Origin of the sequence: Methylopila sp. Yamaguchi (genome assembly GCF_002897035.1) — a bacterium.
In the GTDB taxonomy this organism is placed as follows: domain Bacteria; phylum Pseudomonadota; class Alphaproteobacteria; order Rhizobiales; family Methylopilaceae; genus Methylopila.
Map to the genome: position 1 here is coordinate 56574 of NZ_BAUX01000016.1, position 44515 is coordinate 101088.

Sequence of the window (44515 nt, forward strand, 5' to 3'; positions counted from 1 at the left end):
ACCGCGTCCGGGACGCGATCGAACAGGTGTTTCCGGACTTCCGCGACTACAACAACCGCGTTCGCGAGCCCGGCGGCTTCCGGTTGCCGGTCCCAGCCGGCGAGAGAGAGTGGAAGACGCCCAACGGCAAGGCGAACTTCATCGTGTTCCAGGGGCTCGACGGCGATCCCCGGGACCGCGCGCCCGGCGCGCTGAAGCTCGCGACGATCCGAAGCCACGACCAGTACAACACCACGATCTACGGCTTCAACGACCGCTACCGCGGCATACGGGGTCGACGGGACATCGTGTTCCTGAACGAGGACGATCTTGCCGCACGCGGGATGTCCCACGGCGACTTGATCGACGTCGAAGCGATCCCGCTTCCGGATGATCCCGAAAGCCCGCGCATCTTGCGTGGATTGACCGCCGTCGTGTTCGCGATCTCCCGCGGCTCCGCGGCCGCGTACTATCCTGAGGCCAATCCGCTTGTAGCGCTCGGCCACCACGACATCCGCAGCGGTACCCCCGCTTACAAGTCGATACCCGTGCTTATCCGGCGCGCCGAGCAGCCCGAGGGCGATCTTGCTCGCCGCTCCGACCTAACGTCAGGGGGACCTGAGGGACGGCCTTATCTGAAAAGCTGATCCCTCAACGAGTGGGGATTTTAGCGAGCAGTCGCAGGCCAAGTCGCGCCAGCCGCTCTAGGCACGGCTAAACCTGCCTCCCGGAGCCACTACCAGCGCGCCTCCGCCCCTGACGCATCATCCCAAAACCGGCGAAGGCCATCGCCGCGCCCCAGATCAAGAAGCCTATGTCCCAGTACGGCCAGTGCGCCGGCGGCGCGGTTTCATTGACGTGGTGCAGGCCGAGAATGTGATGGTTGATGGTCCCCTCGACCAGGTTGAAGGCACCGAACCCGCACAGCAGGCATCCGACGAACCGTCTCAACGACCAAGGGCGCCTGCCTCTCGCCGCGTCCCGCCAAAGCAAGACGACGCCCACAACGATGAAGATATAGGTCGCCGCATGAAACGCGCCGTCCAGCGTCGTGTTGAATTCAAGGCTTTGGACGTCGTTCACCGGACGCCAACTGCTCGCCATATGGTGCCACTGCAACAGTTGGTGCAGCACGATCCCATCAAAAAAGCCGCCGAGGCCCAGTCCCAGAAGAACGCCGGCCGACGTTCGCGGCCCAGTTGAGTCTTGATCCATTGGGGTCGGCGCCTTCGGGCTGGCTCGTCCGTCTCTCTTCATCACCTTCCAGCGCAAGAGGCGGCGCTTGTTCCACCCGGCCGTCGATCGCCTTAACGGCAACGGGGGTGCGCACAGAAGGCGCCCCATCATCATCGGCCGTAGAAACATGGGCTGCTCGCGGCTCATAACGATCGGGCGTCTAGACGGAAGTCCAGTCGCGCCGCGCGCGTCAGAAGGATTGCGGCTTCAACGTTCGTCCTCCGGACTGCTCAGTGTTGAGTATACCCTCCGTTTTACTTGGCCGCAAGAAATCGCCCCATGCCAAGATCGCGATCATTGCTGCGGCAAAGACAAGCAACGCGACGATCAGGAAGGGGCGGCCGCGCATCTTCCGGTGTGGGCGGGCATCGTCTGGCATCTGATCCTCGAACCTTAACAGGGCAATGGACGGAGAGGACGAGGGAGCGAGCGGATGCGGGGCGCAGGGCGCCCCGCATCGGTTCGTCAGCCGATCTGCTCGAGCTGCGCTCCGCTGTCCGGCCGCGCCGGACCGAGGATCGGCTCCTCGCCCATGGGCTTGTTCTGGAACACGGAGAATTCGCCCTTGCCGTCGACGGAAGGACCCGAGGTCCACCGCCCTTGGGGAGGGGGTGAGCCATCCACAGCGGTCGCGTAGAAATTATAGGCGTTCGCGCGATCCTCGAGTTCCTGCGGGAAGCTGTTCGGGATGGGCAGCACGCCCTCCTTGCCGCCGAGTTCCTCGATCGCGGCGAGCCATTGCTGCTGGTGCATCGTGTCGCGGGCGATCATGAAATGCAGCATCTTCTTCATGCCCTCGTCGTGCGCCGCATTGTAGAGCCTGCAGGCGAGCACCCGCCCAGTGCTTTCGGCGGCCACGTTGCAATACATGTCGGCCGCTATATTGCCGCTGGCGTAGATGTGGGACATGTCGAAGGGCACGCCCTCCGAATTGGCTGGGAACGCCGCCATGCCGGTGGAGAGCAGATGCCGGTGCAGCATGCCCTCGATCTCGTGCCGCGGATTGCCTCCGCCCATCACAGTCCGGACCACGCTGTCCGTGGCGCCCTCCTCCTGAAGGGAGGACGGCGCGGTCTCGAGATTGAGCGCGACCGCGGTCGCGAGCATCTCGATGTGCCCGATCTCCTCCGTCGCGGTGTGCAGCAGCATGTCGCGGTACTTCGTATTCGGCGCGCGCGCGCCCCACGCCTGGAAGAAGTACTGCATACAAACGCGGATTTCGCCTTCCACACCGCCGATCGCCTGCTGAAGCATACGGGCAAACAACGGGTCGGGCGTTGATACTTCCACCGGGTACTGCAGCCGTTTGTCGTGATAGTACATGAACCTAATCCGCCTCTGATTTGAGTTGGACCATAAAGTGAGGCGGTCAGGCATTGTTCCTTTGGGAACGGCTTTTTCTGCGCCGGTGAACACCTCCTTCCGCACGATGGCCGCGCCGACGACGCCGGTGGAACAACGCGCCTCGGAGGCGGTTCCTGCCCTATCGCGCAGGGCGGAGACGGACCCAATGACGAACGAAATGGCGAATGGCGCCACGTACCTCTTCTGGGCTGCGGGCATCTTTCTGATAGGCGTCGCTTTGGCTTTCGGAGCGCTCAGCCGGGCCCGCCGCTCCAAGGCGCGAAACTCGGGGTCGGTGACGCGGCGGCTCTACGAGGCTGAAAGCCGGGACCCCTTGAACCGATGACGGCGCGGAGTGCGCCGCCGCGATGGACAAGTTTTTCTCTCCGCATCGAAGAATTTAGGGGGCGTCATGAACCGCGAACGTCGTTCCTTCCAAAAGTCCTTTGCCCGCTTCTGACCGTCTCAACAAAAGCGCTGTGAAGGCGGTTGCGCGAATGGGCACGAAGACGGGTCTTGCGGTGACTGCGACGGTCGTAACGGTCGGGCTCGCGGCGTTTTGGGCGTTCAGCGCGCCCCTGCCGCGGTTTGCGCCCCAGGACGCGGCGCGCCTTGAGGGCGGAGACGCCGGGCGGGGAGGCATCGTGTTCGCCGCCAGCGATTGCGCGTCATGCCACATGACGCCGGGGCAGCCGGACCGCCGGCTCCTGGGCGGCGGCATGTCGCTGCCTTCGCCGTTCGGAACGCTCCGGCCGCCGAACATCTCGCCGGATCCCGAGAGTGGCATCGGCCGCTGGCGGGCGATCGATCTCGCCAACGCGATCATGAGCGGGGTCTCGCCTAATGGCGCGCACTACTACCCAGCGCTGCCCTATACGTCCTATGCCGGCATGAGCGAGACCGACCTTCGCGACCTCATGGCCTTCCTGCGCACGCTGCCGCCCACCGACCACGTCGCGCCGCCGCACGAGCTTTCCTTTCCATTCACGGTCCGCCGCTTCATCGGGCTGTGGAAGCTGCTCTATTTCAAGCCGGGAAGCGCGGACGGTCCAACTGCGGAGGAGCCCGGTCTCGCGCGTGGGCGCTACCTCGTGGAGACGCTCAGCCACTGCGCTGAGTGCCACTCTTCGCGGGACGTCTTCGGCGGAGTCATCGAGGAGACCCGTTTCGCCGGGGGGCGGAACCCGGAAGGCGTCGGGTTCGCCCCGAACATCACGCCGGCGCGCCTTAGCGGCTGGACGCAGGAGGAGCTTGCGCGCTTTCTCGAGACCGGACGTTCGCCCTCGGGGCGCGAGGTCGGCGGCACGATGAAAGACGTCATTGCGAACCTGGCCCAGTTGCAGCCCGAGGACCGGGACGCGATCGCGGCTTACGTGAAGTCGCTGCCGCCGCGCCCAACCCCATCGCCGTGAGCGTCAGTTGGCATAGAGATAGGCCGCGACGTCCCTCGCCTCCGACTCGCTGATGCCGGTCGCGGGCATCGCCGTGCCGGGCGACAGGCTCTGCGGCGCCACGATCCAGCGGATGAGGTTTTCGGCCGTGTTCGGCGCGACGCCCCCCACATAGACGCGGGCTGCAAGGCCGGCGAGAGGGGCCGCCGCCTGCCCGTCGGCGCCCGGGACGCCAGGGATCGTGTGGCATCCGCCGCAGCCGTAACGCCGGAGCAACGCCGGCGCCCGCGCAGGATCGCCTCCCGTCACAGCCACCGCCACCCGCTCCCGCTTGGCGGCGTCCGACGCCTTCATTACAGCGAATCCTGCGGCCGCCGCCAACGCCGCGGCGATCGCAAGCGCCGCCGCGGCGCCGCCCAGCCGATCAGCCGCGAAGAACCGCACGACCGTCCCTCCCCGCCCTGCCGATCCAAAGGCCCACGAAGGCCAGGGCGGCTCCCGCATAGATCGCGCCGGCCGGAACCCACATCACGAAGCCTGCGAGCTGCTGATCCTCGAGCGGCGTCAGCCCCCACTCCGCGGCGCGGGCCGTTTGGGCGTCGTAGAGAACGCGCGGGGCGAGAGCGATGAGCGCGCCGAGCGCGCTCGTGTGCAGCATCGTGATCAGGAGCCGCCACGCCGCCGCCCCGGCCGACGCGCGGCGCAGGAGCGACCACCAGAACAACAGCGCGGTCGCGAGAAAGCTGAGATGCTGCAGCCGGTGCGCCGCGAGGTTCGTTACCGAGAGGTCGAACAGCGTCGGCGCATGCCAGGCCCAAAGCGCGACGCCGTGCAGGATCGTGGCGTTTCGGTGATCGACGATCAGGTCCCAGAGCCGCCGTGCCGGGCCCCGCCTGAGGGCGCCGCCGAACCGTCTGCGCATCGCCGGAGGAAGCGCCCACAGGAACGCGCCGACCGGACGGGACACGGCGATAAGCGGAGCCGCGACCGCCACGACGATCTCATGCTCGATCATGTGGAAGACGAAGACGCGCTCGCCCGCCCAGTGCAGCGGCGAGCAGAGCGCGAGGGCGAGCGCGAGCCAGCCGGCGCCGTAGCAGCCCGCCTGCCAGCCGCGCAGCCCTCGCCCAACGCCTGCGCGGCGCCACAGGCGCCATAGGCCCGTCGTGTAAAGCGCGGCCGACAGAACAAGCGGAACCACAACCAAGGGGTCGAAGGTCCAGGACAGCGGGGCTTCGGCGTCGACTGCGGTCCCGTGGGCGAAGACGGGCGGCGTCGCGAGCAGGGACAGTGGGAGGACGACCGCTAGCGCGCGCATGCCGGCGTCAACAACGAGGCTGCGCCCTGCAGCGTAAGAGCGAAGGCGAAGATCAGTCCGGCAAGAGCGCTGATGCGGGCGGCGAAAAGGGAGGCCTGATCGCCCCGCCCCGCGCGCCAGGACGCTACGGCGCCTCCCGCCGCTGCGGCGACGGCCGCGCAGATGACCGCCCCGGCGCGCGCGCCGTTGTCGGCGCAGTCAAGATACGGCAGCACCTGGGCGGCCTGCGTCGCGCACGCCCAGGCCGTGGCGCCCACGATCAGGCCGCTCCAGGTCCTCAGTGTTGCGCTAAACCCGCTCATACCCGCGCCAGCCAATAGATGCAGACGTAGATCGGAAGCCAGGTGACCACCACGAAGTTCCAGTAGAGCGCGTTGTCCTGGACATCTCCGAAGCGCCGCGACGTCCGCGCGTGACGCGTGAACATCAGGACCGCGAGGACGACGGTGTCGACGAGGTCCGTCAGCAGATGCGTGGTGTGGAGGCCCAGGAGGAGCCACACCACGGAACCATACGCATTCGTGTCCCAGCTGACGTTCAGGGCCGCAAACTCGAAGGCGCGGACGATCAGCGGCGCCGAGGACAGGATCGTCATCAGCACCACTCCGAAACGGACCTTCCGAAGATCCCCGGCCGCCGCCCAGCGCGACAGCAGCAGGTTGGGAACGACGCTCGCGAGCAGCAAGGCGGTGACCATCGTTCCCGCGGCGAGATCGGGCGGCGGCGCTTCCGGAGGCCAGGCCGGGGCGAGGCTCATGAGGTAGAGGTAGACAGCGATGACGAGCGCGAAGCCGGTGCCTTCGATCAGCATGAAGGCAAGCGTGCCCCACCACGTAGGGCTTGCGCTGCCGAGGCCGTGGAGCGGCAGGCCCCCGACGTCGAGAGCCGGGCGTTGCTTCATGCCTCGTCCTCCGGCGCGCCCTTCGGCCAGAACCAGCCAACGAGGGCGACGGCGATGGGGAGGGAGCCCCAGACCACGGCCCAGGGCGAGAAAATCGAGCCAATCAGCATGACGGTCGTGGCGACCGCGGCGAGAAACGGCCAGATCGACGCGCCAGCCGATGACTCCCGCGCCTCCGGCTCCGCTCGCTGGACGCTCGTCACCAGAAGCTCCCGGCGGTCGACCCTGAGGCCAGTCGCAACCGGCAGCGTCTCGGGATCGTCCCACAGCGGGTTTGCGCTCGTGACCACGGGGATCCCGTCGAAGTTGTAGGAGGGAGGCGGCGAGGTCGTCGCCCATTCCAGCGTCGGCGCGTTCCACGGGTTGTCTCCGGCCGGCGCTCCGCGTACCGCGCTGCGGACCACGTCCACGAAGAACAACAGGAAGCCTGCGAACAGGATGATTGAGGCCAAGCTGACGAACAGGTTCAGACCGCCCCACGGCAACTCGGGCTGATAGGCGTAGATCCGCCGCGGCATGCCCTGCAGGCCAAGCACGTGCATCGGGAAGAAGGTCAGATTGAACCCGACGAAGACGAGGGCCGCGACCCAGGCGCCGAGGCGGTCGCTCATCATTCGGCCGGTCATCTTCGGGAACCAGTAGTAGATGGCCCCCATCAGCGGGAACACCGCGCCGCCGACCAGTACATAATGGAAATGCGCGACGACGAAGTAGGTGTCGTGAACTTGGGAATCGAGCGGCACGGACGCCACCATGACGCCCGTGAGCCCGCCGATCGTGAAGGTTACGACGAACGCCGCCACGAACAGCAGCGGCGGCCGCCAGACCGGCCGCCCAAGCCAGAGCGTGGCGATGAAGCAGAAGATCTGGACGCCGGCCGGCACGGCGATCGCCATGCTCGACGCGGTGAAGAAGCTTTCGCCGACGCGCGGCAGCCCGGTCGTGAACATGTGGTGCGCCCACAGCCCGAACGACAGCACGCCGATCGTGATCAGCGACATGACAAGCGGCAGATAGCCGAACACAGGACGGCGCGCGAAGGTCGACAGCATCGTCGAGACCATGCCGACTGCCGGCAGGAAGATGATGTAGACCTCCGGATGCCCGAAGAACCAGAACAAGTGCTGGAACAACAGGACGTCGCCGCCTTCCGCCGGGTTGAAGAAATGGGTTCCGACCAAGCGGTCGAGGATCAGCGCGGAGCTTGCGATCATGATCGCCGGCATCGCCACGATCACGAGGAATGACGTGACCAGCATCGCCCAGACGAACAGCGGAATGCGGTCGAGCGTCATGCCCGGCGCGCGCTGCTTGAACACGGTCACCACGATCTCGACCGCGACCGCCAGCGCGGCGAGCTCGGTGAAGGTGATCATCTGCGCCCAGATGTCGGCGCGCTTGCCGTAGCCGTATTGCGGGCCCGACAGGGGAACATAGCCGAACCAGCCCACGTCCGGGCCGAAGTCGAGCAGGAAGGCGATCCAGAGCAGCGCGCCGCCGGCGACATAGATCCAGTAGGAGAAGGCGTTGAGGCGAGGGAAGGCGATGTTGCGCGTGCCGATCATCAGCGGCACGAGGTAGACGCCCATCGCTTCCATCACCGGCACGGCGAACAGGAACATCATGTTCGCGCCATGGACGGTGAAGACCTGATTGTAGACGTCCGGGCCAAGCAGCCGGCCTTCCGGGGTCGCCAGCTGGATGCGGATCAAGGCCGCCAATACGCCGCCCAGCGCGAGGAACACGAAGGCGGTGGCGATGTAGCGCCGCCCGATGATCTTGTGATCGACGACCGAGAGCGCTCCCAGGATCCCGCGCGGGGGGTCCCAGATCCGCCTCAGCCGGCGCTCCCGCTCCTCGGGCGGGAGATCGCGGCCTCTGGGATGGCGAACGCCCTCCGTCCCGTTCATTTCAACGCCGTCATATAGGCTGACAGCGCGCGCAGCTCCGCGGGCTCGAGAGCTATGGCCGGCATATTGGCGCCCGGCTTAATGGTCTGGGGATCCACGATCCAGGCGGCGAAGGCGCCGCGGGTGGCGGGCAACACGTCGGCGGCGATGCTGCGCCGGCTGGCGACATGAGTGAGGTCGGGACCCACCTTCGCAGACGCCGCCGTGCCGCGGATGGCGTGGCACGAGCTGCAGGCCTTGGCCTGGAACAGCGCGGCGCCGGCCTGCGCCTCAGGCTCCGTCGGCGCCGCCGCGACCGCGGCCTGCGCGCGGGCCCAGGCGTCGAACGCCGCGGGCGGCTCGGCGACCACGATCAAGCCCATGTGGGCGTGCTGCAGCCCGCAGAACTCGGCGCACTGGCCGCGGTAGACGCCTTCCTTGGTCACGGTGATCGTGACGGCGTTGTCGCGGCCGGGAATGAGGTCGAGCTTGCCCTGAAGTTGCGGGACCCAGAACGAGTGGATGACGTCGGCGGCCGACAGCTCCATTCGCACTGGCCGCCCGACCGGCAGGTGGATTTCGTTGGCGGTCACGACTCCTTCCGCCGGATAGGTCGCCTCCCACCACCACTGATAGCCCCTCAGCTTGATCACCAACCCGCCTCCGTCTGTCGCGAGCGAGCGCGTTGCGAGAAAGCTCGCGATCGTTAGGCCGGCGACGATCAGCACCGTCGCAACAACCGCCGCGCCGACCGCCAGCGCCGGCGTGCGAGAGCCGGCGGCGGTCGCCTCCGACGCCGTCGAGCGATTCCGAAGCAGGGCTAAGGTCAGCGACGCCATCACCGCCAGCCACACGACCGAGCAGACGACGACGAACAGCCAAAACAGCTCGTGTAGGCTCTCGGCCTGCGGACTCTGCGGATCGAGCGCCGACTGGATGGGCGAACAGGCCGCACAGCTCGCGGCCGCAAGGACGAGCGAGACGAGACGGCGCGCGCTCATCGCGCCGGCGGCTCAAGAGGCGCTTGGGTCGCGGGCGCACGGTTCTCGGCAGGCCGCGTCTGCGGGGCGTCGTCACGGCCTGGCGCCGCCGTCTTCGCGGAATAGGAGGCGAGCGTCTGCACGTAGCCCGCGAGTTGCCAGATCGAGTCGGGCGGGAGCTTCTGGCGGTACGGCGGCATGCCACGGGGCCGGCCGTCGCGGATGGTGGCGTAGAGGCTGGGAAGGTCGGCCCCATAGGCCCACCAGCCGTCGATGAGCGAGGGTCCGACGCCCCCGGATCCGTCGCCATGGCAGCCGGCGCAGTTCATCGCCGCGTACAGCCGCTTGCCCTGCGCGATCTCGTAGGCGTTGGTCTCATACGGCTTGCCGAGGGCCACATGGGCCAAGGGCTCGGCGCCGCCGACGCCGCCCGGTAGTAGCGCAGCCTCGTCCAGCGCCGCCACGACCGGTGGATCGCGCCGCATGACGCGCTCCTCGCGCTCGCAGGCGGACAGGGCCAGCCCAGCCAGCGCCGCCGCCAAGACACGCCCGCTTCGGTCCAGCCTTTGCTCCTCCATCGATCCGATCCGAGGCCCCCTTCGTCGCTCGGTCGGAACACTGGGGACGCCAGGATGTTCCTCTTGAAACCAAAGTGTTGTGGAGCGCCGCGTGACGAAGCCTAAGATTGATCCCTACGAAGGCCCCGCTGGAGGCTGGGGCTCCGCTGGAGCGCTGGCCGAGATCATCACGCGCGAGAAGCGCGGAGCGACCGGACCCGCGATCCTCGCGAAACAGAACAAGCCGGACGGCTTCATGTGCGTGTCCTGCGCCTGGGCGAAGCCGGCGGAGCCGCTGCCGTTCGAGTATTGCGAGAACGGAGCCAAGGCGACGGCTTGGGAGCTCACGCGTCGACGGGTCGCCCGCGAATTCTTCGAGACGCACACGGTCACGGAGTTGCTGGGCTGGTCCGACTACGCCCTGGAGGAGCAGGGTCGGCTGACGGAGCCGATGCGCTACGATCCCCAGACGGACAAGTACGAGCCCGTGTCCTGGGACGATGCGATCCGCGACATCGGCGCCGATCTAGCGTCCTTCGCCCCCGCCTCGGTGGTCTTCTACGCTTCCGGACGGGCGGCGCTGGAGACGTCCTACATGTACGCCCTGCTCGCGCGGCTTTACGGCACCAACAATCTGCCGGACAGTTCGAACATGTGCCACGAGTCGACCTCCGTGGCCCTCCCGCAGTCGATCGGAGTGCCGGTCGGCACGACGACGCTCGCGGACTTCGAGCATGTCGATCTGATCATGTTCTTTGGCCAGAACGTCGGTTCGAACTCCCCGCGCATGCTGCACCAGTTGCAGGAAGCGCGGCGCCGCGGAGCGGAGATCATCACGTTCAACCCGCTGCGCGAACGGGGATTGGAGCGTTTCACGAACCCGCAGAGTCCGGTCGAGATGCTGACGGGCGCCGAGACGACGATCTCGACGCAGTACCACCAGGTGAAGGCGGGGGGCGATCTCGCGGCGCTCGCCGGGATCTGCAAGGCGTTGCTCGAACAGGACGATGCGGCCGTTTCCGCCGGCCGCGGCAGCATGCTCGACCTCGCCTTCATCGCCGAGCACACCCACGGGTTCGAGTCGTTCGTGACGTTCTGCCGTCACCAGACTTGGGACGCGATCGAGCGCCGCTCCGGACTCAAGCGCGATCATCTGCAGGCCGTCGCCGAAGTCTATGCGCGGTCGCGCGCGACGATGGGCGTCTACGGCATGGGCCTCACCCAGCACCGGCTCGGGGTCGAAACCATCCAGATGCTGGTGAACCTGCTCCTTCTCAAGGGCAACATCGGGAAGCCGGGCGCCGGCGTATGTCCGGTGCGGGGCCACTCCAACGTGCAGGGTCAACGCACGGTCGGAATCACTGAGAAACCCGAGCTGGCGCCGCTCGACAAGCTCGCCGAGCAGTACGGCTTCACCCCGCCGCGCGACAAGGGCATGACCACGGTTGAAGTCTGCGAGGCCTTGGTGGCGGAGAAGCTCGACGCCTTCATCGGCCTCGGCGGCAACTTCGCGCGGGCGGCGCCGGACAGCGGTCGCACCGAGCCCGCCTGGGGACGGGTGAAGCTTACCGTCCAGATCGCCACGAAGCTGAACCGCGGCCATCTGCTGCACGGCCAGAAGGCCTACATCCTGCCGTGCCTCGGCCGGATCGAGATCGACGAACAGGAGACGGGCCCGCAGGCGGTCTCCATGGAGGACTCGACCTCGTTCTTCCATGGCTCCCGCGGAATGGTGAAACCGGCGTCGCCGCATCTCCGCTCGGAGCCCTGGATCGTCGCGCAGCTCGCCAAGGCGACGCTGCCGCCCAACCCGCGGGTGCCCTGGGACCGGTGGACCGCCGACTACGCGACGGTCCGCGAGGCGATGGCCGAGACCTATCCGGCGCTGTTCACCGGCTTCAACGAGACGATGTTCACTCCGGGCGGCGTCGAGAAGCCGCTCGCCGCGCGTGAGCGGCGCTGGGAGACCGACACCGGCAAGGCGAACTTCGCGACCCCGCCCGGCCTCGAGGCCGACCCCGACATCGCCCATGGCGACGACGTGCTCACGCTCATCACCATTCGCTCGAACGACCAGTTCAACACGACGGTCTATGGCTACAACGACCGCTTCCGAGGCGTCAGCGGCACCCGGCGCGTGCTCTTCATGAACCCGGCGGACATCGCGCGGCTCGGGTTCTCCGACGGCGACTTCGTCGAGGCGACCACCTGCGCCGACGATGGTCCCGCGCGTACGGCGGAGGGCCTGCGGGTGGTCGCCTACAGCGTGCCCGAGGGATGTTGCGCCGGCTACTATCCGGAGCTGAACGTGCTGCTGCCGATCTGGCACCACGACGCCCAGGCCAAGACCCCCGCGGCCAAGGCGATCCCTGTCCGGCTCGCGCCGTCGCAGCCCTGCGAAGGCGACCCCGCCGCAGAAGGGGAGCTCTGACCGGCTCGCCCGCACGCGAACCCCCAGCCGGAACATATGCGTTGGCCCCGGCTTCTATCGGGGTCAACACGCAGGAGAGCTTCATGGCCACGACCGTAGGGACCGAATCTTCGATCAACGACCTGGTGACCGATCTGATCTATCTCGAGCACGACGCGATCGCGGCCTACGACGCCACCGTCGAGCGGCTGGAGGACGCCGAGGCCAAGAGGCAGATCTCCGCCTTTCGGGCCGACCATCAGCAGCATCTCTCCGTCCTGTATGAGATGGCGCGCGAACTGGGCGCCGACGCTCCGCAGGGGGGCGACATGAAGAAAATGCTCACGACCGGCAAGGTCGCGATCGCCGACATGCTGGGCGGCGACTCCGCCATCTTGAAGGCGATGACGACCAATGAGGACGACACCGTCACGGCGTACGAGCGCGCAAGCCAGCACGAGGACGCCATCAGCCGCTCCAAGGCGTTCTTCGCCAAGGCGCTGGAAGACGAGCGCCGCCACCGGTCTTGGATGGAATCGAGGGCCCATTCGAACGCCGCCTGACGGCTTAGGGAGATCGCAGTGAGCACCCTCGAACGGGCGCTCGAGATCGCGCTCGACGCTCATGCCGGGCAGATCGATGAGGGCGGCGCGCCCTATGTGACGCACCCGATCCGGATGATGGCGTCGATTCCCGACGGCGCGGCCCAGATCGTCGCTCTTCTCCATGACGTCGTGGAGAAGAGCGATTGGACCCTCGCACGGCTGGAGGACGAAGGCTTCTCGGATGTCGTTCTGTCCGGCGTGGAGGCGCTTACCCGCCGCGCCGGCGAAAGCGAGGGCGATTTCGTCGAGCGCGCCAAGTCCGACGCGCTTGCGCGCATCGTCAAGCGTGCTGACCTGCAGGATAAGATCGCCCGCGTAGAGGGTTTCGCGGCTTCTGACGCCGGGGAGAAGCTGTCGCGCTATCGCTGGTCGTTGGCGGAACTTGAGCGCGAAGACGTCCTCGGGGGCTAGTCTCCGTCCCGACCTACCGTTGATCCGTGTGCAACTGGTTCAGGATGCGCGCTGCAGGCCCTCGGTGGACGCCGGTCGACGGCCATAGATTTGATCGATTGCGGCCGCGACGGGAATGAGGCTTTCGACCTCCGGGTCGAAGCCGCCCCCCGCAGCCAGCGTCCGGGCGAAGGCCTGCGCCGCGCCGACGTTCCAAGCGTCCGGAGGCGTCGCGAGCGTGGTCCGGGCCGTGCCGTCAAACCGTTCGGCGGCGAAGTCGTAGAACGAGCCGGCGACGTTCCGCAGCTCCGCGCCGCCGCGGTCGCCGAAGAACGAGGCCGAGATCACCGCGTCCTGGCCGGCGTGCAGACGCCACGAGCAGGTCAGCCGGACCACTGCGCCGGACGCGAGCGTCAGCACGGCCGACGCGTAGTCCTCTGTCCGATCAAGGGGCGGATGCATCGCCGCGCCGCCGGCGAACAGATGGGCTTCGACGCTCGCGACTTTGTCCTCGCCTAACGTCCATAGCGCCAGGTCAATCAGGTGGACGCCAAGGTCCGCCACGCAGCCGCCGCCCGACAGCGCGCGATCGTAGAACCATGGCTTGTCCGGGCCGTAGGCGTTGTGGAACACGAGATCGGCCGCGAAGACCCGGCCAAGGCCGCCCTCCTGGATCAAGCTGCGGATACGGCGGGCGCCGTCCGCGTGACGATAGGAGAGGTCGACGCCTAGCAGGCGGTCCGCTCTGCGAGCAGCGGCAACCACCGCTCGCACCTCCTCCTCGTTTCGTCCCAGCGGCTTCTGGCAGAACACGGCGACGCCAGCCCTCAGCGCGCGGATCGATTCTTCGGCATGAGCGGCGCTCGGGGTGGCGATCACGACCGCGTCGAGCTCGCGCTCGAGAAGGTCCTTGAGAGACCGCGCCCGCGCCGCTTCCGGCGCCGCCTCCGCCGCCGCCGCAGCGGCGTCGTCGGACGGGTCGACGAACGCCGCGACCTCAACGGCGCCGGTGGCAGCCATCGCCTCCATCCGGTGGCGGCCGATCCAGCCGACGCCGAGGAAGCCGACCCGGGGCCGGCCGCCGCTCATCCGCATGTGACGAACGCCTTCATGAACCCCTCGGGCCGGTCTCGTGTGGCGGCCAACGCCGCGTCAAGACGGTCGAGCGGATAGGCGTCGGTCAGCAGCGTCGTCGGATCCAGCCGCCCGGACACCACCGCCTCGATCGCCGCGCGCACTCCTTCCGCATAGACCGCGGGATCGCGCTCATGGGCGTTGATCACGTCGATGCCACGCCAGTTCCAAAGCTGCATGTTGATTTGCCGCGGACCGTCCTGGTGATAGCCCGCGATGATCAGCCGGCCCCGCTCCCGGGTCAGTTCCGCCGCGAGGTCCAGCGGCCAAGCCTTGCCCGTCGCCTCCACCACCCGGTCACAGAACGCGCCCCCGGTGAGGTCGCTGACGGTCCGAATGATCTCGTAATGGTCGTCGAGGACCAGCGTGTTCGCTGCGCCCATGCGCCGGGCGACGTCGAGCGCGTAGCCGCGGCGCGACAGCGCGATCACGCGCGCGCCCGCCGCGCTCGCGAGCCGCGTCAGGATCGCGCCAAGAAAGCCGATCCCGACAATGGCGACCGTCTGGCCCGCCCCGATATCGCTGCGGCGGAAAATGTTCATGGCGCAGCCGAGCGGCTCGGCTGGAAACGGCTTGCCGTCAAGCTCCGGAGGCAAGGGGATAACCTCGTTCCGGGCGGCGATGTCGTATTCGGCGTAGGCGTTCTGCGACAATGTCGCGACCCGCTGGTTAAGCTCAAGGTCGTCCACGCCTGGACCGATGGCGTCGATCCGGCCCCAGCCCTCGTGGCCGAGTCCGCCGGGCCGAGTGGGGAACGCCATCCAGTCCGGCCCGGACCAGGGAGTGACGTTGGAGGCGCATACCCCACATCCCTCAAGCCGGATGCGCACTTGGTCCCGGCCGGGCTCGGGCCGCGGCGCACGCTGCACCTCCGACCGGCCCGGCCCGACGACGACGGCCGCCTTCATCGTCACTTCCACGGCGATGGCCTCGGCCATGGCGCTCTCCTTCCGCGTCTGGACGGCGCGGTTCACGCGACGGCCGCCTCTGCGCGCCGGACGTCCGCGCGGATCGCGCCGGTCTGTTCAAACCAGGCGATCGTCGCGCGAAGGCCGTCCTCAAGCGAAGTGGTCGGCCGCCACCCCAGCACGGAGGCCGCTTTCGCGATGTCCGGCCGGCGCCGCTTGGGATCGTCCACTGGAAGCGGCTTCACCTTGAGGCGGGAGTTCGAACCCGTCAGCCGCAGCACAAGCGCCGCCAACTGGTTGATCGTGAGCTCGGTCGGATTGCCGAGATTGATCGGGCCGGGTTCCGGGCCGTCATGCTCCATCAACGCGATGAGCCCGTCGATCAGGTCGTCGACGTAGCAGAACGAGCGCGTCTGGGCGCCGTCGCCGAAGACGGTGATGTCGTCCCCGGCGAGCGCTTGGCTGATGAGGTTCGACACCACGCGGCCGTCGGCGGCGGAGAGGCGCGGTCCATAGGTGTTGAAGATGCGGGCGACGCGCACCTCGCCGCGGCCGGCGCGTGCGAAGTCGTAGGTCAGCGTCTCCGCGCAACGCTTGCCTTCGTCGTAGCAGGCGCGCGGCCCGATCGAGTTGACGTGGCCCCAGTAGGTTTCCGGCTGGGGGTGAACATGGGGATCGCCGTAGATTTCGCTGGTCGAACTCAGAAGGAAACGAGCCCCTGTGCGTTCCGCCAGCGCCAGAAGGTGGCGTGTGCCGAGGACGCTGGTCAGCAGAGTGTGCTCCGGATCCGCCTGGTAGAGCGGCGGCGAAGCGGCGCAGGCCAGATTGTAGATCCGGTCGAAGGGACGGCCGTCGAGAACGCCATCCAGGGAATCGACGATGTCGGCGTCGACGTAGGTGAAGGACGGATGGCGCAGGGCGCTTTCCAGGTTGGCCATGCTGCCGGTGCGGAGATTGTCGACGCAGACCACGCTAGCCCCCTCACCCAGCAGGCGGTCGCACAGGTGGGAGCCCAGGAAGCCTGCGCCGCCTGCGACGAGAACGCGCTTGGTGGTCTTCGGCGCCATGTTGGACTCCTTTGCAGCTGCATGCGATGCGATCGCGCGGGTTCGGCCTCGCCGGAGCGACGCCTGATGAAGCTCGCGCTCGACGGTCTCGGCGCGGTGCTCGGCGGTGTGGTTCTTCAGGACGCGGGCCCGGCCCGCGGCGCCGATCGCTCGCCGCCGCGTCTCGTCCATGGACAGGGCGGCGAGCACGTCGGCGGCGGTCTCGGCCAGCAGGATCTCCGAGCCCGGCGAGAACAGGGCGTCGAGCCCCTCCCAGAGGTCCGAGATGATGGGCGTGCCGCAGGCGGCGGCTTCGAACAGCCGAACGCTCGGACTGTGCCCGGCGGCCACCATGTCGGCGCGGGTGACGTTCAGCGTGAAGCGGCTGGACGCGTAGAAGGCGGCGTGATCCGCGGGCGCAACATGCTCCACTCGCTCGACGTTCGGCGGCCACGCGATGCCAGCCGGATATTGAGGGCCGGCGACGACGCAGCGCAGCGCCGGCGCTCGGCGGGCCGCCTCCAGCAGCAGGCGCTCGAGCGTGGGCTGCCGGTCCTCGCTGAAGGTGCCGAGGTACGAAAGATCCCAGCGACGTGGAGCCGCCGTCGGTCGGTAGATCTGCGGGTCCGCCGAACAGTACAAGGCCCGCGCCGCCGGTGAGCCGAAGCTGCGCTCGATCCGGTCGAGCGTCGGGCCGCCCGTGAACGAAAAGTAGACGTCGTAGGCCGCGATCTGCCGCGCCGCGAGATAGGGTTCCTCGCCGCGCCCAAGCTTTGCCAGGGTGACCGGCGTGTCGATATCGTAGAACGCTACGGGGCCGGACGCCGTGTGCAACGCCCAGTCGCCCACGTCGACGCCGTTCGCAACGTAGGACCCGACGATGACGGCGTCGGCGGCGGCGACCTCCGCCGCCCAGCGGCCGAGGTCCTCCAGGCCGTCGTAAAACGCCAGCCGACAGAAATCTGGATCCGCCAGGTCTCGGTTGGCGGCGTACCAGGGCGCCGACGCCTCCAGAAACAGCACGTCGTGGCCACGGCGTGCCAGGGCCTGGATGAGCCCTCGGAATGTCGTGGCGTGTCCGTTGCCCCAGGACGACGACAGGCTGAGGCCGAGGATGACGAGCTTGAGCGGCGCGGTCATGCGGCGGTCCTCGCGCGGCGGTCGGCGATCGTCTCCCGCAGGAGCCGGTCGACCTCCGTGGCGCGTCGACTGTAGGTGTGTTCACCAAGCACGCGCCGTCGGGCGGCCGCGCCGATGTCGGCTGCCCGTGCGGGGGTCAGCCGCGCCAAGTGGTCCGCCACGTCGCGCCCGTCGCGGGCGACCAAGACTTCCGCGTCGGGCTCCAGAAACAGCTCGACGCCTTTCCATGAGTCGGTGATGAGGCAGGCCCCGGCTCCAGCAGCCTCGAACACGCGTGTCGCCGGAGAGAAGCCGACTTCGGCCATGCTGTCGCGCGCCACGTTCAGCACCGCCAGCGGCGTCACGTTGAACGCGTTGTGGTCGCGCGTGCCGACGTGGCCGATCGCGCGCACGTTCGACGGCAGCTGCTTGTCGCGCCAGCCGCTGCCGCCGAGCAGGAACGTGCGATCGGGCGTCCCCGCCGCCGGCTCAAGGAAGAAGCGCTCGATCCGGGTCTCCCGGTCGGGCAGACGGTTTGCGAGCAGCGCGAGGTCCGCGGAGAACCGCGCGTCCTGCGGGACGGGATGGTGGCTGCCGGGATCCAATGCGTTGTAGATCGGTCGGCAGTCGGCTGCGCCCATCTCGCGGTAGGCCGCGACCACCGGCGGACCGCCGCCATAGGTGAAGACGAAGTCGAGATCGGGGAGCGTCCGCTGCAGAGGGCTGTCACCGAGCGCGCGCATGTCCGCCAGGGTCGCGGGGGCGTCGACATCCCAGAAGATCTTCAGCGCTTCGGGCCGCGCCGCGCCGAACACACCGAGCAGCTCGACGTCGAACACGCCGACGCCGCTAGCCTTGACGACGACGTCCGCCTTCGCGGCCTCCGACACCACCCGACGGCAGGCGTCGGGGGTGGCCTCGTAGACCACCACATCCGCCCAGTCCGGGGGCTCGATGTCCCGGTGCGCCTGCCGGTCGAAGGCGTCGGGTTCGTAGAACGTCACCCGCCACCCGCGCTGCGCCAGCTCGCTCAGCATTCCGCGGTAATAGGTCGCCGCGCCGTTCCAGTAGGACGACAGCAGGCTCGAGCCGTAGAACGCAATCTTCATTGTGCGGCCTCCAGGGCGGGAGCGGCGTGCGACGGGTTGAGCCGCCCGGCGATCGCCAACAGCTCGTCGGCGCGGTGGCCGCAGGTGTGACGCTCGCGGATTGTCTTCAGCCCGCGCTGGGCGAGCGCGCGACGAAGGTCGGTGTCGTCGCGCACCGCCCTGAGGCGGGCCGCCATGGCCGCCCCGTCGGCCGCGACCAGGAAGTCCTCGCCCGGGAGGAACAGATCTTCGCTGTCGCGCCAGGGAGCGGAGATCAGAGGCAGGCCGCAGGCCAGCGCCTCGAACACCCGGATCGTTGGGATGCCCGGCAGCAGCCTCACATAGAACCGACGCGGCACATGGACCGTCGCGATATGCCGGGCGAAGACTTCCGGCGCCCGCGCGTTCGGGAGCCAGCCGCGGTAGCGCGCCCGGTGCCGCTTCAGCAGCTTGAGTGCCACGCGCGGGTAGCGAACGCCGTAGACGTCGGGCGCCATCCCCACGGCGCGGGCGGGCTTCAGGAGGAAGGTCTCCAACTCGCGCGTCCGCTCTCCGTCGCCCCAGTTGCCGATCCAGACCAGCCCGGACCGCTCGCGCTCCTCCGCGGGCGGATGGAACAGCCTGACGTCGGCCGCCTCGTGCCAGACGAAGGCGCGCTCGCCCCATCCCCGACGCCGGTAGACCTCGGCCAGCGTCTCGCCGAAGGCGAGCACGCCGTCGTAGTTCTCCAGATCGAACTGGTCGATCGCGCCGGGATCGCTGACCGCGCGGTGGTGCGTGTCATGGAACAGCAGCGTGAAGCGTCCGCGGCGCCGCGCGTCGCCGAGAGCCCTGACAAGCGCCGGGTCGTTCCACTCGTGGACGATGACGAGATCGGCGCCGGCGCAGGCCTCCTCGACGTCGAAGCCCGCCCCGTAGACGCGGGAGGACAGCTCGGGATAGGCCTCACGCCACGCCAGGAGGCCGCGCTCTCCGTGGTCCTTCAGAAGGTTCGCGAGGCTCCACGCGCCCTCCGGCTCGTAGGCCGTCACGTCGTGGCCGCGGACCACCAGCTCGCGCAGCACGCCGCGCACGAAGTGGGCGTTGCCGTGGTTCCAGCAGGAGGCGAGCGAATGCGTGAAGTAGACGATCTTCATGCGGCCGCCTCCTCCAGCGTAGGCGCGAGCGCTTGCCGGTAGATCGCGAGGGTTCCTTCGACCATGGCGTCGAGGCCGTAGCGCTTCGCGCGCCGCGCGGCGCGTCCCCCTGCGGGGGCCCAAGCGGCGGGATCGTCCAGGAAGCGATCGAGCTGGAAGGCGACCGCATCGGGGTCGTCCGGATCCACGAAGGTCGCTGCGCCGTCCCACAGCTCCCGGAAGGTCGGGATGTCGGCGAGCGCCAGCGCGCAGCCGGCCTGGGCCGCCTCCAGCACGCCGAGGCCGAACGGCTCGTAACGGGACAGCGAGACGAAGACGGCGGCGCCGGCGAGCCGCTCCGCGAGCTCCGCCTGGTCGAGCGGCCCTAAGGTATGGACGGAGCGCGCCTGCGCCACGGCGCCGTTCGGCCCCTCAAGCGGCCCGGCCGCTTCGACCCGCCCGCGCATGCGGCCGGCTGCGGCGTCGAGCGCGGCGAACCCCTTGGCCTCGTCCCACAGACGGCCAGCGGCGAACGCGACCGGACGCTTCCGAGCGGGTCCAGCTCCCGGCCGGGCCGCCCGCCCGTTCGGCACGACGGAGGGGCGGACGCCATAGACGACCTCCGTCGCGGCGGCGAAGGCGGCGCTCGGCGCGATGAGCCGCCGGCAGGCCGCGTAGCCTTGCGCCAGCCGTGCGGTCCGGGCGCGGAAGACAGCCGGCGGCTCGCCGCCGCGCACCGCGGCCCACCAGGTCGCGACGCAGGAATGGCAGGTCCCGACCACCGGCGCCCCGAAACCCGTGGCCGCGAAGGCCGGGCTGTTGAGGTGGATGAGATCGACGCCGGCCTCCTCGGCGATCGCCCCGAGCCGTCGCCCGGCCCGGTCGAGCGCGCGCGGATCGTCCTCGATCCAGTCGAGCGTGGGCCCGGCGTCGACCACGGCGAGGCCCGGGACGTCGGCCGCCTGCCGCCTCTGCGCGGCGGACGGGGGCGGCCCGAGCGTCGCAAGCGTGACCTGCACGCCGCGCGCGGCCAGACCGGCGGAAAGATCGAGCGCGTAGGTCCAGACCCCGCCAACCGCGTCGGTCGTCAGAAGCACACGCCCGGGCGCTGCGGCGCGGCTCACGAGGCCGCCCCGGCAAGGGCGACGCTGGGCGCGTCCGCGCTCGCGCCGAGGCAGTCCGCGAGCCGCGCCACGCCGGTCCGCCACCCCAACGGCGACGCAAGACCCAGCGCCGTGCGGGCGGCGGCCGTGTCGGCCACGAAGTATTTCTGATCGCCGGCCCTCCAGTCGTGGAAGGCGAGTTCGACGCGGCTACCGAGAAGCTCCTCGATGCGGGCGACGAGACCGCGCAGGCTGACGGCGTTGGCGGGTCCGCCCCCCAGATTGAAGGCGCGGCCGGACACCGTTTCGATGTTCCTCCAGGCCGCCAGGTAGGCGTCGACCGCGTCGCCGACCCACAGCACGTCGCGCACCTGTCGACCGTCGCCGAAGATGCTGATCGGTTGACCTGCGAGCGCCCGGATCAGGAAATGGGCGACCCAGCCCTGGTCTTCGGTGCCAAGCTGGCGCGGCCCGTAGATGCAGCTCATGCGGAAGGCGCAGGCTGGAAGCCCGAAGCTCCGGGCGTAGTCGAGCACGTACTGGTCCGCGGCGCCCTTGGAGCAGCCATAGGGCGTGTGGAAGTCGAGCGGCCGGGCCTCGTCGACGCCGCGGCGGCGCAGGTCGGGGTCGCTCGGCAGATAGGCGCCGTCGACAAGATCGAGGGGGATGTCGGCGAGGTCGCCGTAGACCTTGTTGGTGCTGGCGAAGAGCACCGGCGCGCGGCGGCGCCGCGCCGCTTCCAGCACGTTCAGCGTGCCGCGCAGGTTCACTTCGAAGTCGGCGAGCGGGTCGTCGAGGCTGCGCGTGACGGCCACCTGGGCCGCCAGATGAAAGACCACGCCCGCTTCGCCGGCCGCTTGAGCGACCAGCGCCTCGTCGCGGACGTCGCCTATGCGCGGCTCGATCAGCCGGCCATGGCGGCCTTCCAGCCAATCGAGGTTGCGCTCGACGCCGGGTCGCGCGAGCGAGTCGAGGATGATCACGCGACGCCCCTCGGAAGCGAGGCGGTCCGCCAGATTGCTGCCGATGAAGCCCGCGCCGCCCGTGACGAGCGCCGCCTCGCGCGCCGCGCCGCTCACGCCACCAGTCCCCTGAGCTCGAGCTCGCGCCGCGCCTCGGCCACCCGGTCCTTGGACTCCTGCCGGGCGACCCATGCGGCGAGCTCCTCGAGACCGCGCGTGAAATCCTGTTTCGGCTCGTAGCCGAGCAGCGTGCGGGCCTTGGTGAGATCGGGGATGTTGTGGCGGATGTCGCCCGCCCGCGCTTGTTTGGTGATGTTCGGCTCGATGTCGCCGCGGCCCATGGAGGCCGCCTGCAGGCGCGCGACGTCCTCCACCGAGCGATCTTCGCCGGAGCCGATGTTGAACGTCTCGCCGACCGCTTCCGGTCGCTCCAGCGCCAGCCGGAACGCGCTGACGACGTCGGACACATGGACGAAGTCGCGCCGCTGGCGGCCGTCCTCGAACACCATCGGCGCCTGGCCGTGCATGATGCGGGAGGCGAAGATGGCGAGCACGCCGGTGTAGGGGTTCGAGAGCGCCTGACCGGGGCCGTAGATGTTCCAGAGCCGGAGAGCCGCGCCCTCCATGCCGTACTGGGCGGTCAACGTCAGCGTCAGCCGCTCCTGCACGAACTTGTTGATGGCGTAGACGCTCTTGAGCGCCGGACGCTTGGTCTCGGGCGTCGGGACCGGCGTCATCGCCCGTCCCTCCCCGTCGAGCGGATCCCAGGAGCCGTCGGGGTTACGCGGGCCGCGGACCACGTCCTCCATCAGCACGCCGTCGGCGGTGCGATACAGGCCTTCGCCGTAGACGCTCATCGAGGACGCGACGACCACGCGGCGCGCCGGCTTGTCGATGAGCTTCTGGAACAGCACGGCGGTGCCAAGGTCATTGACCGAGGTGTAGCGGTCGACGGCGTACATGCTCTGCCCGACGCCGACTTCCGCCGCGAGATGGATCACCGCGTCGACGCCCGTGAGCGCGCGGCCAAGGGCGTCGCCGTCGCGGATGTCGCCGACGACCAACTCGACCTCGGGGTCGAGTTCGACGGGGCGCGCGCGCGCCGGGTGCACCTGCTCGATCAGGCTGTCGAAAGCCCGCACGCGGTGGCCGTCCTCCAGAAGCGACTTGGCCACATGGCGGCCGACGAAGCCGGCGCCGCCCGTGATCAGTATGGTCTCGGCCATCTCGCCTCTCATGTTCGGAAGGCGCGTCCGGCGGTCGCCGGTCGCTCGACAGGAGGCGCAAAGTCGACTGCGGCCGATATGTTCCGGAAGAAGATGATCCTTTCGGGCTGGCCTCGCATTCCGCCGCGTTTGTTCCCGACGTCCTGCGCGCTGTCGGGAACAAAACCGCGAGCATCTACTTACCTCGCGTGTCCCGGTCGGTCCTCGGCCGGCGGAACCAGGAGGCATCATGCCGAGGAAACGTCTTCGCGTCGGCCTCGTGGGCGTTGGAAACTGCGCCTCTTCCTTCGTCCAGGGGCTCAGCCACTACGCGCAGGCGCCCGCGAACGAACCACCGCCCGGATTGATGAACGTGGAGCTCGGCGGCTACCACATCGGAGACATCGACGTGGCCTGCGCCTTCGACGTGCACGCCGGCAAGGTCGGGCGCGACGTGACGGAGGCGATCTTCGTCGAGCCGAACAACACGATCCGGTTCGCCCTGCCCGCGCGCTCCGGCGCGCGCGTGGCGCGCGGGCCGACTTTCGACGGGCTCGGCAAGTATATGGTGGGCGCGATCGCAGAGTCGGACGAGCCGCCGGCCGACGTGGCCGAAACTCTCCGCGCGACCGGCACCGACGTCCTGATCTCCTATCTGCCCGTGGGCTCTCAGCGGGCGACGGAGCACTACGCCGAGCAGGCGCTGGAGGCCGGCTGCGCCTTCGTCAACTGCATCCCCGCCTTCATCGCCTCCGATCCCGGATGGGCGAGGCGCTTCGAGGAGCGCGGCGTGCCGGTGGTCGGCGACGACATCAAGAGCCAGGTCGGCGCCACCATCGTCCACCGGGTGCTGGCCAATCTCATGCGCGAACGCGGCGTGCGGATCGATCGGACGTACCAGCTGAACTTCGGCGGCAACGCCGACTTCAAGAACATGCTGGAGCGCGAGCGGCTGGACTCCAAGAAGCTCTCCAAGACCCGCGCCGTCACCAGCCAGTTCGACACGCCGCTCGATCCCGACAACGTCCATGTCGGGCCGAGCGACTTCGTACCCTGGCTGACCGATCGGAAGTGGGCGCACATCCGGCTGGAGGGCACGACGTTTGGCGACGTCCCGCTGAACATCGAGCTCAAGCTCGAGGTCTGGGACAGTCCGAACAGCGCGGGCGTGGTGATCGACGCCGTCCGCTGCGCGAAGCTTGCGCTCGACCGCGGCCTGGGCGGGCCGCTCATCGGCCCGTCGAGCTACTTCATGAAGTCCCCGCCGCAGCAGTTCACAGACGTCGAGGCGCGAGAGCGGACGCTCAGCTTCATCGCCGGGCCCGATCGCGCGGCGTCAAGGCCGTCGTGACGGGTGCGCGGGTCCACCTTGTCCGGCACGGCGCCCACGCCGTCGTCGGCGAGCGGCTCTGCGGCCGCATGCCGGGGTTTTCTCTGAGCGACGCCGGTCGGCGTCAGGCGAAGGCCGTCGCCGCGCGCCTTCGGGGCGAGGCGCCGGTGGCGCTCTACGCGAGCCCCACGACCCGGGCGTTGGAGACCGGCGCGATCATCGCCATGGACCTCGGTCTCGATGCGGTCGCCACCCCCGCGATCGACGAAATCGATTTCGGCGCCTGGGCGGGGAGGACCTTCGCAGAGCTGAACCCCGACCCGGCGTGGCGGCTCTGGAACGCCGACCGCGGACGGCGCCGCGCGCCGGGCGGCGAGAGCATGGCGGAGGCGCAGGTGCGCGTGGCCAATTGGCTGGACCTCGTCCGCGAGGGACAGGCGGCGGGCGCGGTCATTGCGGTCAGCCACGCCGACGTCATCAAGGCGGCCGTCGGCTACGCGCTCGGCCTGTCGCTCCACTTTTATGACCGCTTCGACATCGCGCCGGGCTCGCTGACGACGCTCGTCTATGGCGACGCCGGCTGGAAAGTCTCTTCGCTCAACGAGGCGCCGCATGGTTGCTCTTAGCCAGGACGAAATCAGAGCCCGGGTGGAGGCGCTCGGCGACTGGTTTCACAACATGGACCTGAACGGCGTGGCCACCGCGCCCGACCACTTCCTGCACGACTACCCGCGCAACAAGTTCAACCGCTTCGCCCACGCCCTTCCACAGGACCTATCGGGCATGAGCGTGCTCGACGTCGGGTGCAACGCCGGCTTCTACGCCCTCGAGATGAAGCGCCGTGGGGCCGCCCGCGTGCTGGGTGTCGATTCCGACGAGCGCTATCTCGCCCAAGCCCGACTGGCGGCGGAGGTGCAGCGCGCCGACGTCGAGTTCCGGAACCTCAGCGTCTACGACCTCGGCGCTCTCGGCGAACGGTTCGACATCGTGCTGTTCATGGGCGTCCTCTACCACCTCCGCCACCCGCTGCTGGCGCTCGACATCATCCACGACGCCGTGGCCGACGATCTTCTGGTGTTCCAGAGCATGCAGCGCGGGTCGGACGCGATTCACCCGACGCAGGCCGACTACGACTTCTTCGACCAGGAGCACTTCGACGCGCCGGGCTATCCCAAGCTTCACTTCATCGAGCACGAGTACGCCGGCGACTGGACGAACTGGTGGGTTCCCAACGCGGCCTGCTCGCAGGCGATGCTGCGCAGCGCGGGCTTCGAGATCGTCGAGCGCCCCGAGGCCGAGGTCTACGTCTGCCGCCGCACCGAGCGGCCGAAGCCCGCCGGCGCCGTCTACCCCGCAGCCCCCAAGCCGGAAGGATCCCGCCGATGATCGAGGCCGCGAAGATCTGGAACGAGCCGAACAACAAGTCGCACTGGGACCCGCTGGTCGATCCGGAGTGGGATCGCTTCGCCGAGATGGCGCGGCTGGCGGGGCAGGCCATACGGGCCGAGGCGCCGGGGTTGACCCGCGTGCTCGGCGGGCTGTCGCCCATCGACCCGCTTTTCATCCAGCGCCTCGAAGGCAAGGGCGCGCTCGACGAGGTCGACGTGATCGCGGTCCACGGCTTTCCGCTCGACTGGAACCTGTGGTCGATCGACGAGTGGCCGGCGAAGGTCGCCGAGATCCGCGCGATCACGCCGAAGCCCGTTTGGATCACGGAGGCCGGCGTCTCGTCCTTCGGATCCGAGGAGGTGCAGGCCTGGGGCGTGCGCAAGACCGCGGAGCTTCTGATCGGCCAGGCGCCCCGCATCCACTGGTACAGCCTCTACGACCTGCCGATGGCCTGGGGCGCGACCACGCGGCACAAGGAGGCGGAAGGCTCATCCTACTACCGGCACTTCCACATGGGGCTGCTGCGCGCGGACGGCTCGCCCAAGCCCGCGCTCGACGCCTACGCGCCCTACGCCGCGGAGATGGGGCTGTGCCAGTGGTTCCACTTCGAGGACCACCGGCTGGACGAGGCGGTCCGCTGGATGCGCCGGCTGGGCGTTCGCCATGTCCGCACCGGGCTGTCCTGGGCCGACAGCTTCCGGCCGAACGCCCTCGACTGGTTCGACCGCCAGATGGAGGCGCTGGCGGAGTTCGAAACCACGGTGACGTTCTGCTTCACGCCGGAGCACCGCGGGATCGAGCCGCACCACACCAGCGCGCCGCTGGTCGCGAAGGAGTTCGCGGAGTTCTGCGCGGCCATGGTCCGTCGCTACGCGGCGTCCGCCCCGCGCCGCCGGAGCCTCGAGCCCGCGCTCGCCGCCGTGTCCCGCTGACCTCCTAAGATCCGCCCTCCCGCGTCCCGAAGCGCCGTCGTCAGCGGCGTGCGGTCGGCGCGCGCCGTTTTTGCGGGCCGCAAAGATCGGTTAGAATGAGATGGTCCGACGCCCTGTCGCGCGATCGGGCCTCTCGGGCGTAGCCGCCGCCACCACAGTCCGATACGAGAGCGTGCGCGTCCGATTTTGGCGAAGGAGTTTTGCGGGCGACGCGGACTTTGCGAAAGGGAACGTCCAGCGACCGACGGACTGGGAGGGGCGGATGACGTTGGAGTTTGTGGTGTCGGACACCGGCCGGCTGTGCTGCGACAACGTTGAGATCGCGGATGTCGAGATTACGATCACAGTTCGCCGGGGCGCTGAAGGTCAAGGGCGCGCCTCAGGATCTCTCCGCGGGGGCGCGGACGCCGTCGATGCGTGCCGGAACGCGGCCGCCGTCGAGCTGCTCACCCGGCATTTCGGCCGGGTGCTGATCCAGATTCACCGCATCGATGATCTGCACGCCCATTTCGACCTCGCGGAATCGGTCGAGGTCCTCGGGATCGACGCTCCCGTCTCGCCGGCCCTCGCGCCCGCGGACGACAATCATCTCCCAGACGGACGACGCCCGCGCACCTGACCCGCTATTCCGGACGGGCCTGAGGCTCCTTCAAAGCTTCAGAGCGTCGGCCTTCCCTCTCGCCGGGAGCAAGGTAACAAGGGGACACGTATGAGGCGATCGGACGCGCACCATCTCGGGAACAAAATGCTGCGGCTCGTATTATCAAGGCTGGCTTAGCACATGAGCGGTTTGGCTTGAGATTCTAGACTGCCCGGCCCCCGAGTCGCCCGTGATTTGGCGGAATAGCCGGTACAATGGTACGGTGGACTTAGGCTTAGGGCGGTGAGCGGCGAGATGGACGACTTCGACGAGAAGGCGGACACCGAGGAAAGGTTGGCGCGCCAGCAATCGATCGGCGCCGAATTGCGGCAGGTGTTCGACGACGTGCAGGCCGAACCGGTTCCGGAGAATCTTTTAGAGCTCGCGAGGCTGATCGACCGAAGGCTTGGAGGCGAGCGTGAGCCGGCGCGACTGACGCTGGTAGCCTCCAACGGAGTGCGTAAGGACCGATAGGCAGGGCCCGCGCGTAAGCGAGGCCGAGAGAACGCGTCAGGTCATGTCGTCGACCGTCGCGGCGTCGAGGATCGACGCCAGACGCGCCCGCGCCCGGTTCAGCCGGCTTTTGACCGTCCCCATCGCGCAGCCGCAGACCTCCATGCATTCTTCGTAGCTGAAACCCAGTCCGCCGATCAGAATGACCACCTCGCGTTGGTCGGCGGGCAACTGATCGAGCGCCTCTTTCATCGCGCTTGTCGCCGCAAGCCACTTCTGCGGCGGCGCCGCACCGATGTCCTCAGCCGTGACGCCCGCGGCCATCTTGCGCTCGCGGGTGCGTTTCTTCGCGGTCCCGATATGGGTGTGGCGCAGGATGGTGAAGAGCCACGCCTTCAGATTCGTCCCCGGCGTGAATTGGTGAAGGTTCGCCAGCGCCCGGAGCAGGGTCTCCTGCAAAAGGTCGTCGGCCTCGCCCGCGTCCCGGGTGATCGATCTCGCGAACCCGCGCAGAGCAGGGATGAGCGCAATAACCGATCGCTGAACCTGGGCGACGTCGTTTGCTGGCGTTGGCAGCGGGACCTGGGCATCGACCCCGCGACGCGCAGCAGTCGATGGCATCGCTACGGGCATAAGACGTCTCCTGATCACTTCGGGACATCACCTGCAAGGATCGAGCGTCAGTTTTGTTCCAGAGGCCGTCGGAGAGTTCGGAGGCGTTCGAGCGATCTGGCCGCCCACGGATGGGCCTCCCGGCGCGTCAGCCGCTGAACTCGCTTCGAACCGAAACGTGGAACAAAACCGCGCACCAAAGCTTATCGCGCCGAAACGGCTATGGAGTCGAGGCATGGACCGGAGAGACGACCTCATTCGCGACCGCGCCTATCAGATCTGGATCGCAGAGGGACAGCCGAGCGATCGTCATGCCGAGCACTGGGCTCAGGCGGAGGCGGAGATCGACGCCGAATTGGCCGCGGGCGCTGCGGCTGGGACTCCTAACGGTGAGCTGACGGCCGGGGCGCCGCTCGCTTCCTCAGGCGACGCCGTCTCGGCGGGCGGGGCGGGCCAGCTTCCGTGACAGGGCCACAGAACAGCGAGAGATACCCGGCGACGGTTCCCGCCGCGCGGCTCGCCGTCGTGGGCCTGCTCGCAGTGGTGACGTTGCGCTTGGCGTCGAGGCTCGGGCCCGCGAGCGTCGTGCTGGGCGTTCTCGCCCTCGCCGCGATCCGAACGCGTCGCCGCGACGCCGAGCCGGCCAGGCGCTACGCCACCTCCCAGGCGCCGAGCTCACCAAGCGCCGAGATGGAGCCGACGGCATGAGCGAGTGGCCCGCGGACGGGACACGCTCGCCCGCTGGCTCCAGGAAGGACCGGCCATGAACCGCGACGAGCTTTTCAGCAAATTGCCCTTTGTTCGCCGGCACGCCCGCATGCTGCTCGGCCGCCAGGACGACGGCGATCGCTTGGTCGCCCACGCTCTGCAGCGTCTCATCGGCGCAATATCGCCGCGTGACCGGTTTGATCCCTGGGACGTTCTGCTTTTCCAAGCCCTCTACGAAAGCCTTGAGCGGCAGGGAGCGCCGCCGCGCTGGACGCCCGAAGAAACTTCCACGCGGGAACGGATCGCGGACCAGCGGCTGCAGGCGATCCCGCTCGCGGCGCGAGCCGTGCTGCTGCTGACCGCCGTCGAGGGGTTCAGCGAGGCGGCGACCGCGGTTATCCTCGGAATGTCGCACCTTGAGGTCCGCCATCTCGCCGACGACGCGCAGCGCGTCATCGAGCGCGATTTACAAACCACCGTCCTCATCATCGAAGACGAGTGGCCGATCGCGCGTCATCTTCGCCAGATCGTCAACACCCTTGGCCACGACGTGGTCGCGATCGCGGGGACGCAACGCGACGCCGTCGACCTTGCGGCCCGTCACCACCCCGGTCTTGTGATTGCGGACATAAAGCTCGCAGACGGATCCTCGGGCGCGGATGCGGCCTCGTCGATCCTGCTGGACAGGGCGACTCCGGTTGTGTTCGTCACCGCCCATCCCGGCGATCTGCTGCGCAGTCGCCGGAACGACACGACCTACCTCATCACCAAGCCGTTCTCCCCGGCGATGATCAAAACGACCATCAGTCAGGCGCTGTTCTTCTCCTGAAGTCCCACGACACGGCTCGAGGCGCCGAAGTCGCCCTCGATGACGCAGACGAGCCCGTCACTGGTGAACGCATAGTCGACGGCGGCGTCGGTCTTGAACGCGACTGCTTGCTGGATCAGCTCTCGGCCGAACCCCGCGGGACCGGGAGGAGCCCTATGCGTGACCCCCGTCTCCTTCCAGGCCAACCGCATCCGCGCCGGCGCATCGGGCAGACGCATCCATTGCAGGCTGAGTCGGCCGTTCGGTTGCGACAGCGCGCCGTGCTCGCATGCGTTCGCGACCAGCTCGTGCAGCGCGAGAGTGAGCGTCTGCACGACAGAAGGACGAAGCACGAAGTCGACCGGTCCATCGAGGGTGACCCTGCCGGGCTCGTGGGTGACGTGGCCCGTCGCCTCGAGGCTCAGTTCGCCTTGGATCAGCGACTCGAGCGTGATCGGAGCGTCCTCCACCTCGAGGGACAGCAACGTCTGCGCGCGTGCGAGCGCCGCGAGCCGCCGTCCGAACCGCCGTTGGTAGTCGGCGCCGGACGCGCCGTGCTCGGCGGAGGCCGCTCCAATCGCTTGGACGACCGTTATGAGGTTGAACGCGCGGTGCTGCATCTCGGTCAGCAGCGCGCTTTGTCGCTCCAGACGACTGTGCAGGAGGTGGACGCCGGTGGATGCGCCGATCCACCCCGAAATTGTCTCCCCGCCCTCGGTCAAAGGGGCGGCGGAAGATTGAAACCACCGCCAGCCGCCTGCCTGGATGTCCCAAAGGCGATGTTCGACATGAAAACTCCCGCTGGCGGACGCGTCCAACCATGCGGCGCGCGTGAGTTCGTGATCGTCAGCAAAGACCGCGGCCAGCCAGCCGTCCCCCAGACTGGCCGCCGTTGTCTGCCCGGTCGCTACACTCCATTCCCGGCTCGACCAGATCCACCCTCCGCCTGCGTCCGCCCGCCAGAAGGATTGTGGTAGCCGCTTGCCCATCATCCCCACGCCCGCCTGCCTTGATGGCCTTGAGCCCCTGCAATCCGCGTGACGCCGCTGAAATCGGCGCCTCCCGCCCATCGTTAATCGATTATCGCTCGCGGGACAGCACGGCGGCCAGCCATGTCTTGGTCTGGACGGGGCGCGTAGAGAGCCTGTGACAAGCAAATCCGCGCTGCGCAACTCCGGATGTCACCGCTGAACATGACGGGGCGCGCGACAGGTGGCGCACGGCGATCTCGGGATCGCGTCAGCGCGGACGTGGCCGGCAATGGCTCAGACGCCGTGCGCCGCACGGATCATCCGGGCCGCCCGCTCGCCGATGATCGCGCAGGGCGCCTGGGTGTTCCCGGTCGTAACGCGCGGCATGATCGAGGCGTCCGCCACCCGCAGACCTTGTACGCCGTAGACTTCGAGAGAGCCGTTCACGACCGACATGGAGTCCCGTCCCATCTTGGCCGTGCAGCTCTGGTGCCAGTAGGTGACGGCGGACTCGCGCACGAACTGCTTCATGGCCTCGCCCCCCAGCCGGCCGGGCAGCGCTTCACCCTTCACGAAGGGCTTGAAGGCTTGGGCCGCGCCGAGTTCGCGGCAGAGATCGACGCACCGCAGCGCCGTGTCCAGGTCGGCGGGATCGGACAACGCGTTCGGGTCGATCGTGATCGGCGTCCCCGGGTCGGCGGCCGTAAGACGCACCCTGCCGCGACTGCCGGGACGGGCGAGGCCCGCGAACATTGTCCAGCCGTGCGCCGGCGCGCCCCGCGCCGCCGTCCGCTCGCTCGGAACCGGAAATTCCACCTGGCAGAACAGCAGGTCGGGGCTGTCGAGCTCAGGACGGCTCTTCCAGTAGAGCGTCGCCTCGCTGCCGCTGTTTCGCGGCGCGATCGGCTCCCGATACTCCCAGATGCATCCGAACGACAAATGGTCCTGCAGATTCTGGCCGACGCCGGGCAGGTGCTGCGTGACGGGAATGTCGAAGCGGCCGAGTTCGGCCTCGTCGCCCACGCCCGAATGCATCAGCACCTTCGGCGTGTGCATCGCGCCGAGCGACAGGACGACTTCCAGCCCCGCACGGATCGTCAGGACCGCGCCGTCGCGCAGGATCTCGACGCCCATGGCGCGGCCGCCCTCGATCACGACGCGGCGGACCGTGGCGCGGGTCAGCACGGTGAGATTCGGACGGTCTCTCAAGGGGTGGAGATAGGCCCGGAACAGCGAATGGCGCCGCCCGTCACGCATCAGCACATCGGAGATGGCCGCCCCTCCGGGCCCTTCCATCATCGCGCCATTCGGGTGGTCGAATGTCGGAACGCCGATCTCCGCGGCGGCGGCGAGCATCGCCCCGGCGATTGGGCTCGGATCGGGCGCGGGCTGCACCCAGACCGGACCCGACGTTCCGCGGTAGCGCGGGTCCGGCGCGCCCCGCCAGTTCTCGATATCGCGGTAGATATTGAGGACGGGCTCGTACCCCCAGTCCGGGTCGCCCGACTCGGCCGCAAAGGCGTCCCAGTCGTTGCGGTGCCCGCGCGCCCACACCATGACGTTGATGCTGGAGCCGCCGCCGAGCCCCTTGCCCATCGACATGGAAAGCGACCGGCCGTCGAGGTGCGGATTGGGCTCCGCCTGGAACCCCCAGTCGCGTTCGCTTCCCAGATTGGCGGGCCAGCGGGAGGGGTCGAGCACCTCTTCCGCTTCGTCGTCGCCGCCGGCCTCGATCAACAGAACCTGCGCATCCGGATTCTCAGCCAGGCGGCGGGCGACCACGGAGCCTGACGAGCCCGCGCCGCAGACGATGAAATCGTAGTCGGGTCGCAGCGCGTCAGACCGGTCCAGAACCGTCACTTCGAAAGAGCCTTGGCCGCGGTCTCGATCAGCTCGGCGACCGCGGCCGGCTGCGACATGAACAGAGCGTGGCTGCCCTTGACCTCCTTCACCGTGCTGCCGGCTCGCTTCGCCATCGTCCGCATCAGGTCGGGATGGATCGCCCGGTCTTCGGTCGCGATGAGCGCCCAGCTCTTCTTGGTCTTCCAGGCCGGCTGGCTGATCTTCGCCTCGAAGCTCGCCTTGGAGGGGAAGACCTGCGAGGCGGCCATGAACTCGGCCTCGGCCTTCGGCACGTCGCCGGCGAAGTCCGCCGCGTAGACCTCTGGGTCGAGGTAGAGATAGCCGTCCGCCGTGGCCTTGATGCCCGTCGTCGCGGGCGGCGTCTTACCGGCGAGATCGAGCAGGTTCTCGCCCTCGTCCGGCTGGAACGCCGCGACGTAGACCAGGCCGGCGACGTTCTCCGCCGAGCCCGCCTGGGTCACGACCATGCCGCCGTAGCTGTGGCCCACCAGCACGGACGGCCCGTCCTGGAGGTCCAGGATGCGTCGCGCCGCGGCCACGTCGTCCGGCAAGGAGGTCATCGGCGGCTGCACCACCGTCACCTTGTACCCCTTGGCTTTCAGCAGGTCATGGACCTTGCGCCAGCCCGAGCCGTCGGCCAGGGCGCCGTGAACGATGACCACGTTCTTGATCGGGGCCGCCGCGAAGGCCGGGGCCACGGCTGCCATCGCCAGCAGCGCGCCGCCGGCGAGCGAGAGCGTGAGGTGCGTCAATCCCATGTCCTGGGCTCTTTCATCTCGTGTGTCGAAGGGGGTGGTCGGCAGGCCGCCGGCGTCAGCGGGCCTTGCTGGGGTCGTCGGCCGGATTGACGTAGTTCAGACCGAAGGGGCCCGTTCCGTTCACCTGGATGACGGCCGCCTGCTCCTTGGTCCAGAGCGAGTGCGGCATCAGGGCCGGCAGGTAGAGGAAGCCGCCCTCCCGGAACGGCGCGCCGCGGCTCTCGACCCGCGTTTCGCCCATGTCGTGAACGAGGGCGCCGGCCAGAAGCGTGACGGTCTCGTCGGTCGCATGGGTGTGCGGGGCGATCACGGTCCCAGGCGGAATACGCAGCCGCAGCGCGAACGGCCCGGGCTTGTCCGGATCGCCCATGACGACGCTGATCTCGACGCCCTTGGGCAGCGCGGCGGGGGCGGCCGTCCACTGGACGGCGGCCGCGTCCGAGATGGCGATCATCTGCTTGTGGCTGGCGGTGTCCGCCCCGGCGGCGGTCGACAGAGAGCCGGCCACGGCGAAGGCAGCCAATCTAAGTGCTTGCCTCACGAACGAATTCCTTCCCCTGCGATGCATTATGTTGACGACGACGCGCGAGATCCCATCGTAGACTTGATCTACGTGCGGCATGACTTGTTTTGTGACCGATTTTTGCTGCACATCCTGGTTCAGCAGCTTAAGGTCGGGCGGCCGTAGTATGAGCGTCGTGGGCCAGGCCGAAATGGCGATCCGCATATGAACCCTTGGGCAATTTTCCTGGCCGCGCCTCGCGTCGGTCTCGCGGCCGAGGCCGGCGCGGGGCCCCGATCCCCCATCGCCGCATCTCCGTACGCCGAGAAACTGCAGGGACGGCGAAGCCTCGACCTCAAATGGACGCTGGTTCGGCGCATCGTGGTGGTCGCATTGCTCTGCCTGACCGGCGGCGCGATCCTCGCCATGCACCATGTGGCGGCGGACGCGGGCCGTCAGAACGAGGCCGCGGCGGAGGCGGTCGAGAAACAGCTTCTGGTCCAGGTCATCCGCATCACGCGCGGGCTGGATCATCTCGACCGCTTCCCTGACTGGGATTCGGTGCTGAAGTTCGCGCTCGAGCCCGGTCAATGCCTGGAGCTGCTCGGGCCCCTCGGAGAGGTCCGCAACGCGCGCTGCGTCGGCAGCGACGAGCGCGCTCCGAACCCGCCCGGCTGGTTCGTCGACGCCTACCGGGCGCTGTTCTTCGATCGCTCGCTCGCGGAGAGAGGCCTCGTCCACCGGGCCGAAACATGGGGCGTTATCCGCGCCACGATCGATCCGACCACCGTCGCGCGCCGGGCCTGGACGGAGCTGACGCGAACGCTCGGGCTGTGGGTGATGATGATCGGCGCGCTGTGCCTGCTCGTTTATGTTGTCGTCGATCACGCGTTGCGGCCGGCGGCCGAGATCCTCGCCGGGATCAACCGGCTCGCGGACGGCGACCTGTCGAGCCGTCTGCCGGCGTTCCGCCTCTACGAACTGCAGCGCATCGCGGAGGTGTTCAACGAACTCGCACGGACGCTGCAGGCGACGACATCGGACCGCGCCGAATTCGCCCGGAAGCTGGTGGACGCACAGGAACGCGAACGGCGGCTGATCGCCCTCGAGCTTCACGACGACATCGCCCAGAGGCTGACGGCCATGAGCTGCATGGCGGCGTCGATCGGCAAGACCGTCCGCGCGACGGCGCCTGAAGCGGCGAGAGAGAGCGAGGATCTCGTCACCCTCGCCTCCGGCACGATGAGGTCGCTCCGCGAGACGCTGGCCACTCTCAGGCCGCCCGAGATCGACGACCTTGGCCTCGTCGTGAGCCTTCAGGAACTGGTCGCCAGCCACGAGCGACAGGCGCGGGGCCGCACCCGCTTCACGTTCCGGCCGCAGGGGCGCTTCGAGGACGTGCCGGCGGAGGCGGCCGGCCACATTTACCGGATCGTGCAGGAGAGCCTGAACAACGCCGCCCGCCACGCGGCCGCGAGCCAGGTCGAGGTCGCGTTGCGCGAGGGGCCCCCAGCCTCATCGAAAGCGGGCGAACGATCGCGGCTCATCGACCTCAGTGTGAGGGACGACGGCGTCGGCATGCATCCCGCGACGTCGTCGGATCCTCTGTCAGGCGCGGGGCTCGTGGGCATGCGCGAGCGGGTCTTCGCGCTTGGCGGCGCGCTCTGCGTGGAGCAACGCGCGGAGGGAGGCGTCGAACTGCGGGCCAGTTTCCCTGTCCGGCTCGCGGAACGGGAGGCAAGGTGATGGACGACTCGATCCGGGTGATGCTGGTCGACGACCACGCGATCGTGCGCGAAGGCTACCGACGCCTGCTGGAGAAAGAGGGCGGCATCGACGTCGTCGCTGAGGCCGGCGACGGGGTCGCCGCCTACCGGCTCTACAAGGAGACCTCGCCCGACGTCGCGATCATGGACATCAGCATGCCCGGCCGCGGCGGCATCGACGTGATCCGGCAGATACGACAGTGGGACCCGCACGCGCGCATCCTCGTGTTCAGCATGCACGCCAACTCGAGCTACGCCCTTCAGGCGTTCCGCGCGGGGGCGAAGGGCTACATGACGAAAAGCAGCGCGCCGGAGTTGCTCGCCGGCGCCGTCCGGAACGTCGCCCGAAACCGCTCTGCGCTGTGCCCGGAGATCTCGGCGGCGCTGGCCGCGACCCGGCTGGAGGAGGAAGCGTCCGCGCTCGAGAGCCTGTCGCCGCGAGAGTTCGAGGTGCTGCGGATGCTGCTGGACGCCAAGTCGACCGAGGAGGTCGCCAGCGCTCTCAACCTCACGGCCAAGACCGTCGCGAACTACCACTACGCGGTGAAGTCGAAGCTCGGCGTCTCCTCCGACATCGACCTCGTTTACTACTGCATGCGCTACGGCGTCGTGTCTCCTCTGGCCGAAATCAATCCGGCCTGAGCTTTTATCTCCTGAGCCTCCATCACCGGAGCGAACGGAAAGCGCTCAGGTCGCGGCCAGGCTGTTCTTCCGCGCCTTGGGCCGCCCCGCGAAGGTGACGTGGGCTCAGGCGGGCGGCCAGTCCGCGGCGACGCTCCGCTGCGGCACATTTAGCTTCGAATTGTAGCCGCCAGCCGAGCGGCGGAGTGGCCGCGGGGCACGTAAGCGGGAGCCCATTTCGGGCGACGGGGGGCAGCTCTTGAACAGCGAAGGAGCGTCACCAAATCGTCTGCGCCGGCCAAGGAGGGGCCGGCGAGACGGGCGGCTGCCGCTGCGTCGCGCAGCCTTTGCCCTTACAGGGTGGAGTTTGGAGATGAGCTTCAAACGCTTGGACATAAATCGCTTTTCGCAAGCCAAACCGGCGCTCGACGGGGATCGGGCGATCTTCGTGCATCCTGACGAAGTGGTCGCCGATCCGAAGCTTTCACTGGGCGAAAAACGCGCCTTGCTGGCGTCCTGGGCGTCCGATCGACATGCCCTCGAAGAGGCGCCCAACCTCCGTCAATTGGAGAGCGGCGCGATCGTGCCCCTGGATCGGATCCTGGCGGCGTTGAACGAGCTCGACGGACCGGACGCCGCTCGGCCAGCTTCGCCTCGTCCGTTGCGGCGGCGCCTCGATCTTCGCCGGCTCCGACCCCAAACTTTGGTCCGCGCCCGGCGCGAGCCCGAGGACGACCCGCCTCCCCCGCCAAAGCCTGCCTTCGCGCGTTTGATGGCGGCGTAAAGGGGAGCGGGGCAAATGTCCTACACTGTTTTTGACACCTCTTCCCCGAACGCGTCCGCCACCGTCGTGCCGAACGTTCTCGACGCTCTCGCCTTAGTGAGGAAGCTCTGTCGGGACGGCCAGGACGAGCCAATTGTCGCCGCCAGCGATGGCTGGATACTCTCGGCGGACGAACTCGAGGACCTCGTCAGATCTTAGGGACACTTGTCCCTGCCCCGCCTTGCGGCGGTGAATGTGGCGGGCGCGACGTGGGTGGCGCCCGCCCAGCGGCTCTAGCGCGAGGCAAGCGCCAGCGTGGCGATCCTCAAGCTGCGGTCCAGCGGCTCAGAAGATGCTCAGCGTCGGTGAGGATCACCTGTTTGGCGAAACGCTTCGCGTAGAGGGTCAGGAGCGCATCGTGCGTTTCATCGGCGGAGCTGCACAACGCATCCTTGGGCAGCACCACCAGGAAGCCGTGATCAACGGCCGATAGGACGGTCGCCAGAACGCACACGTCGGTCTCCGCGCCGGTCACAACGACCGTATCGACCCTCCGCGCGAGCAGAAAGCTGTAAAGGTCCGTCCGCTCGAAGGCGGACAGCCCGGGCTTGTCGCAGAGGGTCGCCGGCGGGACCAGGTCGCGCAGCGGGCCGACAAGCTCAAGAAGCTCCGGATCGATTTCCGAGCGCGTAAAGCGACGCCATCGCTCAAAATAGCCGCGCCATGCGCCTGGAGCGTCTTCCGGCCGCTCCGGAGGTATGAAGCGCGTGAAGATCGTCCGCGCGGCGTGTCTTCCTGCGATCTCGGTCACCACTGGGAGGACGCTCGCCATCCAGGGCGTATGCCATTCCGTCTGTTCGGCGAACATCCTTTGCATGTCGATGCAGAGGTGAGCCGCCCGCCGGTTGGAAAAATCTACGTTCACGAGGCTCGTTCCTTGCCATGGCGCGTCAGGCGACGGTCATGGTCCGAACTACCCGCGACCAACGATGTTCCACGAGCGGCGTCTCCCTCGCCTCGCGCGCGGCTGCGGACGCTCGCCGCGTTGCGGCCGTGGCGCGGCACAGAAGCAGGCATGGACCTCGGGTCCTGTGCAGCCGACAAACGACTCGCCGGCGCGCCGAAAACGCGCGCCGGCGAGTCTCGTCTTCAGATGTCCAGAATGAAGTCGTTGACGGTCAGGACAGGCGCGCCCGCCAGCTTGTAGAGAGCGATCGCCGCCTCGGAGCCCTTGCCGTCTGGATCGTAGGACAACAGACCGCTCGTCGTGTTGTAGAGAAACTGTCCGCCTGTCGAATTGGCCTTCGGCGCCGCGCCGAAGACGAACGGATTGGTCAGGTCCAGCGTCTCGAACGACGGACCAAATCCCGTATAGATCTCGTCGGTGACGAGAATGTAATCGTCTGCGTCGAAGTCGCGGATCGTGTCGATGGCCTGCTTGGGGCCGCCGGGATAGGTGAACTCCAGAACGGCGTGAAACAGGTCGCTGCCCGCGCCGCCGAAGAGCACGTCAGCTCCCGCGCCGCCGTCGATGATGTCCTCGCCGGCGTCGCCGTAGATCACGTCGTTCAGGGACGAACCGGTCAGTTCGTCGTTTCCGGCGCCTCCTCGGATGGTGACGCCCGACGTTTGACCTTCCGCCACGCTCACCGCGATGACGTCGTGACCCTTGCTGCCCGTGATTGTCGAGCGCGCCGCGGCGTCGGCGATGACGACGTTCGCCTGCTCGAAGTTCATGGCCTTGACGGCCGCGAACCCCGTCGACGCAAAGGCGGGGCCGTCGATCCCGGAAAGGTCGATCCGGTAGAGCGTCGCGTCGCCGCCGATGTCGGCGAAATCCGTGGTCAGAATCAACGTGTCGACGTCGCCCGCGCCGCCGTCCGCCACGTCATTCGCGCGCGCCTGCACGATGTCGTCGCCAGCGCCGCCGTACAGCTTGTCGCGGACGCTGTCCTGTCCGCCGTCGAGGTAGTCGTCGCCGTCGCCCCCGAAGAGGACGTCCGCGCCGTCCCCGCCATCCAGTTGATCGCGGCCGACCCCGCCGTCGAGACTGTCGTCGCCCCGCCCGCCCGAGAGGTAGTCGTCCCCCGCCGCTCCCTTCAGAGTGTCGTTGCCCAGCAAGCCGTAGAGCCGGTCGTTGAGCGAAGTCCCGGTGCGGTTATCCGCGCCATCCGTCCCACGATAGACAGCCATCATTTCCCCCTGCTGGCGAACGCCCTGGATCGTCCCCCATGGACGCGCCGACACTGTCGGGCGATCACCATCGTCAGCGCGGGAATGTGTGCCTCTCGCCATCTCGATCTGCAAGCGCCACTTGCGCTCACGCACGAAAGATCTCCGCGCCTCATTTTTAGGCGTCGGCCTGAATGGGGCCCGCCGGCCCCATTCTCGTCACCGGAACCATCTCCGTTCTGGACGAATTGAACGATGACCCGTCCATCTCGCGAAAGAGCGTCGTGACAACAGCCTACCTGAACCGGATCGCCACGGCGGTGCCGGCCAACGACGTGCACGCCGCCTTCGTCGCGTTTGCGAGGAGCTTGCTGCGCGACCCGCGGGCGAACCGTGTGTTCCAGCGAATGGCGGGACGCAGCCAGATCGAACACCGCTGGTCGTCGCTGACGCCGGCCTACGACGCGCCGGATGGCGCGATCGATCAGGAGGGATTCTATGCCTACGGGCGGTTTCCCTCCACAGCCGCGCGGATGACGCGGTATGAGAAGGCGGCGCCGGACCTCGCCGCCCTGGCGGTCGAGCGATTGAACCTTGGACCGGAGGCCTCCCGGATCACGCACCTGATCGTCGTGTCCTGCACGGGCGTCTCAGCGCCCGGCCTCGACTTCGATCTGGTGGCGCGGTTCGGGCTCAAGACCTCGGTCGAGCGGACGGTCGTCGCCTTCATGGGGTGCTACGCCGCGATCAACGGGCTGAAGCTCGCCCGGCACATCGTGCGCTCGGAGCCGGACGCCAGGGTGCTGCTGGTGTGCCTCGAGCTCTGCACGCTTCATCTGAAAGAGACCCAGGATCTCGAGCAGATCTTGACCTTCTCGGTGTTCGGCGACGGGTGCGCAGCGGCGCTGGTCTCGTCCGAGGCGACGGGTCTCGCGCTTGAGAGCTTCCATGCCGCGCTCGCGCCCGGAACCGCGGACCAGATCAGCTGGAAGATCCGCGACCATGGCTTCGACATGGTGCTGTCGGGCGCGGCGCCGGGCGAAATCGGCAGGACGCTGCGGGGCGGACTTGTCGACGTCCTCGCCGGGCGGCGGTCCGAGGACGTCGACCTGTGGGCGGTGCACCCCGGCGGCCGGTCCGTGCTCGACGCCGTGGAGACGGCGCTCGAGCTGCCGTCGGAGGCTCTGGCCGCGTCGCGAAACGTGTTGCGCGCGAACGGGAACATGTCGTCGGCGACCATCCTGTTCGTGTTGCAGGAGATGATGCGGGACGCCGAGCCCGGGCTCACCGGATGCGCAATGGCTTTCGGGCCTGGGCTGGTCGCGGAGACGATGATGTTCCGGACCGCCGACGGATGACAGGTTTCGACGCAACCCGCCGCTCCGCCGAGCGCGAACTGATGGATGACGACGCGGTCGACTTCGAAACCTTCCGCGGCTGCCTGGTGGATCTCGCCCGTGTGAACCGTCTGTCGCTGGGGTACCGACCGACCCTTGGATTTCTCGAGCGCTTGCGCCGCACGCGCCAGTGGCCGCGGGATCGCGCGGTGAAGATCATGGACGTCGGCTGCGGCTACGGCGACACGCTCCGCGAGATCGCCCGCTGGGCCAAGGCCCGCGACCTCCGGGTCGAGCTGATCGGCGTCGACCGCAACCCCTGGGCCGCCCGGGCGGCCGCAGCGGCGACCCCGGACAAGATGCCGATCGCGTGGCGCACGGCCGACGTGTTCGACGTCTCCCCGGACGCCGACGTGGTCATCAGCGCGCTGTTCACGCATCACCTCGGCGACGAGGACGTCGTGCGTTTCGTCAGATGGATGGAAGCCGGAGCCGCCCTCGGCTGGTTCGTCAACGACCTGCGCCGCAGCCGGGTTGCCTACGATGGGTTCAAGGTCCTGTCGGGCGCGCTGCGCATGCACCGTTTTGTCCGGCACGACGGACCGGTCTCGTTCGCCCGCAGCTTTCGAGCGGACGACTGGCGCCGATACACGCAGCTCGCCGGCCTTGCGGCCGGCGCCGCCGAGGTCCAGTCGTGGACGCCGTTCCGACTCTGCGTGGCGCGGCTTCGGGAGCGATGACCTTGGTCCATGACATTGTCGTCGTCGGCGGCGGAGTCGCCGGTGCGGCCTTCGCGGCGATGACCGCCCGCGAGCGCGACGTCGTGCTGGTGGAACGCGAGGCCGCCCCTCGCGACAAGGTGTGCGGGGAATTCCTCAGCGGAGAAGCCATCCACTATCTCGCAGCGCTCGGCGTTGATCTTCCGGCGCTTGGCGCGGTCCCGATCTCGACCGTCACCTTGTCCCGCGGCTGGACGTCGTCGTCCCGTCCGCTCCCGTTTCCGGCGATGAGCCTGTCCCGCCGCCGCCTGGACGAGGAATTGCTGCGCCGGGCGCGAGACGCGGGCGCGACGGTTCATCGGGGAGCGTCCGTTCGCGCGCTGGCCCGCGAGGTCGGACGGTGGCGCGTGGATCTGGACGATGGGCGGACGCTCTTCGCTCGCGTCGCGGTGCTGGCGTCCGGCAAGCACGACCTCCGCGGCTGGGCGCGGCCAATCGGCCGTCAGAACGACCTGATCGGATTGAAGCGGCACTTCGAACCCGCGCCCCACATCGCGGAGCGTCTCTCAGGGACGGTGGAGCTCGGGCTCTTCCCCGGCGGCTACGCAGGCCTGGAGCCGATCGAAGGCGGCCGAGCCAATCTCTGTCTGCTGATACGGGAGCGGGCCTTCGCGGCGCTCGGCCGCGACTGGCGGCGTCTTTTGGAAGCTATTTCCGCGGCCACGCCGCCTCTCGGAGCATTGCTCGACGGCTCCGACGATCTCGTCGGCCGCCCCTTAGCGATCGCTCGCCTCCCCTACGGCTTAGTACGGAAACGGTCGCAAGATGGCCTTTGGCGGCTCGGCGATCAGGCGGCGGTGATCCCATCTCTCTCTGGCGAAGGGATCTCGATCGCGCTCCACAGCGCGTCGCTCGCCGCAGCGGTCATGAGGTCAGGAGGAACGGCGGACCTGTTCCAGCAGCGACTGGCTGCGGACGTGCGACGCCAGATCCGCGTCGCCACCCTCTTGTCTCAGGCGCTCGTGCTGCCCGCCACGCAGGCCTGCGCAACTGCCACGGCCCGTCTGTTCCCGAGCTTGTTGTCCATGCTGGCTACAACGACCCGCCTCACGCCAAGGGCGATAACGGCGGCTGGGATACGGTTTGGCCCGGCCGGTCGTCCGGAGATATTCAACGCGTAATCGCAGAGCGTGCGGAAACAACTTTTCCCTCAATCAGATCCGAGCTCCACCATCTTGTCCCGGTCCTGCTGGCAGGGCGGCGAAATCCGTCCGGCAGGCGATTTCGCGCGCTGAAGGAAAACTCCAACCCGCCCCGGCTCGTCGCGAATGGGCCGGGGCGGGTTGTCGACATCGTCCTACGCGCCAGTTGTCTGCGCAGAGGTAGGGCTATCCGACCGGCGAGCTTCCTCGAGGCCCGCCCGCACGGCGCGCTCCCCGCGCTCGATTTGCTCATCGGCCTTGGCTTTGAGCGTGGATTTCAGCTCGTCCGCCTCGGCGCCCATCAGCCGGTTCTCCGTTTCGGTGTTCGGGAGCGCAGCTCCAAGCACCGCTCCGATGGCGAGACCGATCGCGCCGACAACGAGGGGGTTTTCCGCGCACAGGCGCTGCAGCTCGCTGGCTGCGTTCCCGAGTTGCTCTCCGCCGCTGCGGACGGCGCTCCCCGCGGAATCCGCGAGGGAGCCGGCCTTTGAGCCTGCGGCGCCGACTCCTGAAGCTCCGGCGGCGAAGGCTCCCTTAAGGCTTGCGGACGCCGACGACACAGCGTCGCTCACTGTTGACGCCGCGCCCGCGGCCATGTCCCGGGCGTCGTGGGTCTTCCGAACGCCGGCGCTTTGGAGGCCGCCGACCGAGAGGCCGGAGGCGGGCTTGCGTCCGCTCATCAGCCAGGCCAAGCCGGCGCCGATGAGAAGGATGGGCAACGGGTTGTCCCGCGCCTGAGCCGCGGCGTTCCGCGCGAAATCCGCGCCGCCGTTACTGCGCGCATAGCTGAACGCCTGATCGACGAGACGTCCCGGCTCCATCCGCGTGCGGATGTCGTTGAGGGTCGCCGCGAGATCCGCGCGCGTGCGTTCCGCGTCACGTTCCAGTTCGCTGGTGCTCTTGGTCATCGTGCCTGCTCCTTCGCAACGGCGACGTCCTGCTGCATCTGTCCGATCGTTCGGCGAGGCGCCAAGTCGGTCTTCTTCAACGCCGCGATGGCTGAGGAGAGGATCAGCGCCCCGATGATCAGAACGGCGCCCCCTACGATGATCACCGACCAGATCGGCGTCACCCCATAGAGCTGGAGGCCCAGCACGGCGGCCTGCAGCAGCACCACGAGGCCGGCGATCAGCAGCGCGGCCGCGATGACCAGCGACATTGCGCTTGCCGCGATGCGAGCGACGGCGTCCCGGACCTCAGCCTTCGCCAGGCGGGCTTCTTGTTGCGCAAGAGTCGTCACCTGGTCGACGAGCGTCGAGAGGAGGTATGGAAAGGAACGCTTTCCCGTTTCCGGTTGATTCAGGTCGCTCATACCGAAGGCCCTCCCGTCTGGGACGCTCGATTGTCCGGCGCCCGGTCATTGAGGGCGGAGGGGGTCGACGCGGAGCCGCCGCCTACGGAGGAGGTCCGCGAGGCCGCGGGGCTCAGGCCGCCAACCGAGGTCGCGACTGGCGCTGGCGCGGCGCGAGGGGCCAACGGCGGAGGAGTTGGAGACGTCGCGCCGACAGGCGTGATCGACGACGCCGGAGCGCTCGACGTGCTCTTCAGCAGGCGCGAAAGGGCGAAACCGGCCACCGCCGACGCCGCTATGAACGCCGCGGGTTCCCGGCGCGCAAAGTCCTGGCCCATCGTGAGCAAATCGCCGATGCTTTTGTCCTTGAGCCTCCGCGAGACGCTCTCGAGCTCGCCGGCGGCCTTGCGGACCCAGTCCGCCATCGCGGGCGACTGCTCTTCGACCTGGTCGGCGACCCGATCCACCGTGTCCGCGACGCTTTTGAGCCGTTCGGCTCCCTGGACTTTTCCCTCTTCGGCGAAAGTCTGAGCTTCTTCTTTCACATCGTCGGCGAATTGGCGCGCTTGATCGCGAACATGGGAAGCAGATGAGCTGCTTCCGGCGCCGGAAGGTGACGAGTGGGATGGATCTGACATGGCCTGCTCCTTGGCGTCGAAGGAAACGCGGGAGTATAAGCTCCGTCGATGCGGTAAAGTTCCTCCCCGATCCCAGCATGTCGCATCCGGATACGCTCCAGGCCGTCAAATCGACTGGCCGGAGCGGGGAACATTATACAGGTTAAACACTTTGCGCTGCGTTCGTAGCGGCACGCTTCCTCTCGCCTTCGCGGGGGCGCACCGCAACGAAGGAGGCCGAGACGCTTCAACGCGGCTTCGGGGACCGTTGCTGCGCGTTTACAAAACAAAACATCTCCTCACGTGACAGCGTGGGCTCGCCGTGGGACTCCCTCTGGCGGCGCCTAAGGCGACGCCGCGGGGGGACTGATGTCGATTTTC

General features: G+C 68.3%; 47 protein-coding genes and 1 pseudogene (1 of these 48 running past the window's edge). 21 read left to right on the top strand and 27 right to left on the bottom strand.

Annotation, left to right across the window (positions count from 1 at the left end; all coding sequences use genetic code 11):
- Positions 1-626, top strand: the final stretch of a protein-coding gene (locus tag METY_RS16910) for an FdhF/YdeP family oxidoreductase (protein WP_103122556.1). Its footprint begins 1732 nt before the window's first position; only the last 626 of its 2358 coding nucleotides appear in the window; its start codon lies beyond the left edge, outside the window; it ends in the stop codon at positions 624-626.
- Between the two features lie 67 nt (positions 627-693).
- On the opposite strand, the gene METY_RS16915 is transcribed toward METY_RS16910, so the two are convergent.
- Positions 694-1194: a DUF2243 domain-containing protein gene (locus tag METY_RS16915; protein WP_103122557.1), complete on the bottom strand. Its 501-nt coding sequence runs from the start codon at positions 1192-1194 to the stop codon at positions 694-696.
- A 486-nt stretch (positions 1195-1680) separates the two neighbouring features.
- Complete coding sequence (locus METY_RS16920; RefSeq protein ID WP_103122558.1) at positions 1681-2538, bottom strand: manganese catalase family protein; 858 nt, start codon at positions 2536-2538, stop codon at positions 1681-1683.
- A gap of 518 nt (positions 2539-3056) precedes the next feature.
- On the opposite strand from METY_RS16920, the gene METY_RS16930 reads away from it, so the two are divergent.
- A complete protein-coding gene (locus tag METY_RS16930) occupies positions 3057-3971 on the top strand; it encodes a c-type cytochrome (RefSeq protein ID WP_146035743.1) in 915 nt (304 codons plus the stop codon).
- Between the two features lie 3 nt (positions 3972-3974).
- Here METY_RS16930 and METY_RS16935 read toward each other — a convergent pair whose 3' ends face one another.
- The 7 genes from METY_RS16935 to METY_RS16965 all read right to left on the bottom strand — a co-directional run bounded on the left by METY_RS16935 (position 3975) and on the right by METY_RS16965 (position 9523).
- Positions 3975-4304, bottom strand: coding sequence for a c-type cytochrome (locus tag METY_RS16935; RefSeq protein WP_103122603.1), 330 nt, complete (start codon positions 4302-4304; stop codon positions 3975-3977).
- A gap of 70 nt (positions 4305-4374) precedes the next feature.
- Positions 4375-5268, bottom strand: a complete 894-nt coding sequence (locus tag METY_RS16940) for a cytochrome c oxidase assembly protein (RefSeq protein ID WP_103122560.1) — start codon at positions 5266-5268, stop codon at positions 4375-4377.
- Entirely contained in the window at positions 5256-5570 is a 315-nt protein-coding gene (locus METY_RS16945; RefSeq protein WP_146035744.1) for a hypothetical protein, read from the bottom strand. The genes METY_RS16940 and METY_RS16945 overlap by 13 nt, the downstream gene beginning before the upstream one ends.
- On the bottom strand, positions 5567-6169 hold the full coding sequence (locus METY_RS16950) for a cytochrome c oxidase subunit 3 (RefSeq protein ID WP_103122562.1): 603 nt from the start codon (positions 6167-6169) through the stop codon (positions 5567-5569). The genes METY_RS16945 and METY_RS16950 overlap by 4 nt, the downstream gene beginning before the upstream one ends.
- Complete coding sequence (ctaD, locus tag METY_RS16955; RefSeq protein ID WP_103122563.1) at positions 6166-8079, bottom strand: cytochrome c oxidase subunit I; 1914 nt, start codon at positions 8077-8079, stop codon at positions 6166-6168. The genes METY_RS16950 and ctaD overlap by 4 nt, the downstream gene beginning before the upstream one ends.
- Entirely contained in the window at positions 8076-9059 is a 984-nt protein-coding gene (gene coxB, locus METY_RS16960) for a cytochrome c oxidase subunit II (RefSeq protein WP_103122564.1), read from the bottom strand. Before coxB ends, ctaD begins: the two co-directional genes overlap by 4 nt.
- Positions 9056-9523, bottom strand: coding sequence for a c-type cytochrome (locus METY_RS16965; protein WP_244593708.1), 468 nt, complete (start codon positions 9521-9523; stop codon positions 9056-9058). The genes coxB and METY_RS16965 overlap by 4 nt, the downstream gene beginning before the upstream one ends.
- Positions 9524-9707: 184 nt before the next feature.
- On the opposite strand from METY_RS16965, the gene METY_RS16970 reads away from it, so the two are divergent.
- The 3 genes from METY_RS16970 (at position 9708) to METY_RS16980 (ending at position 13021) form a co-directional block, all read left to right on the top strand.
- Entirely contained in the window at positions 9708-12026 is a 2319-nt protein-coding gene (locus METY_RS16970; RefSeq protein WP_103122604.1) for an FdhF/YdeP family oxidoreductase, read from the top strand.
- 83 nt (positions 12027-12109) lie between these two features.
- Positions 12110-12568 (top strand): DUF2383 domain-containing protein, encoded by a 459-nt coding sequence (locus tag METY_RS16975; protein WP_103122566.1) that lies wholly within the window; start codon positions 12110-12112, stop codon positions 12566-12568.
- A gap of 18 nt (positions 12569-12586) precedes the next feature.
- Entirely contained in the window at positions 12587-13021 is a 435-nt protein-coding gene (locus tag METY_RS16980) for an HD domain-containing protein (RefSeq protein WP_103122567.1), read from the top strand.
- Between the two features lie 39 nt (positions 13022-13060).
- Here METY_RS16980 and METY_RS16985 read toward each other — a convergent pair whose 3' ends face one another.
- From METY_RS16985 to METY_RS17025, 9 genes and pseudogenes are all read right to left on the bottom strand, one after another.
- Positions 13061-14095 (bottom strand): Gfo/Idh/MocA family protein, encoded by a 1035-nt coding sequence (locus METY_RS16985; RefSeq protein WP_103122568.1) that lies wholly within the window; start codon positions 14093-14095, stop codon positions 13061-13063.
- The gene (locus tag METY_RS16990; protein ID WP_244593709.1) at positions 14086-15072 is read right to left on the bottom strand and encodes an MDR/zinc-dependent alcohol dehydrogenase-like family protein; all 987 of its coding nucleotides are present in this window, start codon (positions 15070-15072) and stop codon (positions 14086-14088) included. Before METY_RS16990 ends, METY_RS16985 begins: the two co-directional genes overlap by 10 nt.
- Before the next feature lie 32 nt (positions 15073-15104).
- Positions 15105-16109: a UDP-glucuronic acid decarboxylase family protein gene (locus METY_RS16995; protein ID WP_103122606.1), complete on the bottom strand. Its 1005-nt coding sequence runs from the start codon at positions 16107-16109 to the stop codon at positions 15105-15107.
- A 93-nt stretch (positions 16110-16202) separates the two neighbouring features.
- A pseudogene (locus METY_RS17000) lies at positions 16203-17228 on the bottom strand (CgeB family protein); the annotation flags it as partial.
- Positions 17225-18316 carry a CgeB family protein gene (locus METY_RS17005; protein WP_103122569.1) on the bottom strand — a complete coding sequence of 364 codons (1092 nt, stop codon included), beginning with the start codon at positions 18314-18316 and terminating at the stop codon, positions 17225-17227. The gene METY_RS17005 and the pseudogene METY_RS17000, both read right to left, overlap by 4 nt.
- Positions 18313-19431 carry a CgeB family protein gene (locus METY_RS17010; protein ID WP_103122570.1) on the bottom strand — a complete coding sequence of 373 codons (1119 nt, stop codon included), beginning with the start codon at positions 19429-19431 and terminating at the stop codon, positions 18313-18315. Before METY_RS17010 ends, METY_RS17005 begins: the two co-directional genes overlap by 4 nt.
- Positions 19428-20534: a glycosyltransferase family 4 protein gene (locus METY_RS17015; RefSeq protein ID WP_103122571.1), complete on the bottom strand. Its 1107-nt coding sequence runs from the start codon at positions 20532-20534 to the stop codon at positions 19428-19430. The genes METY_RS17010 and METY_RS17015 overlap by 4 nt, the downstream gene beginning before the upstream one ends.
- Positions 20531-21667 (bottom strand): NAD-dependent epimerase/dehydratase family protein, encoded by a 1137-nt coding sequence (locus METY_RS17020; RefSeq protein WP_103122572.1) that lies wholly within the window; start codon positions 21665-21667, stop codon positions 20531-20533. Before METY_RS17020 ends, METY_RS17015 begins: the two co-directional genes overlap by 4 nt.
- Positions 21589-22701, bottom strand: a complete 1113-nt coding sequence (locus METY_RS17025) for an NAD-dependent epimerase/dehydratase family protein (RefSeq protein WP_103122573.1) — start codon at positions 22699-22701, stop codon at positions 21589-21591. Before METY_RS17025 ends, METY_RS17020 begins: the two co-directional genes overlap by 79 nt.
- Positions 22702-22930: 229 nt before the next feature.
- Between METY_RS17025 and METY_RS17030 the strand changes: the two genes are divergently transcribed.
- The 6 genes from METY_RS17030 (at position 22931) to METY_RS17055 (ending at position 27445) form a co-directional block, all read left to right on the top strand.
- Positions 22931-24031, top strand: a complete 1101-nt coding sequence (locus tag METY_RS17030; protein WP_103122574.1) for an inositol-3-phosphate synthase — start codon at positions 22931-22933, stop codon at positions 24029-24031.
- Entirely contained in the window at positions 24028-24636 is a 609-nt protein-coding gene (locus tag METY_RS17035; protein ID WP_103122575.1) for a histidine phosphatase family protein, read from the top strand. The genes METY_RS17030 and METY_RS17035 overlap by 4 nt, the downstream gene beginning before the upstream one ends.
- On the top strand, positions 24623-25396 hold the full coding sequence (locus METY_RS17040) for a TIGR04290 family methyltransferase (RefSeq protein ID WP_103122576.1): 774 nt from the start codon (positions 24623-24625) through the stop codon (positions 25394-25396). Before METY_RS17035 ends, METY_RS17040 begins: the two co-directional genes overlap by 14 nt.
- Positions 25393-26331 carry a beta-xylosidase gene (locus METY_RS17045; protein WP_103122577.1) on the top strand — a complete coding sequence of 313 codons (939 nt, stop codon included), beginning with the start codon at positions 25393-25395 and terminating at the stop codon, positions 26329-26331. Before METY_RS17040 ends, METY_RS17045 begins: the two co-directional genes overlap by 4 nt.
- 262 nt (positions 26332-26593) lie before the next feature.
- The gene (locus METY_RS17050) at positions 26594-26950 is read left to right on the top strand and encodes a hypothetical protein (protein ID WP_103122578.1); all 357 of its coding nucleotides are present in this window, start codon (positions 26594-26596) and stop codon (positions 26948-26950) included.
- A 276-nt stretch (positions 26951-27226) separates the two neighbouring features.
- Positions 27227-27445 carry a NepR family anti-sigma factor gene (locus METY_RS17055; RefSeq protein ID WP_103122579.1) on the top strand — a complete coding sequence of 73 codons (219 nt, stop codon included), beginning with the start codon at positions 27227-27229 and terminating at the stop codon, positions 27443-27445.
- A 36-nt stretch (positions 27446-27481) separates the two neighbouring features.
- Here the strand turns inward: METY_RS17055 and METY_RS17060 are convergent, their stop codons facing one another.
- Positions 27482-28057, bottom strand: a complete 576-nt coding sequence (locus METY_RS17060) for a sigma-70 family RNA polymerase sigma factor (RefSeq protein WP_200819721.1) — start codon at positions 28055-28057, stop codon at positions 27482-27484.
- 214 nt (positions 28058-28271) lie between these two features.
- On the opposite strand from METY_RS17060, the gene METY_RS17065 reads away from it, so the two are divergent.
- The 3 genes from METY_RS17065 to METY_RS17075 are packed head-to-tail and all read left to right on the top strand — an operon-like array spanning position 28272 to position 29573.
- A complete protein-coding gene (locus tag METY_RS17065; protein WP_103122580.1) occupies positions 28272-28502 on the top strand; it encodes a DUF2934 domain-containing protein in 231 nt (76 codons plus the stop codon).
- Positions 28499-28744, top strand: coding sequence for a hypothetical protein (locus tag METY_RS17070; protein WP_103122581.1), 246 nt, complete (start codon positions 28499-28501; stop codon positions 28742-28744). The genes METY_RS17065 and METY_RS17070 overlap by 4 nt, the downstream gene beginning before the upstream one ends.
- A gap of 55 nt (positions 28745-28799) precedes the next feature.
- Complete coding sequence (locus METY_RS17075) at positions 28800-29573, top strand: PhyR family response regulator anti-anti-sigma factor (protein WP_103122582.1); 774 nt, start codon at positions 28800-28802, stop codon at positions 29571-29573.
- On the opposite strand, the gene METY_RS17080 is transcribed toward METY_RS17075, so the two are convergent.
- The 4 genes from METY_RS17080 to METY_RS17095 all read right to left on the bottom strand — a co-directional run bounded on the left by METY_RS17080 (position 29552) and on the right by METY_RS17095 (position 33685).
- A complete protein-coding gene (locus tag METY_RS17080; protein ID WP_160147379.1) occupies positions 29552-30544 on the bottom strand; it encodes a sensor histidine kinase in 993 nt (330 codons plus the stop codon). The genes METY_RS17075 and METY_RS17080 overlap by 22 nt on opposite strands.
- Before the next feature lie 273 nt (positions 30545-30817).
- Positions 30818-32383, bottom strand: coding sequence for a GMC family oxidoreductase (locus METY_RS17085; protein ID WP_103122584.1), 1566 nt, complete (start codon positions 32381-32383; stop codon positions 30818-30820).
- On the bottom strand, positions 32380-33144 hold the full coding sequence (locus tag METY_RS17090) for an alpha/beta fold hydrolase (RefSeq protein WP_103122585.1): 765 nt from the start codon (positions 33142-33144) through the stop codon (positions 32380-32382). The genes METY_RS17085 and METY_RS17090 overlap by 4 nt, the downstream gene beginning before the upstream one ends.
- Before the next feature lie 55 nt (positions 33145-33199).
- The gene (locus tag METY_RS17095; protein ID WP_244593711.1) at positions 33200-33685 is read right to left on the bottom strand and encodes a cupin domain-containing protein; all 486 of its coding nucleotides are present in this window, start codon (positions 33683-33685) and stop codon (positions 33200-33202) included.
- Positions 33686-33871: 186 nt separating this feature from the next.
- Here METY_RS17095 and METY_RS17100 point away from each other — a divergent pair, with 186 nt between their 5' ends.
- The 4 genes from METY_RS17100 (at position 33872) to METY_RS17115 (ending at position 37015) form a co-directional block, all read left to right on the top strand.
- Positions 33872-35392 carry a HAMP domain-containing sensor histidine kinase gene (locus tag METY_RS17100; protein WP_103122586.1) on the top strand — a complete coding sequence of 507 codons (1521 nt, stop codon included), beginning with the start codon at positions 33872-33874 and terminating at the stop codon, positions 35390-35392.
- Positions 35392-36054 (top strand): response regulator, encoded by a 663-nt coding sequence (locus METY_RS17105; RefSeq protein WP_244593712.1) that lies wholly within the window; start codon positions 35392-35394, stop codon positions 36052-36054. The genes METY_RS17100 and METY_RS17105 overlap by 1 nt, the downstream gene beginning before the upstream one ends.
- A gap of 352 nt (positions 36055-36406) precedes the next feature.
- Positions 36407-36817, top strand: a complete 411-nt coding sequence (locus tag METY_RS17110) for a hypothetical protein (protein WP_103122587.1) — start codon at positions 36407-36409, stop codon at positions 36815-36817.
- A 15-nt stretch (positions 36818-36832) separates the two neighbouring features.
- Positions 36833-37015 carry a hypothetical protein gene (locus tag METY_RS17115; protein ID WP_103122588.1) on the top strand — a complete coding sequence of 61 codons (183 nt, stop codon included), beginning with the start codon at positions 36833-36835 and terminating at the stop codon, positions 37013-37015.
- Positions 37016-37121: 106 nt separating this feature from the next.
- Here the strand turns inward: METY_RS17115 and METY_RS17120 are convergent, their stop codons facing one another.
- Together METY_RS17120 and METY_RS17125 are read right to left on the bottom strand one after the other, a co-directional pair.
- Complete coding sequence (locus METY_RS17120; RefSeq protein WP_255400997.1) at positions 37122-37721, bottom strand: cysteine hydrolase family protein; 600 nt, start codon at positions 37719-37721, stop codon at positions 37122-37124.
- 224 nt (positions 37722-37945) lie between these two features.
- Positions 37946-38989, bottom strand: a complete 1044-nt coding sequence (locus METY_RS17125; protein WP_160147380.1) for a calcium-binding protein — start codon at positions 38987-38989, stop codon at positions 37946-37948.
- 263 nt (positions 38990-39252) lie between these two features.
- On the opposite strand from METY_RS17125, the gene METY_RS17130 reads away from it, so the two are divergent.
- The 3 genes from METY_RS17130 to METY_RS17140 are packed head-to-tail and all read left to right on the top strand — an operon-like array spanning position 39253 to position 42205.
- Complete coding sequence (locus METY_RS17130; protein WP_103122610.1) at positions 39253-40326, top strand: type III polyketide synthase; 1074 nt, start codon at positions 39253-39255, stop codon at positions 40324-40326.
- Positions 40323-41045, top strand: coding sequence for a methyltransferase domain-containing protein (locus METY_RS17135; protein ID WP_103122591.1), 723 nt, complete (start codon positions 40323-40325; stop codon positions 41043-41045). The genes METY_RS17130 and METY_RS17135 overlap by 4 nt, the downstream gene beginning before the upstream one ends.
- A gap of 2 nt (positions 41046-41047) precedes the next feature.
- Positions 41048-42205, top strand: coding sequence for an NAD(P)/FAD-dependent oxidoreductase (locus METY_RS17140; protein ID WP_200819723.1), 1158 nt, complete (start codon positions 41048-41050; stop codon positions 42203-42205).
- 176 nt (positions 42206-42381) lie between these two features.
- On the opposite strand, the gene METY_RS17145 is transcribed toward METY_RS17140, so the two are convergent.
- Together METY_RS17145 and METY_RS17150 are read right to left on the bottom strand one after the other, a co-directional pair.
- Complete coding sequence (locus METY_RS17145; protein ID WP_103122592.1) at positions 42382-43134, bottom strand: DUF3618 domain-containing protein; 753 nt, start codon at positions 43132-43134, stop codon at positions 42382-42384.
- Positions 43131-43538: a phage holin family protein gene (locus METY_RS17150; protein WP_103122593.1), complete on the bottom strand. Its 408-nt coding sequence runs from the start codon at positions 43536-43538 to the stop codon at positions 43131-43133. Before METY_RS17150 ends, METY_RS17145 begins: the two co-directional genes overlap by 4 nt.
- Between the last annotated feature and the right edge of the window lie 977 nt (positions 43539-44515).

What these genes read in the sequence shown, in the direction of transcription:
- METY_RS17075 (WP_103122582.1), top strand. Translation starts at nt 28,800, where the DNA reads ATGAACCGCGACGAGCTTTTCAGCAAATTGCCCTTTGTTCGCCGGCAC.
- METY_RS17150 (WP_103122593.1), bottom strand. Translation starts at nt 43,538, where the DNA reads ATGAGCGACCTGAATCAACCGGAAACGGGAAAGCGTTCCTTTCCATAC.
- METY_RS16995 (WP_103122606.1), bottom strand. Translation starts at nt 16,109, where the DNA reads ATGGCGCCGAAGACCACCAAGCGCGTTCTCGTCGCAGGCGGCGCAGGC.
- METY_RS17010 (WP_103122570.1), bottom strand. Translation starts at nt 19,431, where the DNA reads ATGAAGATCGTCTACTTCACGCATTCGCTCGCCTCCTGCTGGAACCAC.
- METY_RS17105 (WP_244593712.1), top strand. Translation starts at nt 35,392, where the DNA reads ATGGACGACTCGATCCGGGTGATGCTGGTCGACGACCACGCGATCGTG.
- METY_RS17125 (WP_160147380.1), bottom strand. Translation starts at nt 38,989, where the DNA reads ATGGCTGTCTATCGTGGGACGGATGGCGCGGATAACCGCACCGGGACT.
- METY_RS16945 (WP_146035744.1), bottom strand. Translation starts at nt 5,570, where the DNA reads ATGAGCGGGTTTAGCGCAACACTGAGGACCTGGAGCGGCCTGATCGTG.
- METY_RS16950 (WP_103122562.1), bottom strand. Translation starts at nt 6,169, where the DNA reads ATGAAGCAACGCCCGGCTCTCGACGTCGGGGGCCTGCCGCTCCACGGC.
- METY_RS16940 (WP_103122560.1), bottom strand. Translation starts at nt 5,268, where the DNA reads ATGCGCGCGCTAGCGGTCGTCCTCCCACTGTCCCTGCTCGCGACGCCG.
- METY_RS17020 (WP_103122572.1), bottom strand. Translation starts at nt 21,667, where the DNA reads ATGGGTCGCCCGGCAGGAGTCCAAGGACCGGGTGGCCGAGGCGCGGCG.
- coxB (WP_103122564.1), bottom strand. Translation starts at nt 9,059, where the DNA reads ATGAGCGCGCGCCGTCTCGTCTCGCTCGTCCTTGCGGCCGCGAGCTGT.
- METY_RS17040 (WP_103122576.1), top strand. Translation starts at nt 24,623, where the DNA reads ATGGTTGCTCTTAGCCAGGACGAAATCAGAGCCCGGGTGGAGGCGCTC.
- METY_RS17065 (WP_103122580.1), top strand. Translation starts at nt 28,272, where the DNA reads ATGGACCGGAGAGACGACCTCATTCGCGACCGCGCCTATCAGATCTGG.
- ctaD (WP_103122563.1), bottom strand. Translation starts at nt 8,079, where the DNA reads ATGAACGGGACGGAGGGCGTTCGCCATCCCAGAGGCCGCGATCTCCCG.
- METY_RS17100 (WP_103122586.1), top strand. Translation starts at nt 33,872, where the DNA reads ATGAACCCTTGGGCAATTTTCCTGGCCGCGCCTCGCGTCGGTCTCGCG.
- METY_RS17115 (WP_103122588.1), top strand. Translation starts at nt 36,833, where the DNA reads ATGTCCTACACTGTTTTTGACACCTCTTCCCCGAACGCGTCCGCCACC.
- METY_RS17055 (WP_103122579.1), top strand. Translation starts at nt 27,227, where the DNA reads ATGGACGACTTCGACGAGAAGGCGGACACCGAGGAAAGGTTGGCGCGC.
- METY_RS17060 (WP_200819721.1), bottom strand. Translation starts at nt 28,057, where the DNA reads ATGCCCGTAGCGATGCCATCGACTGCTGCGCGTCGCGGGGTCGATGCC.
- METY_RS17025 (WP_103122573.1), bottom strand. Translation starts at nt 22,701, where the DNA reads ATGGCCGAGACCATACTGATCACGGGCGGCGCCGGCTTCGTCGGCCGC.
- METY_RS17045 (WP_103122577.1), top strand. Translation starts at nt 25,393, where the DNA reads ATGATCGAGGCCGCGAAGATCTGGAACGAGCCGAACAACAAGTCGCAC.
- METY_RS17135 (WP_103122591.1), top strand. Translation starts at nt 40,323, where the DNA reads ATGACAGGTTTCGACGCAACCCGCCGCTCCGCCGAGCGCGAACTGATG.
- METY_RS16985 (WP_103122568.1), bottom strand. Translation starts at nt 14,095, where the DNA reads ATGCGGATGAGCGGCGGCCGGCCCCGGGTCGGCTTCCTCGGCGTCGGC.
- METY_RS16920 (WP_103122558.1), bottom strand. Translation starts at nt 2,538, where the DNA reads ATGTACTATCACGACAAACGGCTGCAGTACCCGGTGGAAGTATCAACG.
- METY_RS16935 (WP_103122603.1), bottom strand. Translation starts at nt 4,304, where the DNA reads ATGAAGGCGTCGGACGCCGCCAAGCGGGAGCGGGTGGCGGTGGCTGTG.
- METY_RS16965 (WP_244593708.1), bottom strand. Translation starts at nt 9,523, where the DNA reads ATGCGGCGCGATCCACCGGTCGTGGCGGCGCTGGACGAGGCTGCGCTA.
- METY_RS17090 (WP_103122585.1), bottom strand. Translation starts at nt 33,144, where the DNA reads ATGGGATTGACGCACCTCACGCTCTCGCTCGCCGGCGGCGCGCTGCTG.
- METY_RS17005 (WP_103122569.1), bottom strand. Translation starts at nt 18,316, where the DNA reads ATGAAGATTGCGTTCTACGGCTCGAGCCTGCTGTCGTCCTACTGGAAC.
- METY_RS16930 (WP_146035743.1), top strand. Translation starts at nt 3,057, where the DNA reads ATGGGCACGAAGACGGGTCTTGCGGTGACTGCGACGGTCGTAACGGTC.
- METY_RS17145 (WP_103122592.1), bottom strand. Translation starts at nt 43,134, where the DNA reads ATGACCAAGAGCACCAGCGAACTGGAACGTGACGCGGAACGCACGCGC.
- METY_RS16915 (WP_103122557.1), bottom strand. Translation starts at nt 1,194, where the DNA reads ATGGATCAAGACTCAACTGGGCCGCGAACGTCGGCCGGCGTTCTTCTG.
- METY_RS17110 (WP_103122587.1), top strand. Translation starts at nt 36,407, where the DNA reads ATGAGCTTCAAACGCTTGGACATAAATCGCTTTTCGCAAGCCAAACCG.
- METY_RS16975 (WP_103122566.1), top strand. Translation starts at nt 12,110, where the DNA reads ATGGCCACGACCGTAGGGACCGAATCTTCGATCAACGACCTGGTGACC.
- METY_RS17050 (WP_103122578.1), top strand. Translation starts at nt 26,594, where the DNA reads ATGACGTTGGAGTTTGTGGTGTCGGACACCGGCCGGCTGTGCTGCGAC.
- METY_RS17080 (WP_160147379.1), bottom strand. Translation starts at nt 30,544, where the DNA reads ATGATGGGCAAGCGGCTACCACAATCCTTCTGGCGGGCGGACGCAGGC.
- METY_RS17030 (WP_103122574.1), top strand. Translation starts at nt 22,931, where the DNA reads ATGCCGAGGAAACGTCTTCGCGTCGGCCTCGTGGGCGTTGGAAACTGC.
- METY_RS16990 (WP_244593709.1), bottom strand. Translation starts at nt 15,072, where the DNA reads ATGGCCGAGGCCATCGCCGTGGAAGTGACGATGAAGGCGGCCGTCGTC.